The sequence below is a fragment of the Gracilimonas mengyeensis genome (assembly GCF_900182705.1).
GTDB lineage: Bacteria > Bacteroidota > Rhodothermia > Balneolales > Balneolaceae > Gracilimonas > Gracilimonas mengyeensis.
In genome coordinates this window covers 1-57,671 of record NZ_FXTP01000009.1, presented here as the reverse complement: position 1 = coordinate 57,671, position 57,671 = coordinate 1, and the positions used below count along the sequence as shown (strand labels likewise).

46 protein-coding genes (1 of these 46 running past the window's edge) are annotated in these 57,671 nt (G+C 42.3%); 20 read left to right on the top strand and 26 right to left on the bottom strand.

The annotated features are described in order from the left end of the window. Nucleotides 1-135: the 5' end (the start) of a COX15/CtaA family protein gene (locus FN815_RS11015; RefSeq protein ID WP_142454695.1), read on the bottom strand. It extends 822 nt beyond the left edge of the window; only the first 135 of its 957 coding nucleotides appear in the window; its start codon is at nt 133-135; its stop codon lies beyond the left edge, outside the window. Between the two features lie 76 nt (nt 136-211). Here FN815_RS11015 and cyoE point away from each other — a divergent pair, with 76 nt between their 5' ends. After that, nucleotides 212-1,120 (top strand): heme o synthase, encoded by a 909-nt coding sequence (gene cyoE, locus FN815_RS11010; RefSeq protein ID WP_142454694.1) that lies wholly within the window; start codon nt 212-214, stop codon nt 1,118-1,120. Between the two features lie 227 nt (nt 1,121-1,347). On the opposite strand, the gene acs is transcribed toward cyoE, so the two are convergent. Beyond that, the gene (gene acs, locus FN815_RS11005; RefSeq protein WP_142454693.1) at nt 1,348-3,246 is read right to left on the bottom strand and encodes an acetate--CoA ligase; all 1,899 of its coding nucleotides are present in this window, start codon (nt 3,244-3,246) and stop codon (nt 1,348-1,350) included. Between the two features lie 285 nt (nt 3,247-3,531). On the opposite strand from acs, the gene FN815_RS11000 reads away from it, so the two are divergent. The 3 genes from FN815_RS11000 to FN815_RS10990 all read left to right on the top strand — a co-directional run bounded on the left by FN815_RS11000 (nt 3,532) and on the right by FN815_RS10990 (nt 7,282). After that, nucleotides 3,532-6,000 (top strand): ligase-associated DNA damage response DEXH box helicase, encoded by a 2,469-nt coding sequence (locus FN815_RS11000; protein WP_142454817.1) that lies wholly within the window; start codon nt 3,532-3,534, stop codon nt 5,998-6,000. Next, nucleotides 5,997-6,665, top strand: a complete 669-nt coding sequence (gene pdeM / locus FN815_RS10995; RefSeq protein WP_142454692.1) for a ligase-associated DNA damage response endonuclease PdeM — start codon at nt 5,997-5,999, stop codon at nt 6,663-6,665. Before FN815_RS11000 ends, pdeM begins: the two co-directional genes overlap by 4 nt. A 95-nt stretch (nt 6,666-6,760) precedes the next feature. Further along, nucleotides 6,761-7,282: a DUF6992 family protein gene (locus FN815_RS10990; RefSeq protein WP_142454691.1), complete on the top strand. Its 522-nt coding sequence runs from the start codon at nt 6,761-6,763 to the stop codon at nt 7,280-7,282. Nucleotides 7,283-7,294: 12 nt separating this feature from the next. On the opposite strand, the gene FN815_RS10985 is transcribed toward FN815_RS10990, so the two are convergent. After that, nucleotides 7,295-7,855: an RNA polymerase sigma factor gene (locus FN815_RS10985; RefSeq protein WP_142454690.1), complete on the bottom strand. Its 561-nt coding sequence runs from the start codon at nt 7,853-7,855 to the stop codon at nt 7,295-7,297. A gap of 593 nt (nt 7,856-8,448) precedes the next feature. Here FN815_RS10985 and FN815_RS10980 point away from each other — a divergent pair. From FN815_RS10980 to FN815_RS10970, 3 genes are all read left to right on the top strand, one after another. Further along, the gene (locus FN815_RS10980) at nt 8,449-8,628 is read left to right on the top strand and encodes a hypothetical protein (RefSeq protein ID WP_142454689.1); all 180 of its coding nucleotides are present in this window, start codon (nt 8,449-8,451) and stop codon (nt 8,626-8,628) included. A gap of 57 nt (nt 8,629-8,685) precedes the next feature. Next, complete coding sequence (locus tag FN815_RS10975; protein WP_142454688.1) at nt 8,686-8,865, top strand: hypothetical protein; 180 nt, start codon at nt 8,686-8,688, stop codon at nt 8,863-8,865. Between the two features lie 86 nt (nt 8,866-8,951). Then, on the top strand, nt 8,952-12,068 hold the full coding sequence (locus FN815_RS10970; protein ID WP_142454687.1) for a CHAT domain-containing protein: 3,117 nt from the start codon (nt 8,952-8,954) through the stop codon (nt 12,066-12,068). A 277-nt stretch (nt 12,069-12,345) separates the two neighbouring features. Here the strand turns inward: FN815_RS10970 and FN815_RS10965 are convergent, their stop codons facing one another. Beyond that, nucleotides 12,346-13,089, bottom strand: coding sequence for a tetratricopeptide repeat protein (locus FN815_RS10965; protein ID WP_142454686.1), 744 nt, complete (start codon nt 13,087-13,089; stop codon nt 12,346-12,348). A gap of 292 nt (nt 13,090-13,381) precedes the next feature. On the opposite strand from FN815_RS10965, the gene FN815_RS10960 reads away from it, so the two are divergent. Together FN815_RS10960 and FN815_RS10955 are read left to right on the top strand one after the other, a co-directional pair. After that, the gene (locus FN815_RS10960) at nt 13,382-14,839 is read left to right on the top strand and encodes a TlpA family protein disulfide reductase (RefSeq protein WP_142454685.1); all 1,458 of its coding nucleotides are present in this window, start codon (nt 13,382-13,384) and stop codon (nt 14,837-14,839) included. Continuing rightward, entirely contained in the window at nt 14,836-16,005 is a 1,170-nt protein-coding gene (locus tag FN815_RS10955) for a glycoside hydrolase family 3 protein (protein ID WP_142454684.1), read from the top strand. The genes FN815_RS10960 and FN815_RS10955 overlap by 4 nt, the downstream gene beginning before the upstream one ends. Nucleotides 16,006-16,449: 444 nt before the next feature. Here FN815_RS10955 and FN815_RS10950 read toward each other — a convergent pair whose 3' ends face one another. Further along, nucleotides 16,450-17,352, bottom strand: a complete 903-nt coding sequence (locus FN815_RS10950) for an SMP-30/gluconolactonase/LRE family protein (RefSeq protein WP_142454683.1) — start codon at nt 17,350-17,352, stop codon at nt 16,450-16,452. 75 nt (nt 17,353-17,427) lie between these two features. Here FN815_RS10950 and FN815_RS10945 point away from each other — a divergent pair, with 75 nt between their 5' ends. After that, the gene (locus FN815_RS10945; protein WP_142454682.1) at nt 17,428-18,081 is read left to right on the top strand and encodes an HD domain-containing protein; all 654 of its coding nucleotides are present in this window, start codon (nt 17,428-17,430) and stop codon (nt 18,079-18,081) included. Nucleotides 18,082-18,405: 324 nt separating this feature from the next. Here FN815_RS10945 and FN815_RS10940 read toward each other — a convergent pair whose 3' ends face one another. After that, nucleotides 18,406-19,050, bottom strand: coding sequence for an EcsC family protein (locus FN815_RS10940; protein WP_221930306.1), 645 nt, complete (start codon nt 19,048-19,050; stop codon nt 18,406-18,408). Nucleotides 19,051-19,195: 145 nt separating this feature from the next. Here FN815_RS10940 and FN815_RS10935 point away from each other — a divergent pair, with 145 nt between their 5' ends. Together FN815_RS10935 and FN815_RS10930 are read left to right on the top strand one after the other, a co-directional pair. Beyond that, nucleotides 19,196-19,732, top strand: a complete 537-nt coding sequence (locus FN815_RS10935; protein WP_142454680.1) for a DUF421 domain-containing protein — start codon at nt 19,196-19,198, stop codon at nt 19,730-19,732. A gap of 212 nt (nt 19,733-19,944) precedes the next feature. Then, nucleotides 19,945-21,060, top strand: a complete 1,116-nt coding sequence (locus FN815_RS10930; protein ID WP_142454679.1) for an AI-2E family transporter — start codon at nt 19,945-19,947, stop codon at nt 21,058-21,060. A 16-nt stretch (nt 21,061-21,076) separates the two neighbouring features. Here FN815_RS10930 and FN815_RS10925 read toward each other — a convergent pair whose 3' ends face one another. The 10 genes from FN815_RS10925 to ndk form a co-directional block, all read right to left on the bottom strand. Further along, on the bottom strand, nt 21,077-23,821 hold the full coding sequence (locus FN815_RS10925) for a S9 family peptidase (RefSeq protein ID WP_142454678.1): 2,745 nt from the start codon (nt 23,819-23,821) through the stop codon (nt 21,077-21,079). Between the two features lie 200 nt (nt 23,822-24,021). After that, on the bottom strand, nt 24,022-25,557 hold the full coding sequence (locus FN815_RS10920) for an outer membrane protein transport protein (RefSeq protein WP_142454677.1): 1,536 nt from the start codon (nt 25,555-25,557) through the stop codon (nt 24,022-24,024). Between the two features lie 41 nt (nt 25,558-25,598). After that, nucleotides 25,599-27,020, bottom strand: a complete 1,422-nt coding sequence (locus FN815_RS10915) for a DUF3300 domain-containing protein (protein WP_142454676.1) — start codon at nt 27,018-27,020, stop codon at nt 25,599-25,601. A gap of 88 nt (nt 27,021-27,108) precedes the next feature. After that, nucleotides 27,109-27,741 carry a response regulator gene (locus FN815_RS10910; RefSeq protein WP_142454675.1) on the bottom strand — a complete coding sequence of 211 codons (633 nt, stop codon included), beginning with the start codon at nt 27,739-27,741 and terminating at the stop codon, nt 27,109-27,111. 12 nt (nt 27,742-27,753) lie between these two features. Then, nucleotides 27,754-30,633 (bottom strand): ligand-binding sensor domain-containing protein, encoded by a 2,880-nt coding sequence (locus tag FN815_RS10905; RefSeq protein WP_142454674.1) that lies wholly within the window; start codon nt 30,631-30,633, stop codon nt 27,754-27,756. Nucleotides 30,634-30,822: 189 nt separating this feature from the next. Beyond that, on the bottom strand, nt 30,823-31,677 hold the full coding sequence (locus tag FN815_RS10900; protein WP_020402403.1) for a sigma-70 family RNA polymerase sigma factor: 855 nt from the start codon (nt 31,675-31,677) through the stop codon (nt 30,823-30,825). A 288-nt stretch (nt 31,678-31,965) separates the two neighbouring features. Continuing rightward, entirely contained in the window at nt 31,966-32,172 is a 207-nt protein-coding gene (locus FN815_RS10895) for a PID-CTERM protein-sorting domain-containing protein (protein ID WP_142454673.1), read from the bottom strand. A gap of 43 nt (nt 32,173-32,215) precedes the next feature. After that, complete coding sequence (locus FN815_RS10890) at nt 32,216-34,126, bottom strand: lamin tail domain-containing protein (protein ID WP_281286796.1); 1,911 nt, start codon at nt 34,124-34,126, stop codon at nt 32,216-32,218. Nucleotides 34,127-34,230: 104 nt separating this feature from the next. Next, the gene (locus FN815_RS10885; protein WP_142454671.1) at nt 34,231-35,187 is read right to left on the bottom strand and encodes a hypothetical protein; all 957 of its coding nucleotides are present in this window, start codon (nt 35,185-35,187) and stop codon (nt 34,231-34,233) included. Nucleotides 35,188-35,463: 276 nt separating this feature from the next. Beyond that, nucleotides 35,464-35,895 (bottom strand): nucleoside-diphosphate kinase, encoded by a 432-nt coding sequence (ndk, locus tag FN815_RS10880; RefSeq protein WP_142454670.1) that lies wholly within the window; start codon nt 35,893-35,895, stop codon nt 35,464-35,466. Nucleotides 35,896-36,026: 131 nt separating this feature from the next. Between ndk and FN815_RS10875 the strand changes: the two genes are divergently transcribed. The 6 genes from FN815_RS10875 (at nt 36,027) to FN815_RS10850 (ending at nt 44,959) form a co-directional block, all read left to right on the top strand. Then, nucleotides 36,027-37,874, top strand: a complete 1,848-nt coding sequence (locus tag FN815_RS10875) for an adenylate/guanylate cyclase domain-containing protein (protein WP_142454669.1) — start codon at nt 36,027-36,029, stop codon at nt 37,872-37,874. A gap of 355 nt (nt 37,875-38,229) precedes the next feature. After that, nucleotides 38,230-38,673: a methylglyoxal synthase gene (locus FN815_RS10870; RefSeq protein WP_142454816.1), complete on the top strand. Its 444-nt coding sequence runs from the start codon at nt 38,230-38,232 to the stop codon at nt 38,671-38,673. Beyond that, a complete protein-coding gene (locus tag FN815_RS10865) occupies nt 38,663-40,696 on the top strand; it encodes a thioredoxin domain-containing protein (RefSeq protein WP_142454668.1) in 2,034 nt (677 codons plus the stop codon). Before FN815_RS10870 ends, FN815_RS10865 begins: the two co-directional genes overlap by 11 nt. A gap of 88 nt (nt 40,697-40,784) precedes the next feature. After that, nucleotides 40,785-41,402: a sigma-70 family RNA polymerase sigma factor gene (locus tag FN815_RS10860; RefSeq protein ID WP_142454667.1), complete on the top strand. Its 618-nt coding sequence runs from the start codon at nt 40,785-40,787 to the stop codon at nt 41,400-41,402. Further along, nucleotides 41,399-42,187 (top strand): anti-sigma factor, encoded by a 789-nt coding sequence (locus tag FN815_RS10855; protein WP_142454666.1) that lies wholly within the window; start codon nt 41,399-41,401, stop codon nt 42,185-42,187. The genes FN815_RS10860 and FN815_RS10855 overlap by 4 nt, the downstream gene beginning before the upstream one ends. 489 nt (nt 42,188-42,676) lie before the next feature. Next, on the top strand, nt 42,677-44,959 hold the full coding sequence (locus FN815_RS10850) for a CHRD domain-containing protein (RefSeq protein WP_246075244.1): 2,283 nt from the start codon (nt 42,677-42,679) through the stop codon (nt 44,957-44,959). 101 nt (nt 44,960-45,060) lie between these two features. Here FN815_RS10850 and FN815_RS10845 read toward each other — a convergent pair whose 3' ends face one another. Both FN815_RS10845 and FN815_RS10840 read right to left on the bottom strand, forming a co-directional pair. Further along, nucleotides 45,061-46,611 (bottom strand): acyl-CoA carboxylase subunit beta, encoded by a 1,551-nt coding sequence (locus FN815_RS10845; protein ID WP_142454665.1) that lies wholly within the window; start codon nt 46,609-46,611, stop codon nt 45,061-45,063. A gap of 23 nt (nt 46,612-46,634) precedes the next feature. Beyond that, entirely contained in the window at nt 46,635-48,287 is a 1,653-nt protein-coding gene (locus tag FN815_RS10840) for a hypothetical protein (RefSeq protein WP_142454664.1), read from the bottom strand. A 144-nt stretch (nt 48,288-48,431) separates the two neighbouring features. Between FN815_RS10840 and FN815_RS10835 the strand changes: the two genes are divergently transcribed. Further along, nucleotides 48,432-49,046: an ABC transporter ATP-binding protein gene (locus FN815_RS10835; RefSeq protein WP_246075242.1), complete on the top strand. Its 615-nt coding sequence runs from the start codon at nt 48,432-48,434 to the stop codon at nt 49,044-49,046. An 18-nt stretch (nt 49,047-49,064) separates the two neighbouring features. Here the strand turns inward: FN815_RS10835 and FN815_RS10830 are convergent, their stop codons facing one another. The 8 genes from FN815_RS10830 to FN815_RS10795 form a co-directional block, all read right to left on the bottom strand. Continuing rightward, nucleotides 49,065-50,429: a choice-of-anchor B family protein gene (locus FN815_RS10830; protein ID WP_142454663.1), complete on the bottom strand. Its 1,365-nt coding sequence runs from the start codon at nt 50,427-50,429 to the stop codon at nt 49,065-49,067. A gap of 129 nt (nt 50,430-50,558) precedes the next feature. Then, nucleotides 50,559-52,136 (bottom strand): cation:proton antiporter family protein, encoded by a 1,578-nt coding sequence (locus FN815_RS10825; RefSeq protein WP_142454662.1) that lies wholly within the window; start codon nt 52,134-52,136, stop codon nt 50,559-50,561. Nucleotides 52,137-52,197: 61 nt separating this feature from the next. Then, nucleotides 52,198-52,863 (bottom strand): alpha/beta hydrolase, encoded by a 666-nt coding sequence (locus tag FN815_RS10820; protein ID WP_142454661.1) that lies wholly within the window; start codon nt 52,861-52,863, stop codon nt 52,198-52,200. A 76-nt stretch (nt 52,864-52,939) separates the two neighbouring features. Beyond that, nucleotides 52,940-53,887 (bottom strand): VOC family protein, encoded by a 948-nt coding sequence (locus FN815_RS10815; RefSeq protein WP_142454660.1) that lies wholly within the window; start codon nt 53,885-53,887, stop codon nt 52,940-52,942. A 145-nt stretch (nt 53,888-54,032) separates the two neighbouring features. Next, entirely contained in the window at nt 54,033-54,812 is a 780-nt protein-coding gene (locus FN815_RS10810; RefSeq protein ID WP_142454659.1) for a biotin--[acetyl-CoA-carboxylase] ligase, read from the bottom strand. Nucleotides 54,813-54,897: 85 nt separating this feature from the next. Then, nucleotides 54,898-55,197: an isoamylase early set domain-containing protein gene (locus tag FN815_RS10805; RefSeq protein ID WP_142454658.1), complete on the bottom strand. Its 300-nt coding sequence runs from the start codon at nt 55,195-55,197 to the stop codon at nt 54,898-54,900. A 257-nt stretch (nt 55,198-55,454) separates the two neighbouring features. Beyond that, entirely contained in the window at nt 55,455-57,179 is a 1,725-nt protein-coding gene (gene ptsP / locus FN815_RS10800) for a phosphoenolpyruvate--protein phosphotransferase (RefSeq protein ID WP_142454657.1), read from the bottom strand. A gap of 5 nt (nt 57,180-57,184) precedes the next feature. After that, nucleotides 57,185-57,457 (bottom strand): HPr family phosphocarrier protein, encoded by a 273-nt coding sequence (locus FN815_RS10795; RefSeq protein WP_142454656.1) that lies wholly within the window; start codon nt 57,455-57,457, stop codon nt 57,185-57,187. Between the two features lie 9 nt (nt 57,458-57,466). Between FN815_RS10795 and FN815_RS19035 the strand changes: the two genes are divergently transcribed. Beyond that, nucleotides 57,467-57,671: hypothetical protein (locus tag FN815_RS19035; protein ID WP_221930304.1), on the top strand; the 205-nt coding region annotated here is incomplete at its 3' end.

Genomic DNA, 57,671 nt, shown 5'->3' with positions numbered 1-57,671 from the left:
CAGACCAAAACATTTAGGCCAATCGGGGCAGCCTAAACCGGCACCGGCCGCACGAACCAGTCCGCCAATTAAAATCAGAAATAAAGTAGCCGCCACGGTTACTATGGCGGTTTTTTGGAAAGCATTTAATTTCATGTTAAAAAGCTGTCAAATATGGGGAATAATGGTTAAATTAAATTCTGCCTAAGCAATTCTACGATATCAAATTTACATGAAATCAGCAGAAGATAACATTCTCATCAAGAGAACTTTTTCTAGCGTTGTTGCCGATTACTACCAACTAACCAAACCGGGAATTACCATGTCGGTTCTGGTGAGTATGTTGGTAGGTTTTATTTTAGGCAGTGGTGCTAACATAAATTTTATTACGCTCATTCACGCACTCCTTGGCACCTGGATGATTGCGGCCGGAACCGGAGCCCATAACCAGTTTATGGAACGCAAGCTGGACGGCATGATGAAACGCACATCCAAGCGTCCGCTCCCCGATCAACGTATCGGCTCCAGAAACGGAATGATTTTTTCGCTAACGCTGATTTTCTCCGGCTTGTTTTATCTGATCCTGATGGTTAATCCAGTAGCAGGAGCGGTTTCTTTTTTCACTACTCTGATATACCTGGCTGCATATACCCCAATGAAACGGGTATCGGCTGCTAACATAGCCATCGGTGCCATTCCTGGTGCTTTGCCTCCGGTAGGCGGCTGGGCTGCGGCTACGGGTAATGTATCTGATCCCGGCATGTGGCTGCTGTTTGGCATCATGTTTTTATGGCAAGTTCCACACGTGCTTTCTATCGCGTGGCTTTGTAAGGATGATTACTCCAGTGCCGGCTTTAAGATGCTTCCTAAACGTGATGAAAAGGGTTACAAAACCACCCTCTTTTCATTGATCTGTGTATTGGGCTTATTTCCTGTAAGCTTGGCTTTATATCAGCTTGAAATTTCCGGATTAACCTTTCTGATTGGTGGTTTCTTAGTAGCTGGTGGATTTTTAGCCTACACTATCAAGTTTGGATTGAACCGAACCAAACAAAATGCCAAGGAAATGATGTTTGCCTCCATTGCCTACCTCCCGCTGGTTTGGATTGCGGTATTCATTGACCGGTTTATCTCTTTTTGATTTTTTTAACTGCTACTAATCACGAGTAGAGTGATTTCGTCCCACTAGGGCTTAAACTCATCTCGGCTTATTTTCACAGGGCTTTATCTTATGCTGATGATAGCGCTTATCCAGAGCTTATCCCTTTATAGCACATAGCACATAGCACAAAAAATATCACCAATAAAAAACCCCGGCCATTTAGACACGGGGTTTTGTTTTCTGGAGAAATTGTGATTGCAGATTAATTAATACGCTTTCCCATTCTTGATATCCTCTACTACACTTGGATCTAACAAGGTAGAGGTATCACCAAGATTATCGAGGTCTTCAGCAGCAACTTTGCGAAGAATACGACGCATAATTTTTCCTGACCTGGTTTTGGGCAATCCACTTACAATCTGGATTTTGTCCGGCTTGGCAATCGGACTGATAATCTTCGTCACCAAATTCAGCAGTTCCTTTTTGAACTCTTCTGGATCTTTGATTTCTTCATCACAAATCATAAAAGCGTAAACACCCTGTCCTTTCACATCGTGTGGATAGCCCACTACAGCAGTCTCCACTACTTTGGGATGCTCATCAAGTGCGTTTTCAATCTCCGCCGTACCCAGTCGGTGGCCGGAAACATTAAGCACATCATCTACTCTACCCGTAATACGATAGTAGCCGTCTTCATCCCGCTTACAGCCGTCACCGGTAAAATAGTATCCTTCATAGGTACTCAGATAGGTTTGAATGTACCGGTCATGATCTCCATACACGGTTCTGGCAATACCGGGCCACGGATGCTTAATACAAAGGTTCCCCTCCACGGCATTGCCTTCAATTTCATCTCCATTCTCATCCATCAGTGTTGGAAACACGCCAGGCAACGGTAAGGTAGCATAACCGGGTTTGGTTGGGGTGATACCCGCCATTGGGGATATCATAATGCCGCCCGTTTCCGTCTGCCACCAAGTATCCACAATAGGACATTTGCCTCCGCCGATGTGATCGTGATACCAGTGCCAAGCCTCTTCGTTAATGGGCTCCCCCACCGTACCTAGCACTTTCAGCGAGCTTAAATCATACTTTTTCACATAGTCCAGATCATAAGACATGAGCGCTCTAATGGCCGTTGGTGCGGTATAGAAGTGCGTTACTTTATATTTCTCTACTACCTCCCAAAGTCTGCCGGCATCCGGATAGGTTGGCGTTCCTTCAAAGATGATACCGGTAGCGCCGTTGAATAATGGACCATAGATGATATAACTGTGCCCGGTAATCCATCCGGCATCGGCCGTACACCAGTAGACATCATCGGCTCCTACCTGGAACACCTGTCTGAATGAATAGCTCGTATACACCATGTACCCTCCACAGGTGTGCACAACGCCTTTGGGTTTGCCTGTTGAACCGGACGTATAAAGAATGAACAACGGATCTTCCGCATCCATCTCTACCGCCTCGTGATCTTTGGACGCATTCCGAATGAGCATATGCCACCATTCATCACGCCCTTCTTTCCAGTCGATATCACGGTTGGTGCGCTGGCAAACAATAACGCTTTCTACTGAAGGGCTGCTTTCCAGAGCTTCATCTGAAATATCTTTTAAGGGAACGTGCTTGTCGCCACGACGGAGTCCGTCATTGGTAATCAACATTTTGGCATCGCAATCATTGATACGTTCAGAAAGTGCCTGGGCTGAAAATCCTGCAAAAACAATAGAATGCACCGCTCCAATTCGAGCGCATGCCAGAGCTGAGATGACCAGTTCAGGCGTCATGGCCATATAAATAACCACGCGATCGCCTTTTTTGATGCCTTTACTTTCCAAGACATTAGCAAAGCGGCATACGTCTTCGTGCAATTGTTTATAGGTGATAGTCCGGCGAAATGAATCCGGGTGATTAGGTTCAAAAATAAAAGCGGTCTTGTTCCCAATGGTATTCAGATGGCGGTCCAAAGCATTTTCGGTGATATTGAGTTTGCCGCCTTCAAACCACTTTATGTTCGCATCTTCGAAACTGCCGGATTGGGTATTCTCCCATCGTTTGCGCCAATAAAATGTTCCCGCTTCATGTTCCCAAAACCGTAAGCGATCTTTTTCGCTTTCCCTGAATGTCTGCTGGTATTCCTCAAAGGATTTAATATTTAACCACATAGTTGATTTTTAAATGATTAGAAATTTTAGGTGATGTTGGGATTTTTTTAGCGGAGAATCAAGTGGAAACGCTTTTTTATGCGATTAATGCTGTAAAAGGTTTTTGCCGAGGTTCAATCTCTCACTTATTCCATACCTGAATTGCACAACTCTATTTTTCTGGCACGCTCTTTAAATACATCAGATATTTCATTTGATGAGGGAACTCTACCTAATTCTTTGAACTTTTTAGCCGGCAATTTTTTTACCATTGCTGAACAACTTATCACCCCGAATTTTTTGCACTTGTCTACCAAAGGTCATCAACGTATTTCAGAATGGTTTGCCTCTAAAGACTGGGACATCTTTCCTTTTCAACAGGAGGTTTGGGATGCTTTTTTGTCGGGGAAAAACGGGCTTTTGAATGCTCCTACCGGTAGCGGAAAAACATTTGCGCTCTGGATGCCCAACCTGATAAAATGGATAAATAAGCATCCCGACAACTACCAGGAAACGACAAAAAACGGGTTAAAAGTTCTTTGGATAACTCCGCTAAGGGCCTTGGCAAAAGATATCCAAAAGGCACTACAGCAATCGGTAGATGAGATGGATATTCCATGGGAGATCGGCCGAAGAACCGGCGATGTCTCTCAATCCATCAAACAAAAGCAGAACCGGAAGATGCCGGAAGTGCTCATCACTACGCCGGAAAGCGTCCATATTTTGTTTGCTCAAAAAAACTATGAACGGCACTTCAAAAATCTGGATGCTGTAATTGTTGATGAATGGCATGAACTGTTGGGCTCTAAACGGGGGATACAAACAGAGCTGGCTCTTTCACGGTTGAGGGGATTACGACCCGATTTAGCAGTTTGGGGAATTTCAGCCACCATTGGAAATCTGGATGAGGCTCTGGATGTTTTGACCGGGCCTGAGCCACAGAAAAACCGAAAAATCATCAAAGCTAATGTAAAAAAGAACATTAAAGCTGAATCCATTCTCCCTGATGAAATGGAAAACTTTCCCTGGCATGGTCACTTGGGGCTGAAATTACTACCCAAAATTTTACCTATAATTGAGAAAAGCCGATCTACGCTTATCTTTACCAATACCCGTGCCCAATCTGAAATCTGGTTCCAAAACCTGCTGGAAGCCAATCCTGATTTAGCGGGCACTATCGCTATTCATCATGGTTCATTGGATCGGAAAGTACGCGACTGGGTGGAAGCTTCGCTGCATGATGGAATACTAAAAGCCGTAGTATGTACCTCCAGCCTGGATTTGGGAGTAGACTTTACCCCTGTAGAAACCGTGATCCAAATTGGAAGTCCTAAAGGAGTAGCCCGTTTCATGCAGCGGGCCGGTCGTAGCGGTCATCAACCCGGCTCTACGAGCTCTATTTACTTTGTACCCACCCATGCCCTGGAATTGGTAGAGGCCGCCGCTCTGCGTTCAGCTATAGAGGTTTCTGAAGAAGAAATGGAAAGCCGGGATCCTATCCTAAAACCCTATGATGTTCTGATCCAGTATTTGGTGACACTTGCCGTCTCAGATGGTTTTCTTCCGGATGAAATTTTTGAAGAAGTAAAAAACACTTTTGCCTATCAAACACTTTCACAAAAAGAATGGAAGCAAATCCTTCAGTTCATTACTTCAGGCGGAAAATCGCTGAGCAGTTACAATGAATATTCCAAAGTGGAGATGGATGAGGACGGACTTCATAAAGTCACCAGCCGTAAAATTGCCCGTCGCCATCGAATGAGTATTGGCACCATTTCCAGTGACGCTATGCTACGGGTGAAATATATGAGTGGAAAGTCTTTAGGAAGTGTAGAAGAGTGGTTTATCGCGCAACTGAATACCGGCGATACCTTTTGGTTTGCGGGGCGCAACCTTGAACTGGTTAAGATCAAAGATATGACGGTGTATGTTCGCCGGGCAAAAGGAGCCTCTTCCATAGTACCGGCGTATATGGGCGGACGGATGTCCCTATCTTCGAATATGACGCACATCTTACGCAAGAAGATGCACCAAGCCGTAGCCGGCAATGCTGAAGACATTGAGCTGAAAACGCTTGAACCTCTGTTTAGTATCCAGCGCGATTGGTCTATCTTACCGGATGAAAATCAATTCTTGATTGAAAAATCATTTTCCCGGGAAGGATGTCACGTTTTCTTTTTTCCCTTTGAAGGTCGTTATGTGCATGAGGGGATGTCTGCGTTGATTGCACACAGAATCTCTGAAATGACGCCCATAACCTTCTCCATTGCTATGAATGATTATGGCTTTGAATTACTCTCTGATAAAGATATCCCCATTAAAGAAGCCTTGGGTAATGATTTATTTTCCTCAAAAAACCTGGTTGAGGATATTATGGCCAGCATCAACAGTGCAGAGTTAGCAAAACGCCGGTTTCGGGAAATTTGCCAAATCGCAGGCTTGGTATTCCAGGGCTTTCCCGGTCAGGCCAAAACCAACCGGCACCTGCAGATGTCAAGCGGTTTATTCTTCGAAGTGTTTATGGAATATGAACCCGACCATTTACTACTTCAACAAGCTTTTGATGAAGTATTAAGTTATCAGCTGGATGAAGTCCGTTTGAGTAAAGCTTTAAAAAAGATCTCAGAACAGGATATTATCTTTAAGGAAACCGAACGGTTCACGCCCTATGCTTTCCCAATTATGGTAGACCGTCTTCGGGAAAAGCTAAGCTCAGAAAAATTGATTGATCGCATCAAAAAGATGCAGGTTCAATTAGAGAAACACGTCAAATGACTCAAAATCAAAGCCAAAAAATACGTATTCAGGATCAAACTCTGCTGCTTCTGCCACAAAAGGCTATGTTTTGGAAAGAACAGGATATGCTGATCGTCTCTGATGTTCATTGGGGTAAATCCGCTCATTTCCGCAAAAACGGAATTGCCATACCTGATACCGTAAATCAATCCAATATTAAAAGGCTCAATGGACTAGTAGAAGAACTTCGTCCAAAAACCATTTTATTTCTTGGTGATCTTTTTCACAGCGATCCCAATGAAGAAATAGAACGATTTGGTGACTGGAGAAAATCGCATGCCTCCATTTCAATGATATTAACCATTGGCAATCATGACCTGTTAACACGGTTTGAGTACGAGAAGATGGAACTTGAATGTGTAAACCGTTATCAATGCGGCCCTTTTCTTTTTTTACACGATGAAGCCGAAAAACAAGATAAAGGTAGTTACACCATCTCGGGCCATATTCATCCAGCTGTTCAATTAAAAAGCAAAGGCCGGCAAAGTTTGCATGTCCCCTGTTTCTTTTTTGGAAACCAACAAGCCATCCTTCCTGCCTTTGGAGCCTTTACCGGAACATATCACATTTCCCCCGCACAGAATGATACCGTGTTTGCCATTGTTGAAGATAGCATAGTAAAAATATCTCCAAAATTTAGATAAGGCTAAAAGTGTGTTACACTCCTTTTCAAAACCTCTCAATTGCTTTTTTAATCTTCTTATTGGCCTTATTACCGACGCTGTTACACGCTCAAAACATGCCTTTTGAGGCCGATTTTTACGCACAAAAATCACAACAAGTTCAAAAAAAGGGTATGATTTTACTGGGTAGTTGGGCTACGTTGAATATTTTATCGGGATCAACAGGGTATTTTTTGAGCGAGAAAAGTCCCAGATATTTCCACCAAATGAATGCCGCATGGAATCTTGTTAATCTTGGAATTGCTGGTTTTGCTTACTATCAAATCGCACAAAACGATGTATTATCCTGGAATTATTCTGAGTCTTTACAACAGCTTCAAAGCTTAGATAAGATTCTGCTTTTTAATGCCGGCCTGGATATCGGTTACATGGCAACGGGAGCCTGGCTCTGGGAAAGAGGTTTGCGAAAAGATTCCAATCGACTGATAGGGTATGGAAAATCTTTGCTTTTGCAAGGTGGCTTTTTATTTGCATTCGATGTGGTCTTATATCTGTTGCACAGCCCTTTAACCAACGGCCTAATAAATATATCGGATCAGCTTGAAATTACCGCCAGCGGCCTACGTATTCACTTCTAGGAAGGAATAACCCTACTGATTTGACTTTCGCTTGTAGCAATGATGCAAACGGCTCAAAATACGATGTTTACGGGTGCGTACGTTCGCATTTGAGATGTCAAATTTCTCGACAGCCTCTTGCGTACTTGCATATGGCTTGTCAATAAAGTACTCGATAAATTCACGTGACTCATCCCTTAATTCATCCAGACACTCTTCTAATATCCGCTGACGCTCTTTATCCAGCAAATTTTCATACTGCTCTTCGGGGTCATAGATATCTGTAAAAGCACTGTCATCGTAATCAAACCGATGCTGTCGCTTTTTATATCGGTAGAACTCGTGTTTGCATGATTTGATCAAATAGCTGTAGATATATTGGCTGTTCTTGATATTATTCTTCCGTATCTGCTCAAATACATCCAGGAAAGCTTGTTGCACACATTCCTTTGCTGCATTACGATCAGCCTTGAGAGAAACCCGTAAATAATCCTCTAAACGTGGTATTACTTCCGATAACAGCTCGCTGGCTTTCTCATCATCTCCCTTTTGGAGTGCCTCTACGAGTTCTGAATAATCAACTCTATTTGCCAAACTAACCAACTATAGTTTTTGAAAATTTCAATTCCTTAATTGTATTCTCCTTATACGAATACAGACAAGGTATACTAACGAACTATTTAGTTCTGATTCATTTTACCTGTTAATAATAAGTTATTTTTTTTGAATTGTTAATGCTTTTTGGAAAGGAAGTGGCAGCTATGAATATTAAAATTTAGATTAAATGTGTAACAAATAGGAGTTTCAATACTCTTATGCTTAAGTATAACTGTGTTTTTGCCAGATTATAAAATTTTAGAAAAAATTGTAACAAAACGGCATTGAAATACTCTTGTACTTAACTATCACTACATTTTAAAATTAGTGATTTACGAAAATTATCAATAAGTAGAACTAATACGTTGGCTTTGGTTATGGGACTTTTGGGCTTTGAGCCTTTCGAATTTAATGGCATTACAGTATTGAAGGACACTATAAATGCCACAACCACTTTAAATCTTTATGACAATTATCAGGGATATCATAATTATGATGCACCCTTTATCCAACACCATATACCTGCCAAATTTCTTCTTGATACCATCATTTTAATTACAACACATATAACCATTTCAAACTTAAACACCATGAAATCACTTAAATCTATCTTCGCTATCCTCGCCATCGCAACCCTGTCTTTCGGATGTGCTTCCGTTACCGACGCTTCCCTGAACGACGCCGACCAGCCTGACACCGAAATCACTGCCGACGACGCTGTTTTTAACGGTGGAAACGAAATGGATCCCGTTATCGAAAAACCCTGGTAGTCAACAACAACTCACGCTCATTACATCACACTCTTTTAATCAAACCCTTGTATCACCATGAAAGCTCTCAAGTCTATCTTCGCTATCCTCGTCATCGCAACCCTGTCTTTCGGATGTGCTTCCGTTACCGATGCTTCCCTGAACGACGCCGACCAGCCTGACACCGAAATCACTGCCGATGACGCTGTATTTAACGGTGGAAACGAAATGGATCCCGTTATCGAAAAACCCTGGTAATAAGATCAAATACCTATCTAATCTAAATTGAATTCGATAAAATTTTAAGTAAATTTAAATCTAATTTGGATTAATTGTCTCCTCCTTTGCTATACATTATCATTGTTATATTTTCATTTTCATCTTTTTCTTCTGTAGACAAAGACTCTACTAACCTTGATAATGAAATTAAAAAACAACTTAACGGGTTTATTGAGAATGTCGAGAGAAATGATCTGTCTATTCTAAATTTTTGGGCGATCAATGAAATTGCACAGACAAACTGTCAGGCATTAAGAATTGTCAAATCTTCTATTGATGATCATACCAGCTTTGATGATTACAAGAGTAAATTGTCTTGCAATAATGATAAAAATACTTTTGACAGTCTCACTATAAAGCATTTTTGGCCTAAGTCTCATCAGCAATTGTACTATGACATAATTGACAATAAAACTGATATTACTGAAAGAGAATTGGGGTTTCTAGAAGCTCCTTACCTTCACCTCAAATTACTAATGAACAGAAATCATAGTAATTATTATACAGAGGAATATTTATTGAAAGCATTGGAAACGTGGGACAATTATATCGAAAATAATAAGACCAAAAAGGATTTAGAGTATTACTTGATCGTTTCAGAAGCTACTTGGGTTGCTTTTATGTTGGATGAATACAACTTGGTTAACAAATATTCCCAAGACATAATAAACTCAGATATATTACCTATCTCCAACTTTTTATACAGAGTATATAGTGCCATTGATTATTCATATTTTTTTCTTGACAGATATGACAAATCTTTGGACATCCAAAGAAATTATTCTCTTCCACTTGCAGAGTACATTGGAGATAAAGACGAAATAAAGCAGATTAAAAAGCGCCAAGGAGTATATCTATATTCTTTAGGAAAATATGAAGAATCTAAAAATATCTATGAAGACATTTACAGAAACAATGGGCAAAGTGATTTTTATATTTTCACCAACCTTGGAATCAATTACTATCGATTAGGATATTCGAATAAATATATTTCATTTCAACTAAAAGCATTGGAACACGATGCTGCAAATTATAAGAATTTACTAAATGTCTATAGAAACCTTTTTCTTTACTATACAAATGCCAAAGATATTGCTTCTGCTCTGACTTATATTGAAAAAGCAAAAAATTTAGCTTTAGAAAATGCTGATACAACAGAATTAGCACTTATTGATTCATATTTAGGGACTTTTTACTGGTCTACATACAAAGATCAAGAAAAAGCTATTCAGCATTTAGAATCTGCAGAAGAGATTTTAAACGTTGATAATAATTATTCCAAGTACATACAGTTGCTTGTCCAGAAAGGGTTAATTTATATAAAAACGGATTCTTTAGAAAAAGCAGAACTCGTTTTTGATAAAGTTGTAAAGTTATCGTTATCTAAGTCGGATACTCAAAAATATCTACAGGGAATCATTAACAAAGCTTTAATAAACCTTCAGCAAAACGAAATAGAACAAGCATCCGAGAAACTCAATGAAATAGAACTATACTCATTAGACATCTTAGATTTCCCTACTCTCACTACTTATTTCAGAATTAAATCTGAATATCTTCTTAAGGAGAATAACTACAGAGGTGCAATTAGCACACTAGCCCCTGTAATCCAGCAGATTATAAGTTTGTCAAAAAATAATACCGATTCTCAAGAAGGGTATTGGTCCGTTGAAGAAGAATATCTTGATGCTTTCGAATTGATGGTAGATTTATACTTAGAGAGCGGAAATCCGGAGCAGGCGCTAATTGTGTTGGATGAATTGAAAACCATTAACGATGCCTCTTTATATAACAGTCCTTTGGTAAAGGCCGCCAAATTAACTGAACAGGAACTTGCAAAAGAGAAACGATTAAACAATCAATTACAGAATCTTAGAAAGAAATATCTTAATGCTCCTGAGTCAAATCGTTTTGCTATAAAAACTGAAATCGAACGTGTTTCTGCAGAACGTGAAGAGATCTTGGCAAAGATTAATGTAGCGGCGGAAGAATCCTTACCTCCGCTTTGGAAAATACAACGGGCTATTGAAGAAGATGAATTAGCTCTTCATTTCACTGAATTGGGCGAACATTTCTATGTCACCATGATTACTTCTGATGACGTAAAGGTTCGCAAACACGATTATCCTTTCAGTCTTCAACAGAGGTTCTCTTCCATCGGAGACGAAATTGCTTCAGGTAAAACCAATTTGCAACATCTGTATGATCTGTATCAAAAATTAGACCTTGATGAAGTTCCAGCATCTATTTCAAAGATTTCAATCATCCCTGATCAATTTATTTACCGTATACCTTTAGAAATTCTGCCAACTCATAAACCTGACTCAGATTATAGTTTTGGAAGTACCAAATACTTGATCGAGGATTATCATATAAGCTACTTTAATTCATTAGCAGAGTTAGATGCTAACCGACGGATTTTTGATATCAATACAAAGCAGGATTTTACCGCTTTCGCCATTTCTGATTTTAGTGAATTTGAATCAGCTGACCTTCCCTCGTTACCTTATGCTACAGAAGAAACTAAAGATATTTACGGTGCATTAAATTCTTTAAAAAGTAAAAAAATTCACATTGGTGACGCAGCAACTAAAGAAACTTTTAAAGAGGAAATATCTTCTTCCCGAATTGTTCATGTGGCCACTCACAGTGAAATCTCAGAACAAGATCCGCTTTTCTCTACCATCTACCTCAAAGGAAGAGATAACGCTGATTCGTTAGAATCTGAACAGGCACTCTATGCTTATGAGCTTTTCGATACTCCGCTGAACAGTGAATTTATAATGCTGAACTCCTGTAGTTCGGGTTCTGGCAATTATATGCAGGGCACCGGAATTCTCGGTATTAGCCGCGCATTAAGATATGCCGGTGTCAAAGGTATGGCTCTTAATTTGTGGTCTGTTAATGATAAAGTTGCTGCGCAGATTTCAACGGATTTCTATCAGTACCTGGATGAAGGGCTACCTAAACATGAGGCCATGCGTAATGCAAAACTAAATCAACTAAAGTCGGCAAACGCAAATCCTCACTTCTGGGGAGCTTACATGATGATTGGCAATCCGGCCCCCATTACTTCCAGAAATAATCATCCCATGTTTCTTTATAGCTTGCTTGCCGCCACCATCCTGCTCTCCGGTTATATCTCATACAAGAGAGAACGCAGAGGAAAATCCTGGTTTTAAGACAGGGCAGTTTAATATCTATATACAATCCAATTAATTCTGTATAATTATTTATCGCCTGTTCTAACAACATCCTAAAAAAGATTCCCATCATTATAGCTTTCTCTCGGTGTTTCGATCTAGCCATGTGGACATTAATCATATACATCATAAACATAAAAAAGCTGAAAATCACTTTCGTGAATTCAGCCTTTAATAATAGTATCGGTAATTTGCAGGTCTCTCTTTTAAAGTTATGTTTTGGGTGATTTAATTTACTATCGAATTTCTTCAGGTATTATTCAGAAACGCTACCCAAAGCGTCTACGTAGGTTTTAGCAACTCGGCTGTATGCACCGTTCAGCTCATAAGCTCTCTGAAAAGCCTGTTCTGCATCTTCCAGCCTGTCTAACTGAAAATAAGTATTACCTAAAAGCCAATAGCCTTTTTCAAGTGTCAAGGCCTCAACATCCTGTTGCTGTACAACTAACTCAAAACTATTAACTGAGGCAAGATAATCACCTTTATTATATTGAATAGAACCTAAACTTAGCGCAATTTCTGCTTTGGTTTGAGAATCTGAGGTTTCGCCCAACTCGTTTTCCAATAAGCCAATCGCTTGCTCCACTTGTCCATCTGTGGCAAGCCGAATTGCTTTACGAACTACTTCATTTGTTACCGACTCAGATACGCCTTCTGTATTTCGTATAACCTCAAGTCCAATATCAGATAATGGGCTTACCGTTAAATTTCCAGAAGAATCCATATTCAATACCCCTAAAGTGGCAGTAATTAATATAACAGCGGCAGCTGCAGCATACTGCATTGCTCTTTTGATCGAATAGATGTCTGATTCAGGTTTTTCAGATCTTCTCTGTTCAACAATAGCTTTTACATTAGCTGCACTTTTCATGTAATCTAGATAATAGTCGTCCTGAATCAGTTCAGCCCATAAATCATCGGCAGCCTCAGCATCCAACTCACCGTTTATGTAGAGATCTATTTTCCTCTCGAGGTCTTTATTTGCTTTATTTTCAATCATTTTCGTTCATTTATATTTACCAACAGTGCCACAATAGCCATCATGTCACCGGGCTTGCTTTCAAGCAACAATTTTATAAACCCAATAGCACTATAAATTTGTTTAGCCCATGTTGCGGCTCATTTAGTAACAAGAGTAAGCAAACCGCTGATTGTTACAAATTTTTTTCATTTTTTTTTGAATCTACCCGCATAAGTCATCTTATATTAGTAAACACCATTATTTAGTACTTAAATATTAAACCTTTCTTCAGAATTATGCGTTTATATGTTGATTTAAAAAATAGGACTATATGAAAAATATCAGACTAAGTGCCCTGCTTATATTTACCTCTATCCTATCTATTGGTTGTGGGGAGGATTCAGCCAGTATTGATGGTAACATCGATTATATGGGAGATACACCATTAATAATTGAAGAAAGCCCCATTCACTATAAGTATGCCCCACTTCAGCAGGATACCATCAACGTTGATGCAAATGGTGACTTTCAATACCAGGTTATAGCTGAAAACCAAACCCTCCGATACATACTTATTGAAGATAATTCGTATCCGGTAGTAATAAATGACAATCAGGAACTAAACATTCAGATTAGGCGGGCAGATTTTCCTCAAGGCGTAACTGTAGAAGGCTATGAACAAGCATGGGATCAAAATTACCAGCAGTATCTGCAATCTATAGATGGTTTATCTTCTCGGATTTCAGAAGAAGTGGAAAAGAGTAAAAATGGAACCTCAAATAATTTGACCGATCTCAGCCAGCAAAAGGTTGACGCTGCTCATCAATACCTTTTTGATACTCCGTTAAAAGAATATTACTGGAAAGCACTCGGTGAACACTTGGTTTATAAAATTCGCACTATCGAATACAACGGACGTCATCTGGATAATTTTGACTCAGATTCCGCTCGAAAGGCTGTTTTTGCTGAGGCTAAAACCCACAACTTTTTCACCATCGAATCCCTTAAAGCTCAACGCGCCGGTATCCGGGACTTTGCGCATTATTATGCACGTACTTTTGGTATTTATGATAGCGTGAAGGCAGCCTATGGAATGGACCTTTCTGAATATGACATCAAGCAATTGGCCTATGAAGAACTAAATGAGAAGCGCCTGCAGGTGCTGGATTATATTGAGAGCCGCGATGCCCTGGCCCATGCCCGCATGTACCTGGTAGCTGAACGAATCGGCGAGCAAGGTATTGAAATTGCCAAACCCAGTTACGAAGACTATTTAGAGGAATTCCAGGATTATCCCGAATACACTGAACTTTTGACCTGGTTCTATAATGAAATCAAATCTGTTTCTCCGGGTCAGCCTGCCGTACCTTTTGCTTTGCCTGATCGTGAGGGAGACATGCACACCATGGAAGACTACCGCGGTAAGTTTGTATTGCTTGATTTTTGGGCGGGATGGTGTCAGCCCTGCCTGGATGAGTTTCCTCATATGAAAGATATCTACCAGGAATATTCACGGGATGAGCTGGAAATCATCGGGATCTCCAACGAAGCCGATAGCTTGGTATGGCTGCAGGATATCAACCGGCTGGATTTACCCTGGCCACAACTTTATGGGGGCGATGGCTTCCAGGAAGAAACTTTTAAAGCGTACAAAGGCGGAGGCATCCCTTTTTATGTTTTAGTTGATCCGGATGGAAATATTGCCCGCTATAACGATATCCGCCCCTCTTTTAACTTCCGCACGGTACTTGACAGTCTCTTATCAACCCGACAACATATGAACCAATGATTCGAATAATCGCTGTTTTACTATGGCTGGCTGCCTTTTCCTTTTTGGGATGCGCCCAGGAAAATCCCAAGGCTGATCATGAGGATGAAATCATCCCGGCAGAACGCCTGGGGCAACTTATTTTGGTTGGTTTTAGAGGCACCGAGCTGACCGAAGACAGTCCCGTTTATGAAGACCTTACCGAGCGAAACATAGCCGGAGTGGTTCTCTTTGACCGTGATGTGATCACAGGTAATCGTAGCCGGAATATTGAAGATCCCTCGCAACTGATGCAGCTTACTAACGACATCATTGCTTCTGCTCCGACCTCTCCTATTATTGCCGTGGACCAGGAAGGTGGACTGGTGAGCCGCCTAAAGGAAAGCAAAGGCTTTCCGGAGTCCGTATCGGCAGAGTATTTGGGAAATTTGGATAATGAAGATTCAACACGGCATTATGCCCGCATCATGGCGCAGGAATTTATGGTAGTGGGAACAAACACCAATTTTGCGCCGGTGTTGGATGTAAACACCAATCCCGATAACCCGGTTATTGGCAAATTGGAACGCAGTTACTCTTCCAATCCCATAAAAGTGGCCGAACATGCCGGCTACACTATCGATGAGTACTCCAAGGAAGGCATGTTAAGCGTATTGAAGCATTTTCCCGGACATGGCAGCTCTACCACCGATAGTCACCTTGGCTTTACCGATGTAACAGATACCTGGTCAAAAGAGGAGCTAATTCCCTACCGGGAACTGTTTGCCCAAGATACTATCCGGGCGGTAATGACAGCCCACATTTTCAACGCCAAGATTGATTCGGTTTGGCCGGCTACGCTGTCAGATAAAACCATTAATGGCCTACTAAGAGATTCGCTTGGTTTTGAAGGCGTAGTGTTTTCGGATGATATGCAGATGGATGCCATCCGGGAAGAATATGGGTTGGAGACCGCAATCCAGCAGGCGCTGAATGCCGGCGTGGATATCCTGATATTTGGAAACAACCTGGTGTATGAAGAGGATATTGCCGAGCGGGCCATCGGCATCATCCAAAAATTACTCCGTGAAGGCAAGGTAGAAAAAGAAACCGTTGAAAAAGCCTTAGCCCGGGTTGATGCACTCAAGGAAGAAGTCATTGCCCCGCTGTGTTCCTGCATGGATTTTCTGAATGATCCGGAGAATTAATTGGGATGAGTTGGGTATCCTTTTATAAGGCTACATTTGAATGGAATGCGGATGACACGGATTGGGCGGATAAGTGAAGAAAAATTATAGAAAAGCTTCGCCCAGTGGCATTTGTTGACATTTGTTAATCAGATGTTGGGTATTGTATTATTCGTGTAAACCTGTGATATCAATAATAATTTTTAATACGGTAATGAAAAATATCACAATGCATCAATAATCATCACAACTATCACAGTTCAAATCAGTTTCAATCCGCAAGATCAGCGTCAACCGCGTCCTCATTCCAATGTTGAATGCAGGCATAGAACGCAGATTAAGCTAATAATCACAGATTTTTTGTGCCTATATCCAACGTAGGTCGGGCAGATTTGCCCGACCATTGTAGAAAGCAACCTACCTGCTATATTTTGTAAGGACGGATAAATCTATCCGTCCTACTGTTTACCACCAACCGTTGACGTTCATCTCAAGGGTGTAGATGCCAGTCGGGCTGGTCATAAATAAGGTTTGATTTCCTTCACGTCCCCAGTCCAGATTGGTTACAGTTTCCGGGGTTTCGATATGGGTAAGCTTGTTTCCTTCTGCATCAAAGATATGAATGCCTCCGGGTCCTGTTGAATAAAGATTGCCGTTTTCATCTACTACCATGCCGTCAGCAGCACCGTTATTGGTGGCCGGACCAACTTCGGCAAATAGACTCCCTTCTGATACCGTGCCATCATCATCTATATCAAACACATAGATTTGTCCTGTTTGCGTATCGTTTACATAAAAGCGGCTTTCATCAGGGGCAAAAACTAATCCGTTAGGAGTTTCAAATTCATCAAATAAAAGTTCAGCTTCTTCCATACCATCCTTCCAGCGATATACCCCGCAGAAGTCAAGTTCCCGATCTTCAGGCTGCACTCCGTAGGGAGGATCGGTGAAATAGAGGGTTCCATCCGAAGTGACCATCAGATCATTTGGGCTATTAAACCGCTTGCCTTGATAGGAATCAAGCAATAAGGTTGTATTTCCTTCCGCATCCAATTGAGAAACTTTACCCGCGTGTTGTGCAATCACCATCCCCCCATGGAGATCGTCAGTAATGCCATTAGAATTCCCTGAAGGGTCCAAAAATATGGTTTTCTGCTCTTCTGGAGTCCACTTAAAAATTTTGTTTGCAGGAATATCGCTATACAATAAAAACCCATCTTCATGCCAAAATGGTCCTTCCGTGAATTGATGCCCTGCTGTAATTTGTTGAATTTCAGCTCCTTCTTTAACAAGATCTTGTGCTTGAACAAATCCTCCAAATGAAACCAACCCAATAATTAGTAAACTCCGATATACAACCTTTTTCATAACCCTTTATTTAGTTTATTGTTGATTGTGAATGTAATTAAAACATTTCGGTTCCAAAACCTATAATACAAAGAGATGAAAGAAACTGAAATTATTTCAAAAACTGAAGAATATGTACGCAAAACACTGGAAGGCGAAGGCACCGGGCATGACTGGTGGCACATCCACCGGGTACGAAATATGGCCCTGAAGCTTGGAGAAAAAGAATCGGCTAATCTCTTTGTGGCAGAGCTGGCTGCTCTCCTTCATGATATTGCTGATCATAAATTTCATGAAGGTGATGAAGATATTGGTCCCGCTACCGCGCGAAAGTGGCTAAAAAGTTTGGAAGTCGATGATCGGGTCATCGATCAGGTTTGTGATATCATACGAGGTGTCTCCTTTAAAGGATCTGAGGTGGAAACACCTATGAAAACCATAGAAGGTAAAGTAGTGCAAGATGCTGACCGCCTGGATGCTATCGGGGCCATAGGTATAGCCCGGGCTTTTGCTTACGGCGGCCACAAAGGGCGCGCTCTTTATAATCCCAACATCAACCCGGAAAAGCATACTTCGTTTGAGGCCTACAAAAAGAGCAACGGCCCAACCATCAATCACTTTTATGAAAAATTATTTTTGCTAAAGGATCGAATGAATACCGAATCTGCCAGAGAAATCGCGGAAGAACGTCACCGGTTTATGGAAGAGTTTTTCAACCGCTTTCTTAAAGAATGGTCACAACAGAAGTAAGCTAATACAGAACGACTGTAATAACCAAACTCTGGATCCAAATTACATCTTATTTAGCGTGAGTTCGAGATAAGAAATAAGTTGCTCCGGCCTTCAGGCCGGTGAAAGCGTATCTATTTTGTAAAGAACCCGAATTGTGACGGTATTAAAGTCCATACGTTGGTCGAGGGTTGGCGGCAAGAATTGTAAAGGGTCATACAGCCAAAGCTTTGAAGAACGTGTATGCTCGTACATCCATTGGGGCAAAGCTTTATTTTTCTTGTTTTCTTCACCTGAAGGCCGGAGCAATTACTGTAAAAGTTGAGATGTTATTTCGAACTCAGGTTATTTAGCTTCTATTACGGTTACTCCACCGTACCACCTTTTAAAGTATTCATTCTTATAGGCTTGCTTAAGGCTACTACTGGTTTTCCGAGCAAAGGAGTGGTTTAAAGAAGCACCTATTAATCCCCCAACAACGGGTATTAACCTACCTGCACTTCGGCTTGAAATATTCTTACCCAATAATTTGGCAGTTTGTACGATTAGTTTCAAAAGAAGACTTTGAGAAGCTTGCTTGGTTCCTGCCACAGCACTGGCTTTTAAAAAGTGTGGTTTTAAAGTGGCTTGAGCAACAGCATTCAGTCCGAGTGCCTCAAAATATATATCCAACATTTGCTCCTTTTCAGCCGGGTCCTCCCCTTCGAAACCATTCAGTATGGCACATTGCTGAGCAAGCCTGTATAAACGGATAGAAAAGGAGATCAAATCCATTCCGGATAGCGCAGCAGAAGTGGCAACGCCCCCAATACCTGCGGTTAAACCACTAAGGGAACTTTCAGTGATATATGATTCCTGATAATCTTCCACCACCTGCTCAATCAAATGATACTGATTATTCATGTTGCGAAAGTCTTCTACCTTATGTACCTCTAAATGGTGTTCGCTCCGGGCATGATTAATTACATCCTCAGGGTTCACAAATAACATAGAATCTCTTATTGATTTGAACATGTAGCTCCTCTTCAATGCTCTTTCACTTTTAAATGTCAGTTTTTCGGACCATTTTAACCGTTTATGAGTTAGAATAAGAGAAGTTGCACAATACTATAAACTTACTTCAATACCACGACTTATGGACTTTTCCTGGATCAATACTTCCCCAACCTCATTGCTAATGGTTCTCATTTCCTGCATAGGGATCTATGTCGCACTTATCATTTATACACGGATTGCCGGACTTCGTTCCTTTTCCAAAATGTCCAGCTTCGACTTTGCCATAACCGTAGCTATCGGTTCCATCATTGCGAGCACTATTTTGACTAAAAGTCCGCCTTTATTGCAGGCAATGATTGCGCTTGGGATACTCTACGCTTTGCAAATGTCGGTAGCCTCCCTCCGAAATCATTCCAGTTTTATAAGTGACCTCGTTGACAATAAGCCTCTTTTGTTAATGAACGGTACCCACATCATCGAGAAAAACATGCAGAAGGCTAAAGTTACTCACGATGATCTACGGGCGAAATTAAGGGAAGCCAATATCACCCAACTGAGCCAGGTAAAAGCCGTCGTTATGGAGGCTACCGGGGATGTTTCTGTACTCCATCACCACGATTCGGAACATCAGCTGGATTCTGAGTTATTAAAAGAAGTAGAAGGATATTCTAATTAACCTGCGTTCGAGAAAGAAGTTAGTAGAAATCGGACAAATCAGAGCTTTAAGGGCATCCCCGAAAAAGCCGAGAGCTAATAGTTGTTTTGAGGTCAACTTTTGATATTTAACAAAAAAAGATTCCAGGTCTGCGCCATGGAATAACCACAGAGAGAATTATCCTTAAAAAAATCACATACACAAACTTCTAAACGACACATAACAGCGTATTAATGGATCAAGAGCAAGAGAGAGCTAACCACACGTATTCTTTCCTGAAAAAGGTTTTAATTGTTGTGCTAATCGTAGTGTCAATAACGCTGCTATTGATGTTTGTAGGCCGTGCTATAGATACTCTGTTAGTCATTTTTGCAGGTATTCTACTCGGTGTTATTTTTCGTGCCGCCCGTGATTTTATCTACAAAAAAACCGGGTTACCTAAAAGCCTTTCGTTAACCGGCGTTGTCCTATTCGTGGTTTCTTTGTTTATGGGGATGGCGTACCTGTTGGGGCCCAGGGTGTATCAACAGGGACAAATGCTGTACGAAGAAGTACCCGAAAAATGGGAGGAAATAAAAGTACAAATCCGTCCATACGGATGGGGCAAAGAACTGGCCCAGGAGAATCCGCACTTCCGTGATTTCTTTGAGGATGAAACCGATCAAACCGGTGAGGATTATGACATGACCAAAAGCATCCTCAATTTCTTTGGCAACCTCACCACTATAACTGCCGCCTTTTTCCTCATTTTCATTACTGCCATCTACATTGCGGCAGAGCCTAAATTATATACCGAAGGCTTTATTCGGCTCTTCCCTCCCGGCCGCAGACAACGCGTGAATGAAATTATTGATGAAATTTCGCTAACCATCCAACGCTGGCTGGTGGGACAGGTATTTTCAATGTTAATTCTGGGTACGCTAACTACCTTGGGACTCTGGTTGTTAGGCATGCCCTACCCGCTGTTATTGGGAATATTTACAGCGCTAATGACTTTCATCCCAAACTTAGGCCCCATTATTGCCGCAATCCCTACCCTGCTGCTTGCCATAACCGAGGGGATTGAGCTAACCATTTACGTGGCTATTTTTTACACCTTTGTACAGTGCGTTGAAGGCTATTTTATCACCCCGATGATTCACCGGAGAGCCATATCAGTCCCGCCGGTGCTCATCATAACCTGCCAGTTTTTATTCTACTATCTACTTGGATTTTTGGGCGTGCTCTTAGCCATGCCCCTTGTAGCCTGCGGTATGATCATTGTAAAACGTCTGTACATCCAGGACATCCTCAAAGATCCTATTAATATGCCCGCTTCTACAAATCTCGAAGGGAAGAACATTTTCTGACTACTGTGACAGAGGCTTACTCGCCGCTATAAGCCTCTCCTTCCAAAATCCAATCTGGTTGGCCTACACCCTTCAGGTAATAATCGAAATACTCCTTCATTCGAATGGCATAGTCCAATTTATTCGGAAATTTTTGGGGATGATGCGGTTCATCATGATACTGCAGAAATACCACATCTTTATTGTAACGGCGCATAGCCAGATACAATTCAATGCTTTGGTACCACGGCACGGCCCCATCGGCATCCCCGTGCATAATCAACATGGGCGTTTTGATGCGATCGGCATAAAATACCGGAGAATTTTCGATGTATTTGAGCGGAGCGTCCACCAGCGTTTCTCCAATACGGCTTTGTGTTTTTTCATACTGAAACTGACGGGCCAGCCCAGATCCCCAGCGAATGCCACTGTAGGCACTCGTCATATTACTGACCGGGGCGCCGGATACCGCTGCATCAAAAATATCCGTTTGGGTAACCATAAAGGCCGTCTGATAGCCACTCCAGGAATGTCCGTGCAGCCCCAGTTTATCCTCATCGGCAATCCCCATTTCAATTAGTTTTTGAATGCCCGGCACCAAACTCTTGGTAGCCGCAAAACCGGGTCTACCGATTTCAAACCGAATATCCGGAAGAAATACTACATAACCGTCGCTCACGTATTGGGCAAACACCGGGCGATGGTTTGTTTTTGGCTCGTTAAAATCATGCAAGCGATTAGTGAAAAACCGGTAATAATAGGTCATGATGGGGTAGCGTTTCTCAGGATCGTAATTATCCGGCTTGATGACAATCCCCTGGATAAAAGTTCCATCCACGCTTCGCCAATCGATCAGCTCGGCACTACCCCAATTCCATTTTTCTTTGAGATCGTCATGCAGGATTGTCAGCTGCTCGGTTTGCTTAAACTCCCAGTTATTAGCCACCCAGATGTTTGGAAATTCGTCATACGCCTCCCGTTTATATAGCACTGCATTGGCATCCTTGGCTTTCTCCACAAAGGTGAATTTCTTGTCTTCTTCCAATAACCGGCTTGCTCCAGAGCGATTGGCATGGGCAGAGTAAAAGCCAAAGTTTTTGTTCAAATCATGATAAGAAGTCAACAGCAGCTCTTCGTTGTTAGCAAAGGCTTCGTCCCATTTCTTATTCATCCGCTCAATGCGAAAGATTCGTTTGTTTTCCCGACCTTCCCCACCGGTAATGTTTTTGGGTTCCCCTCCATTGGTTTCAAAGCGCCAGACGTCATACTTGTCATAAATCAGCACGGCCCGGTCGTCTTCAATCCAGCCCGCTAATCCATAATCAGGTACTCTGGATGGATAATCATGGTCTTCATCATAAAATGGCACCTCAAGATCACCAGTCAGGTTCCTGCTTTCTCCAGAGCCGATATCGAGCAAGTGCCAGTCTTTGTCAGCGTAGTACACAACGAACTTCCCTCCCGGCGACAGATACGCTCCTTCCGATAATTTTTCGGCAATCAGCTTACGCTCGCCGGTTTCCAAATCCACGTGATACCAATCATTGAAAAAGCCTTCCCAAGTCATTTCCTTTAAGTAAGGTTCTTGAGAACTGCCAAGTACGACGTCGGGATTATGAGCCACTCGAAGGTCCGGCATCTCGTGATCAGCCAATTGCACCCACTCGTTTTTATCTAAGAGATACACCGCGGTGTATAAATGATTTTTGCGCGACTCCCAGCTTTTCTTTTCATGAGGTTTGATTCGGGAATCATCGCCGTGCCAGATGTCCAAACCGCGTTCTTCCACAATATCATTAACATCATACACCGCCGGAGTTTCATTCTCTTCCTCTTTTTGGGCATTTATCGCAGCCATTTCGGCATCCATCAAACCAAAAAACAGACGGTTGCCATCGTTAGTAAATGTGAGCTCATTGTTGGATCGAAGGACAAATTCATCACTCGCATCTCCCTCAGAAAATAGTGTCGTTAGTGATTCATTTTCGGCATTCCACACATGCAGCGAGGCATCACTTTCTACATACGAAGTATCATAGCTTGCCTTGGTAAACGCCAGTTTTTGTTGATCATAATCCCAGGTCAGATTGGTGTAATAGCCGCTTGCACTGGCATCTACGGGTATGGTTTCTTCGGTATTCAAATCAAATAAGAATAGCCCGTTTTCTTCATCCGTGGTGTCTACCACTGAATACGCCAAGTAATTGGAAAGACTATCAAACGCCACTTCATGCACAAAAGGAAAGCTAAATTCCGTACCCGATTCTAACTCACGAAGCACCAGCTCCGAGCCAAGCTTCTTATTCTCAGATTTTAACTCTTCCACTTCTTTGCTTTGCAGGTGATGGATAGCCAACCACTTACCATCTTCCGAAAACTGAAATGCTTTTACGCTGTCAAACTGCACTATTCCTCCATCAGCCGTAGACAAAACAGAGAGTCCGGGCTGAGGCTTATCCTTACTATCTTTTAGCTGATCGGCCAAGGGCACTTTACGCTCGGCAGCCACCCATTTTCCTTTCGGGGTGATTTTAGGGGAAGCTCCCAGGTTAATGGTAAAAGTCTGGCGGCCATCAGTGCTCTTCACTTCTACCACCCCATCGCCGCGGTCGGGCCATACTTCATAAGCCACCCAACTACCATCAGCCGAAAGCTCAATATCCCCGATATCCTCAAATTTCATTACATCCTGGAAGGTAAGTACGCCTTGTGCCTTCAAAGAAGTTGAAAAAATAAAGCCAAGTACTATCAGCAAAAAGCTGACATTTTTAAAAAATCGCATAAAAATCCCGTTGATTGAAGTTTCTGCTCAAATAACGGGCATTCAGCTCTTAGTTGAAACCACCGATAGATATATTTTGAATTATTTTACCCAAAAAAAGAAAACTGCGAGCTATCAGAAAAGCATCTAAAAAGAAAAAAAGGCCTTAATCAAAAGACCTTTTTTCAGCTACATGGGTTGGAACTATAAAATCAGTGAGGCTAAAAAATAAATTTTATGCCTGCGTGAATATTCAACCGTGAATTTTCATGAGACATTGTTTCAGACTGTTGGAATCCATCAAAATCATAGTAATTGTAGAGCTCAGACCGGTCTTGCCAGAATTGATACTGAGTTGTTAAATTCAGTTCCACATTTTCAAAAATTCTGGCTTTAATACCTGCTGATACTACATTTTTATCAGCTTCATATCTTTTACTTTGACCTGGGAGAAAGGCGTATCCGGCCATAACTTTTACGTCATCGTTAAAGTTATAACCCGCGCCGAGTTTAATATTTACTACCTTTTTGTAATCAGCATTCATCACACTGTCTAAGGCTGCCTGTTGCTCTCTTAAAACTACTTCACCAGAAAAATCGGTATCTGAATCAGAGATAAAATCAAGACTTAAATTTGCATAATCCGTGTATTCAGCGGAGGCTGCAAATTCAAAACCATTCAAATCGGTGGCCGCAATTCCTACATTAAACTGCGCCGGTTTTCTTATGCGGTAATTAAAATCCTGTTCATTGGATATATCGTAGAAAAAAGGAGTTGAATTATCATCCAGTTCTGTTTCAATAGAAGCGTAATAGTCTTCCTCTACCCTCAGGATAGAAGGTAACAACACACCTACCCCCGCACTGAACGAAGGAGTTAATTTATAAATTGCTCCTACACGAAAATCGAAACCGGTAATATCTGCATCAATTTCATCATGGGTTAAGATTTGATAAATATCCGTTCCTTCTTCCGATACATCAGATGGGATAAAATTTCCTGCATAGTCGTTCTGAGAATCGGTCTCCAGAAAATCACGACGATACTTGTAGGAACCTGTGACCAATCCACCTGATATTCCAATGAATAAGTTTTTCTGAAATTCAGTCCCCAGGAAGAAAGAATACTCTCCTAAATCAGTTTCGTACGAAATTTTCGCTTCCTGATTAATCCCCGGATACTGGTTTGGTGTAAATCCAATCCGAAATATTGACTCAAAGTAGGTAGAATCAACATCTCCATAATCAATCGCATAGGTTTCGAAAGCGAGATCAAAATAATCACTCCCCGGGTTTTTAAATGCATCGGTAATCGTACTCTGATTGTTACGCCCGCTTACCCGAAAGTTTCCGCTTTGGTTATTCACCCGGTTGTAACCGGCTCCAATCACCAAACTACCCTGGCTAACAGGAAACTGATAGACAAAACCAATATTTCCCAGTTTCGTCTCTTGCTCACTGGTATTCAGGCTATTACCCAAATAGGAGTTTTCGTAATCGGACTGTTGATGGTATAAGCTAAAACTCATGAAATCCTGCTTCATCAGTGCAGCGCTGGCCGAGTTTTGAAGATAGCTTCCATAGCCGTTGGCATTAGCCACCGTGGGATACATGTTAGAACTCCCACTGCCATCAAGGTTATAGCTGCTGTATTGTAATGCGAGATTTGAATATGAGAATTGGTTATGCCCGTCTTGGGCTAAAGCGGTGTTGAACACAAACACCAAGGGCATTAAAAGGAAAAATATCCTCTTCATTTTGTTCTAGGCTAAGTGAAAATTAATGGGTGCAGGTATTTTTAGTTACCGCCTCTGCTTCTCTTCTTTTTTGAAGAAGATGAGGAAGAACTGGAACCCCGGCTGCGAGAATTAGAGCTAGAGGAGCTTCTTTTAATCTTAGGCGAACTGGAGCGACTGCTACTTCGGTTAATTTTTGGACGGCTCGTATTCGATCTGTTTGAACGAATATCCGTACTTCTTGAAGTGTTTCTGCTTCTGGAATCCATAAATGAAGATCGATCCAATTGTCTTCTTTTACTTTCAAAGTAATCATCTATTGAAAATGAGGACCTGCTGGGAGTCACATCCCTGCTACGCATTTTAATCTTACGGGTGGGAATGCTATATCGAACGTCGCTAACTGACGGAGTCACATCTCTGTTCACTCGTAGTGAGCGATTATTGTTTACAGAAGAACCGGAACGGCCATTATAACCACTTCTTGAATTGATGCTACGGCCTGTAGTTCTGCTTCTGCTGTCGATAGTTGATGTACCTCTGCTTCTGACATTTGTACCAGTGGTAGATCGGTCTCGGCTTCGGGTTATACCGGTTGAATTAATTGTACGACCGGTTGAACGAGTACGGGTTGAGCCATTTAATAAGCTTCGTGAACGTTCCGTCAAATCACTTCTTGAGCGTAACGTATTTCGATTTGTATTAGTGGCTGAACCCGATCGCGTTCTTATTTGGGACTCTCTATTGACCAGCCCGTTACCTCTTGGACCTTTTCTGTATAAGTCTGAAGATCTGCTATATCTTTTTGATCGGTGATAATTATTGTACACGCTTACACTGGTGTAATAAGGATGCGCCCAGTATCCCCAGGAATATCCTGGCATGCGGTAACCATAATTAAATCCCCAGTAATAACCTGCATTCCAGCGATAACCATATCCGTGATAAAAACCTACTCCTAAATAAGGTCCGTAGTCATAAAAGTTTGGATTGAAGAAATTGGAGTAGTAAATATTATGTCGGTACCAACGGTGATAGCTCCAGGGAGTGTAACCATATACGTAATAATCAAGGTAGTCGTCTACTGCATGGGTGTATCCTTTATTGTAGCCACGGTCGTATCCGTCATCGTACCCCATCCAGTAATATTTATCAGCGTAATGATCCTTGTACCACTGTGCGGTTTCAAAATCTTTGTAGTAGATACCTTCCTGTTCGAGTGCCAATTCCTGATCCACATAAACATCTTCATCATAATAGCCCGTTTCCTGCTGTGGATTGGTGTATGTATAAGGCTGAGCAGTAGTTTCCTGATTTCTGGTATCAGCTCGTGCTTGCTCCGAACCATCCCAGGCATAGTAATCAGTGTAACGATCTTCCTCTACGGGAAACCGATCTGCAGTTTGTAATTGCGTGTAGCAGCCTGTAAATAATAAGGGCAGTAAGGCTATCGTCAGGAAGTTGGGAAGTATCGAACGTTTCATAATATGCTCCATTTACTACTTTGGCTCAGGTTTCTGTATCTAAAATACAAGTACACAATCTCACATTGTATAACATGTTAATGTGAAATCAGATCTCGCCACGCAAAGATTTGGTTATAACTTCGGCCTTAGAATTAACGTGTAATTTTTTGTAGATGTTCCGGATATGCGCTCTCACCGTATCAATAGAAATATCGTAGCGATCAGCAATCATTTTATAACTGAGACCATCCACCAATCCATTTACGATGTCTTGTTCACGATTGGTAAGTGCACTGTTCTCATTTTTCTTGGGCGTCTCTTCATTGAAATGTGAGATCACTTTACGGGCGATTTGTGGTGACATCGGGGCACCACCTTTCAACAGGCTTTCAATTGATTCCTTAATTTCAGGTAAAGAAGTATGCTTCAACAGATAACCGGATGCGCCTGCTTTCAGGGAATCAAAGATTTTGTGAGAATCATGGTAAACCGTCAGCATGATGATTTCGATTTCAGGGTATTTTTCTTTGATGATTTCCATCCCTTTTATACCCGACATCCCCGGCAGCTGAATATCCATCAAAATAACATCAGGCTTTTGATGCTCTTTCAGATGCTCCAGCATTTCCTCAACGGAATCAACCGCAACCGGACAGTCCATTTTATCCTGCATATCAAGATAACGCTGTATTAGATCTCTGATTTTTTTGTTGTCTTCAACAATTCCTATAACTGCCATCTTATCCGGTTTTTAGTTTGAGTGTAATTTTCCTTTTACCTGTATGGTAAAACCGTCATTAGTATCAATAGTAATATTTGCGCCAATTCTTTTTGCCCGCATTTCCATGTTACGTAAACCGTGACCGGTTTTCTTCGTGCTTTTACCAGTATCTCCATTATCGGTGATAAAAAACTCGAAACTACCATTTTGGTTTTCCATCTTAATGTCCACTTTATCACCGTTAGAGTACTTAGCAATATTGTTTACTGCCTCTTTAAATATCAAATACAGATTCTCTTTAACCTCAACGGGTAGTTTATTATCCATATTGAGATTATCAAAATCGTAGTGAACCACCATATTCTTGGGTTCCAGTGTGTGTAAGATGTAATCCTGCATACGATCGGTTAAATCCCCAAGGGTATCGTTTCGGGCATCTATAGACCAAACAATATCATCCAAACTAGATACAATTTTGCGACACTGTTTACCAATTTGCTCCAACGATTGTTTGAACTCAGAATCTGCATCGCCAGCCTGTAGAAAATCGGACTGCAAGGCAATTTCTGTTAAACTAGCTCCTACGTCATCATGTAAGTCGCTCGCAATCCGGACCCGCATACGTTCAATATCAACCATCTTGCGGGCTCTGTAATAGTTATAAAACAAATAAATAATCCCCAGTATCATCAAAGTAACTATTAGCCAAAACCACCACTGCATCCAAAAAGGGGCTGTGATATGAAAATTGACCTCTTCAATTTCCGGACTCCAGCTTCCGTTTAAACTTCTGGCATGTACCTTGAACGTGTACTCTCCAGGCGGCAATGACGGATATTTAATACTCCGTGATGAAGTCTGCTGCCACTCCGGATCAATTCCGCTGAGTTTATACTCATACAAAATCTGGTTAGGCGAAGTGAAGTTTATTCCGGTATAAAATATTTCAATGTAATTTTCCTGGTGAGATAAGGTGAATTCTTTTCCGGGTTGATACTCTCTACCCGAGGCATTAATCCCACGAATATGAACAATGGGAGGAGCTGGATTTTGTTTGTACAAATCCGGGTTAAAACGGCTAAAGCCTTCTACGGTTCCAAACCAAAGCCGGCCTTCTGAGTCTTCATACACCGCGCCCAGATTTAATTCATCTGCAACCAGCCCGATTTCCTTATTGATAACTTGAAAGACAGGCTGGTCCTGTTCATTTACTTCATCATTGAGATAAGCCTGTCCGTCGAAACGGACTACTCCATTTGTGGTTCCAATCCAGTAGTAACCGTCCTCGCTTTGCTCAATAAAGTAGCACACCCGGTCCGGTAATCCGTCATCAGTGGTAATACTTCTAAAACGTTGGCCATCAAACCAAGCAATACCCCCAAATGTTGAAGCCCATATCCGGCCCTCTTCATCTTTTAGAAGGTTCATTACCCCGTTATTTGGCAAACCATCCTGCAACGAAAAATTTTGAAACTCACCGTTGAAATATCTACTCACTCCCCCGTAAGTAGCTATCCAGATGGCACCTTCGTTATCTTCCACAGCAGCCAAAACCGTGTTATTAGGCAGCCCATTTTCCGTAGTAATCTGCTCAAAATTGCCTTCCTTGTACCGTACTATACCATCATCATAGGTACTAATCCAGAATGAGCTATCAGATGCTTCCAGAATATGACGTACTTTTCTGAAGGGAAACTCTTCATCACTAAAAACGCTAATTTCGTCATCTTCTAATCTGGCAAGCCCCTCTCTCATACCAATCCACATACGTTGCTTTGAATCTGTAAACAACTTGTATATTTGATCATCCGGCAACTGACGATTTTTGCCATAATCCTCAAAAGATTCTGATTCAAGAGCTACAATCCCGCCACCATACATTCCAATCCACTGCCGACCTTCTCCATCTTCAGCAAAAGTGGTAACCAGGTTATTGGGGAGGCCGTTTTCTTCATCGTAACTTGCTATATAATTTCCCAAAAACAAACTTACGCCTCCTCCATAGGTTCCAAGCCATATATTCCCTTCCCGGTCGATAATTGAGGAGTATATCATATTGTTTGACAAGCCTGAAGAGGTGTTAAACCGGCTAAACTTACTGCCATCGTAATTACTCAATCCACCTTCTGTGCCAATCCAAAGTTCCCCCCTGTCTGTTATAGAAATAGAACGTATTAAATTATCTACCAATCCATCGGTGGTATTGAATACCTGAAGTGAGTCATCCTTAAATTTCACTAAACCATTACGGCTTCCAATCCACACCGTACCACTATTGTCTATTTCAATATCGCGAATACGGTTTGCAGGCAGACCATTTTCAATGGTGTATGTTCTAAAGTTGCCGTTACTTAAAACCGTTACTCCTCCCCGTGTTGCGAACCATAAATCTCCAGCTGGCGATTCTGCTATTGCCCGTACCCTGTTATTAGCCAGCCCATTGCTGGTTGAATATTGGGTTAATATGGATCCATCTCTTAATTGCCATACTCCGCTTCCATCGGTACCAAACCACATATCTCCCAATCGGTCCTGAAAAATACTTATCACTGTAGTGTTTTCCAGTGGAGCCAATACATCTATTGAATAGATACTATCAGCCTGCCAATAGTTAACACCTGCTTCCGAGCCAATCCAAATTCGACCGTCGTTTCCTTTGTGTAGAGAGCGAATCCGGCTGCTGTTCAAACCCTGTTCTTCAAAGTAATTCTGAAAGCGAACCCCATCAAACTGGTTCAGCCCATAACCAGTAGCCAGCCATATAAACCCCTCATCATCCTGTGCAATATCATACACTACCGATTCACTCAATCCTTCTTCAATGGAATAGGTGCGAAAAGGATAGCGCTGTGCCTCCGCTAATTGAGAAAGCGCAATTAATATGAATATAATGGCAAGTATTTTTCTCATAACCTAAATGTAACGCAATCAATTGGACTATAATAAGTCCTCTTTAGATTTTTTTGATGCTATTCAGCTTTATGTTTGCTCTAAGAGTCCTAAGCTATAGTGTTGATCTTTTGGAATCTAAATCAATAAAAAAAGCCCTGTGCAATCGATATTACACAGGGCTGAAAACAGTAAATATGTAAGTGGCTATTACCCGAGATATGCTCTCAGTGCTGCACTGCGGTTGTGATGACGCAGCTTACGGAGTGCTTTTTCTTTAATCTGACGAACACGTTCGCGAGTCAGATCAAAGCGTTCGCCAATTTCCTCAAGTGTAAGCGAGTGCTCTCGTCCAATTCCAAAATACAGACGAATCACTTCGGCCTCACGAGTTGTCAACTTAGATAATGCCCGCTCGATTTCCACTTTTAGGGACTCACCCATCAGATCGAAATCGGGATTAGGAATTTCTTCGTTCTCGAGCACATCCAGCAGACGGTTATCCTCGCCCTGGGCAAAAGGTGCGTCCATAGAGAGGTGACGACCTGATATCTTAAGAGTATCAGCAACTTCACCAACGCTCATCTCAAGACTTTCAGCAAGCTCGTGAGCAGAAGGAACACGTTCGTATTCCTGCTCCAGCTTAGAAAGCTCTTTACCAATTTTGTTAAGAGCACCAACACGGTTTAGCGGCAGGCGTACAATACGGCTTTGCTCTGCAAGTGCCTGCAAAATAGACTGACGAATCCACCAAACGGCGTATGAAATAAATTTGAAACCACGGGTTTCGTCAAAACGCTTGGCAGCCTTAATCAAGCCGAGGTTTCCTTCGTTAATCAAATCACCGAGGGAGAGTCCCTGGTTTTGATATTGCTTAGCAACCGAAACCACAAAGCGTAAGTTAGCTTTGGTGAGGTCTTCTAATGCTCTCTGACTACCTTTTTGAATTTCTTTGGCTAACCGGACTTCATCATCCGGGGTAATTAGTTTCTCTTTGCCTATTTCGTGCAGATAGCGATCTAATGACTCTGACTCGCGGGTAGAGATTCCAGAACTTTTTGCCACTGTTTAATCTGATTTAATGAATGTTTGCGAATGCGCTTGCGCAGATGATATGTCCTTCAAGCTTTACTAAACTGACGTACGGAAAGCTTAGATATTGCGTCTGCGGCTTAATGAATTTTACAATTGGCTAATATACGCAATTATTCCAACAATTTTAAATAAAGCAAGCATTTGATTTGGTAACCGATATAAATATCTAATTAGCTTTAGATGGACAGCTCAAAAATATTTCAGTATCTGAAAGGCTCCAACCGAACCTTTCTATTATTGGGAGGGCAAATTGACAACTTACATATCAATATTGTCATCCATTTTCTTGCGGTCACGTAGTTTTTTAAGGGCATATCCTCCCCCCGCAGCAGCAAGTAATGCCAGGCCTCCATCGATGGGGGCTTGTGAGGGAGTTTGAGGCAACCCTGGCGGCTGGGCCATTAACAATTGTATTAACAGCAGCGAAAAAACAAAACTTAGTACGATGTAAATTGTAGTTTTCATAATCTTGATATTAGGAAATCAACTATTAATTAGTAATCCTGAATTATTTAATGAGTGTCATCTGACGAGTAAGCACTTCTGCATTGGTCTGCAGACGATAATAATAAACGCCACTTGCCATGTTTGAGGCATCCCAGCTTACCTGATAAGTTCCCGGGTTCATATCTTCAGCTACTAAATCAGTAACTTTTTGTCCCATAACGTTGAATATTGATAGTTGAACGGGACCAGACTCTGCAATAGAGTATTTGATATTCGTAACCGGGTTGAATGGGTTCGGATAATTTTGATCAAGTGCAAACTTTTGGGGTTCAGCTACTTCTTCGTTTGACACGGATGTTCCAGAAATCACAGAAATGCCAAAGCGGCCGGCCTCTTCTGTTTTCGCTTTTTGGATACGGGCTACAGGCCGCTCAGAAAAACTTTGAGCAATTTGCTTGGGCATGGTCGTTGCTTCGGCCTCAAACACGTACTCGCTGTAATCACGCATATTCAGTGTTTCGCCGGTTTCATAATCATGCAACAGCACTTCGAAATCCTGAGGTACAGTTTCCAATCCTTCCCAGCTAAATGTATAGGTGCCTTTTTCAATCCCCACAATCGACTCTCTAAGACTGATCTCATAGGATTCATCAATATCCATTGGAAGTGATAATACAGATTGAGGCTTATCATCCGTTCCTACAAAAGCCATAGTCGCATAATTAGCAACCATCGGAATGAATTTAGAAGCATCATCCACGTCCCATCCCTCCAGTGCTTGTTCTCTGAAACTAAGTCGAATAGCTTTATCGAGTGATTGGTCGGAGCTTAACGTAAAGTGAATATCTGCTTTCTGCTGTTTTGCTTTTGCAAAGTAACTTTGAGTAGCAGAATCAGAAGTCTTACCCGAAGTGGGGAACGTAATGCTTTCAGCTCCGTCCTGAGATTCTACCCAGAAACCCTGCCAGTCACTTACGATAAATGGTGTGGTGCGATCCTGCTCTACATAGGTATTGTTGTTATCATCCCAGAAATGAATCACATTCTGAATGGTTCCTCCTGCAGCAGAAACCTGAGATAAATCATAATTGGAAGCATATGGATTACCCACCAGGGTATAGTCATCCGCATCGTTCAAATCAACGGTAACATCACTTGACGGTTCACTCCCAAAAGCATCCAGCGTGATAGGCAAAGGAGAACTTCCTGCTACAGAATTATTGTAGAAATAAACAGCAAACCCATACCCATCACCGATGGCTGTACTCGCGTTAGTAGGAGTTCCAAAGTCAGTACCTGATTTATATAAGATAATGTTAGCGTCATTATCAGGATTATCACCGCCGGTAATGCCTTGTATGGCTGTATTATCAGAAATGTCTTCTACCGTGCCACCCGTTACAGGGAATGAAAGTAGGCGCCAACCGGCATCGCCGGAGATGGTTACAGAGGGCTGAAAAGTAGAACCATCAATACGTGTACCGGGGGAAAAGGCAGTGCCGTCCTCGGTATCAGCAGTGGTATGCTTTTCAAAGTTCCCAGATAAATCCGGATTTCTAGTTAAAGACTGATTATCCTCGCCCTCACTACCGTACGTATAATTTATGATTTCTATTCCTGAATCATTTTTAAGGACGATGTCATCTCCCGTATTTGAAAGACTTAAAGAACCTGTTGTTTGAACTAAAGCTCCACCGAATTCTCCGGAAGGACTTCCTCCACCAAAAACTACCACAGCCTGTAAAGGTTTTAGAATGGTTGGATCACTAAAAGTGTGCGTAGTTCCTCCGGCATCTTCAATGATCCAGTTACTAATATCGAGATCTGAATTCCCGGTATTTACAAATTCTATAAACTCATCGTCATCCGAGCTTCTACTTCCGTCATTATTTGCATCACCTTCCAAATCACCTTCACTGCCTCCCGGTGGATCTGCCAAAAATTCATTTAAAACTATATCAGGAGTATCCAATGTGGTTGCCTGGGCTTCAGGTACGGTTCCATCTGTTTTATAATCTATATCACTTCCAGAATTTGTATATGGATAGATTTTAAAATAGTAGGTGGTTGTTTCTGTTATCCTGAAAAGGAAACCTCTTCAGCCCCCTGCAATACATTAAGTGCAGCTATTCCATCTGAAATATCCGTATCCTCTGCTTCCGGATTTGTATCTGCGGGATCTGTAATAGTCCCAAAACCTGTATCACTGGCTTTAATTAAATACCCATCTGGAGTGGGTGAGCTTGAGGCATCGGTCCAGCTCAAGTTTACAGACTTGATTGAACCAGTTGCTGATAAGGTCGAAGGGTAATCGGCAGGCTCCCCCTTAACAGTCTCATCGTTTTGCTGAATCAATATATCATCAATCCAAAGTTCCCCTGCTCTTGTACTTGTATAATCGAAGAAAATGGAAGAATATAAAAATGTAGAATGATCAGTGTCTGTTGCAGAACCACCTAACGTTAGGTTATCAAAATCACCATCATTATCATAAAATAGTTGCCAGTCTCCAGAACTACTTCGCTCTACTTTGATACCTACTAAATCGCCACTACCCCAATCAAATTCAGTAGTAATTAACGAGCTAGCACTCCCACCTGTAATTTTCCATAAAGTTAAAAGATCATCAGTTCCACTAAAATTAATACCAACTACGTAACCATTTAGCGTTTCACTGCTTGGATCAGACTCATCTGCCATCAAAACAAAACTAAAATCATTGCCTCCTGATGGGTCCCAGCTTCCGTTCTTCAAATTTAATTGCCATATAGTAACTTTTGTAGATAAATCGCTGGCTGTTATAGATGTATAAATAGTACTCTCAGACTCAACTCTATCCAGAGCATGTTTTAATGAATATGTTCCATTGAGCGGACTTGTAGTAGAAGCTTCCCAATCTGACGCGGCATCTGTCCAATTATTTAGATTGCCAGATTCGAAATCATCATCTAATAATATATCCTGCCCCATCACCCCCATCGAAAAACCCAGAAGCATTACAATTGAAAAAAGAAAATTCGTAAACGTTTTCATAATCATGATTAAGTGTTTAAAGTCCCTTAGTTGATAAAATCCCTAAAACCAGTTCCTTAAAATGTTAAGCTTTGTAGAATTGTGCTGTTAAATTAGTGTTGTCATTTAAAGCCTGCTCATAAAAAAAAGCCATTTAAAACAAATAATCCTTTCTCTATTCAAATATTAGGAAATACTAATTACGCCCGGTGGTTTGAGAATCTTCGACATAAAAAAACCCCACGGTTTATATCGCAGGGTTAATCAAACTTTTTAAAGAAAAAAAGCTGGAAGCTATTAGGCCTGATTAGCTACCACTTCAGACTCAGCAAAAAAGTAAGAGGCTTCAATTTTGCCGTTTTCAACAGAATCGGATCCGTGGATGATATTTTCGCCCACGCTATCGGCAAAGTCCGCACGGATGGTTCCTTCGTCCGCTTCATCAGGATTGGTAGCGCCAATAAGCTCGCGGAAATCAGCAATGGCATTTTCCTTTTCAAGGATCATAGGCACGCAAGCACCGCTGCTCATGAACTCACAGAGTTCATCATAAAAAGGACGCTCTTTGTGCACCGCGTAAAATCCACCTGCGGTATCTTTAGTAAGTCGGGTCATTTTCATCGCAAGGATGTCAAATCCAGCTTCCTGAATGCGTTTGGTTACTTCTCCAATGAGTCCTTTGCGTACACAATCGGGTTTCAGAATGGTGAGTGTTCGTTCTTTAGCCATTAATTATAATCGTTTATTAAAATTTTTGTAACATTTAGGGTGTCAGTAACTCTTTACTTGTAGAAACCTAAGATAAGGGTTCAAATATCAACATTCGAACCTTTTGTAATAGAGTTACAGGATTAGATAGAATGAAAGAAGGACAACAGCAATTTTACCAATGGCAATACTCTCTCCAGGCCACACCTGAGAAGCTATGGCCGTATCTATCTGATACTAACCGTCTGTTTAAAAAATTAGGCGCCACCCCGGTTCAACAGACTTCCCTCTCTCGCAATACCACCAAAGGTTTTTTAGAGCTGAGCCACAACAATCTCAAATCTTACGTAAGCTGGCTGCAAGAGCCTTATACCTGGGAATATCCTTACCGATACGGGATGAAAAGGTATTACAAGATGGGGATTATGAAAGACCTCGATATCTTTTGCGAACTCACCGGCACCCAGAATGGCACTAAGATTGTCTTTAAAATCAAGGTAACTCCATCCAGCCTGTATCTTTCTCTGCTGGTGAAATTTTATATCGAGTCTTTTGTAAAGAGAAAGCTTACCCAGTATATGAATACACTGGAGGAGAGTCTTTCTCAAGACTTAAGACCTTACGAACTAAGCAATAAGTCTAAACTGCAGCGGGGCGTTGACCGCAAGCTGGGTTTCCTCAAAGAAAAATTGATCGACGTTTGTAAACGCAAACGTATCGCTGACCGACTGGTTGATCTGTTACGATATGCTGAGGATGACGATTTAGAACGAATTCACCCCTACACCCTTGCTGAGTATTGGGGAGAAAAGAAATACTCGGTCCTGAACGTGTTTCTGCATGCGGCTAAACTGGATATCCTCGATTTTAGCTGGGATGTATGCTGCCCACATTGTAAATCACCCAAGCATAATTTCAGGAAGATGAAAGATGTTCGGGTGCATTTGTATTGTGATGATTGTGAAGCGGATTACGCCCTGGATTTCAACCGCAACATGCATCTCGTTTTTACTCCCCATCCGCTTATCAGAAAAGTAGCTGACAAGAAATATTGCCTGGGCGGGCCGGGTTCCAAGCCGCACCGTAAGGTTCAGCAATATCTGGAAATTGGAGATGAACGTTACCCTCAGGTTAAATTATCTGAAGGCACCTATGTATTCCGTTCCATGCAACATGATGGCCATCTGAAATTCCACGTGCGGGATGATGGCGCCGAAAACATTACGATCCACCTGACCGATGATGAGCTGAATGGCCAGGAAATCACATTATCTTGCAAACCCAACCTGATTATCAAAAACAAATCCTCCAAGAAGGTGGTTTGTTATCTTGAAAAACTGAATTGGAAGGAAGAAGCCATTTACGCCAGCGAAGTCAGTTCTTCAGTCGACTTTATTTCCCTGTTTGCCAAAGAAACCCTGAAAGACACCAGCAAGGTTAAAGCCTCTGAGGTGACCATGCTGTTTACCGACCTGATGAACTCCACCGAATTGTATGTTCAGGAAGGGGACGAATCCGCAATTGGTCGCGTGATGGGGCACTTTAAGATTATCCAGCATATTGTAGCCGAAGAACGGGGTGGTATTGTAAAAACCATCGGTGATTCGGTAATGGCTGTGTTTTCCGAACCGGTATCAGCCCTTAAAGCGGTTCAGCGTATTCAACAAATTTTCACAACCTCTACCCCGGTCGGCGAAGCTTTCAAAATTAAAGCCGGAGTCCATTTTGGCGATTGCACGGCCGTAAACCTTAATGGTCGCATCGACTATTTTGGCACTACCGTTAATATTGCATCCCGGATGGTAGACCTGGCCTCTGAGAAAGAAATTATGGTTTCTGAAGCTGTTTTCAATCATCCTGATGTGCAGCTTTATCTCGAGAAAAACTCCAAAACCTTTTTCGTTAAAGAAAGCATGAAAGAGCTCAAGGGTTTTGATGATGAGGAATTTAAAGTAAAACAGATTCGCCTTGAGCGCCCACCTATGCGTCTGGTTATTTAGGAGCTGGGATTACGGGTTACAGGTTGCGTGATTCGGGCTGAGTGCTGAGTGCTGAGTGCTGAGTGCTGAGTGCTGAGTGCTGAGTGCTGAGTGCTGAGTGCTGAGTGCTGAGTGCTGAGTGCTGAACATGAAAATCCTACTCTATAACTCAAAACTCACCGCTAAAAACTTATCACTATATCACCCCCCAATCTTCCATAAAAAACAAAAAGCGTTACCACCTCAAATTATTGCTAAATATGCTTTTATAATTGCCTCAGGCTTTGCATCTTTGCCCTGAATATCATCCTAAACCAACGAAAAGATTATGTCAGCAAAGAAATCGAATCCAATGATCAAGGATTCCATACAGGCCATGAAACCCAAAAAAAATATTGCGCTGATTGCTCACGATCACCGCAAAGCTGATCTGCTGGACTGGGCCGAATATAACCGGGAACATCTCTCTGAACACAACCTCTTTGGAACAGGTACTACCGGATCTCTGGTTTCCAAGAAATTAGACTTGCCCGTTTTTGCCTTCAAAAGTGGTCCTTTGGGCGGAGACCTCCAAATTGGTACGGCTATTGTTCAAAATGAAATTGACGTAATGATTTTTTTCTGGGATCCCCTGCAAGCCCAGCCACACGATGTAGATGTGAAAGCCCTGCAGCGAATTAGTATTGTGTACAATATTCCTATGGCCTGTAACCGCTCATCAGCTGATTTTCTTATCACCTCCCCTTTAATGAAAACTAAATACGACCGCTTCATTGTAGATTATAGTCAGCGGTTCAAAAAAGATTTCGATGCCCAATAAACTCGCTAGCGAGAAAAGTCCTTACCTGCAACAACATGCCGATAACCCCGTGGATTGGTATCCATGGGGTGATGAGGCCTTTGAAAAGGCCAAGGCGGAAAACAAGCCTGTATTCCTATCCATTGGCTATGCTACCTGCCACTGGTGCCATGTGATGGCCCATGAAAGTTTTGAAGATCCCGAAATTGCGGACCTCATGAATGAAGCTTTCGTAAATATAAAAGTAGATCGTGAAGAACGGCCTGATATCGACAGTACCTACATGACGGTGTGCCAAATGCTTACGGGGCAAGGCGGCTGGCCGTTGAATATCATCATGACACCGGACAAGGAGCCTTTTTTTGCAGGTACGTATATTCCCAAAGAAGCCCGGGCCAACCGAATCGGGCTTCGACAGTTGATTCCAGGCGTGCAGGGCATGTGGCAAAATCAACCCGAACGGGTACAGAAAGCCACTGATAAAATCAGGGAAGGCTTTGGTCGCTCCCAAGAGTTTGAAAGCGGCTCTTTTCCCGGAATCGAAGCCACCGATTTTGCGGCTGAGCAATTTGCCCAGCGTTTTGATGAACAGCATGGTGGTTTTGGCGAAGCTCCGAAATTTCCCAGCCCTCATAACCTGATGTTTCTGCTCCGGCAATGGAAGCTTACCGGTGAAACCCGTTTTCTCGAGATGGTTACCACCACGTTAGAAAAAATGCGCTTAGGCGGACTTTGGGATCATATCGGGTTTGGTTTTCACCGCTATTCCACCGATGCCCAGTGGCTATTGCCTCATTTTGAGAAAATGCTGTACGATCAGGCACTGCTGATGATGGCCTATATCGAAGCCTGGCAAGCCACACAGAATCCACTATTCAAACAAACGGTGTATGAAATTGCGGAATATGTACTTCGTGATTTAACCCATACCGAGGGCGCTTTCTATTCTGCCGAAGATGCCGACAGCGAAGGCGAAGAAGGTAAGTTTTATGTGTGGAAAGAAGGAGAGCTTGCCGACATCCTATCGCTTGAAGAGGCTGGAAACTTTGCTGCCCTTTTCAACTTTGAGGAAGATGGAAACTTTGCAGAAGAAGCTACCGGAAAGCGAACCGGAGCCAATATCCCACATCTTCAAAAACCATTGAACTCCGAACAAGAGCAATGGTTTGCAAACATCCGCTCTCAGCTATTTCAGGAACGCGAAAAACGAGAGCGTCCATTTTTGGACGATAAGATTTTGACGGACTGGAATGCGTTGATGATTGCCGCTTTAGCAAAAGCGGGTTTTGCTTTTAATGAGGAACGGTTTATTGAAGCTGCAGAGAAAGCCATTGGTTTTATCGAAGAGAATTTAGTTGATGAAGAAAATCTTCTGCACCGGTATAAAGACGGCGATGCCGCCATTCCAGCTATGGCCGATGATTATGCTTTTCTTATCCGGGCCTACCTCGAGTTATATGAAAGCACATGGAATCCTGAGTACCTGAAAAAAGCATCTGACTGGAATCAGCAGTTTATTGATCTCTTTTGGGATGAAGACAAAGGCGGTTTCTATGCAAGTATCTCCGATGAAGACCAGGTGTACGGCCGGCAGAAACAAATTTTTGACGGGGCCCTGCCCTCAGCCAATTCAACTGCTATGCTAAACCTGATTCGCCTTAGCCGTTTGACGTGTAATACCGAGCTTGAAGAATATGCTGATAAAACCGGTCGGGCTTTCTCCGCCGATTTAATTCGATCAGGCGCCAGCATCACCCAGTCTATGCAGGCTGTTCAATTCTTACATGCGGATGCGCGGGAAATCACACTCTGTGCAACACCGGAAGAAGCAGCCCCGATACTGAATGAGTTTAGGAAGAGCCTTTCCCCTTTCTCCGTCTTTCATCTTATCCATAACGAAAACCGGGATGCTCTTGCCGGTATAGCCAGCTATACTTCATCCCAAAAGAAAAATGAGGGACAGCCTACGGTATACATTTGCCAGGATTTCAGTTGTAAAGCACCAATTTCAGGAAAAACAGCAATACAGAAGGCATTGGGTTAATCCGGTTTTTTTCTTTTTCTTAGGATAATAATCATTCAGGATGTCAATCCGGTTTTGGCTTGCCTGCGTATAATAACTCACAGAACCTATGCTTTTTTTCATATTATCGGCGATTGGCAAAATCCTGACGAAGGACGAGGAAAGAGACCGCGAGCTAATGGCACGTATTAAAATGCGTGATGCTTCCGCCCTTTCCGAATTATATGACCATTATAATCGCCTGCTTTTTGGGTTGATTCGCACCATCCTAAAAAAACAAGAAGAGGCTGAAGACACCCTTCAGGAAGTATTCATCAACGTATGGCAAAAAGCAGACAGTTATGATCTGGAACGCGGAACCGTGTATACATGGATTGTTTCGTTGGCAAGAAATAAATCCATCGACCGGCTGCGCTCCAAAGTATACAAAGAACAAAAAAAGCAATCTACAAGCCTTGATGATGAAGATGTCTATCACCCGCTATACACCGAGGAAGCCAATCCCATGGAAAAAACCATTTTCCGGGACCGGGCAAAACGGGTGCGTGATGCATTGGATAAACTAACGGATAAGCAGCGAAAAATGTTAGAAATAGCATATTTTGGAGGAATGAGCCAACGTGAAATTTCTGACAAATTTGAAATACCGCTGGGAACGGTTAAATCCAGGATTCGAGATGGAATGATGAAATTAAAGGAGATTTTGTCAAAGGAGTTGGAACTATGAGCACAGAAAACGAAAGATTTGAGGAGTTATGTTCCGGTTATGTGCTCAATATCCTGTCAGAAGAAGAAAAACAGGAATTTGAGCAATTGTTGGCCAGTGCCAGTGAGGAACAACTGGCACTATTTGAAGATATGAAAGCAGCTGCCGCAGAGATGGCGCTGTTAACTAAACTGGAAACCCCACCTGAGGAGCTAAAGACTTCCTTACTAAATAAGATTGAAGAATCCGGAGCCACACGTGCCCCTGTGCACAAAATGCGCTGGTACCGTGTTGCGGTTGCGGCATCCTTTATCCTGGTAGCAGCTACACTTGGATTGTTTTACTATTCCCAATCCCTGCAGGATCAGCTACAATCCAGTGAGCAACTAATCTCACAACAGCGATCTGCCATCCAGCGCCTTGAAACCGAAGTGCAACAGAAGGAAGAATTGTTAACCATTCTGGAAGCCCGCGATGTTGACCTGGTAATGATGGACGGCACCGAAGAAATGAGTCCTAATGGGTATGGTAAAGTCGTTTGGGATAAAGAGGGCGGACGGGCACTGCTGCAGGTTGCTAATATTCCATCCGTGCCCAGTGATAAGGATTATCAGTTGTGGTTTATATTGGATGGGCAGCCTATAAGTGCCGGTGTTTTTTCTGTTGATGATCCCGAACGTGATAATTTCTTTAAAATTGAACAGCTGAGCAGTTCCGCTAACCAAGGTGCTTTTGCCATTACGATGGAACCCAAAGGCGGCATGCCCCAACCCACCGGCGACATGTACCTGCTTGGCAATATGTAAGAGCATATAGTCTCATTCTTCAAATACTAAATCACCCTGCACTAAAAATGTATGGATTTGGATTGACATTCTACTCTCCACACGGTCATGCTTGTAGATGTTAGATTTTGCAGAGCATCAGTAATGCATTCCTAAATCACTTTTCCAGTAGTCCAAGCGCTGTTGCCAATGGTAGGTTGGTAATCATTTTCTGGCTAAGGTTCTTCGGGAGTACCCTCTGAATGACTCCATGATTTTAGCATTAGATTTCTTCACAATACTAAAGTGCAGGGTTTTAAACCCTCGGTTGGAACCAATAAATAACTAAGTTTCTAGCTTTTCTTTTTGCAGGACAAATATGAGCCTGTTATGTCGGGTGCACACTACCTATCCACTGATTCCCAAAAAACTAAATTAATTCCCCATCCGCTTTGTTTTAATCTTCGTAGTCAAGAGTGAAATCACCTCCCTATGAGGACAGAATAAATATTAACCAAACCTAAAATCGATATGAATTTATCAAAAGAGATACTACTTAGTATGGTGGTAGGAATAGCTATGATGTTCGGAGTCAACTCTTCGGCATCGGCCCAAACCACTTTTGAAGCGCAACTAAGCGGAAGCAATGAAGCCACGCCCATCACCTCGATGGCCACTGGCTCAGTAACCGCTACCCTAACCGGTAACGAATTAACCGTTCAGGGAAATTTTGAGGGACTTAGCAGCGACCTTGCAACCGATATTGCAGGTGGAGCGCACATCCACACTGCAATGGCTGGTTCAAACGGCGGTGTACTATTTCCGCTTACCGTTTCAGCGGATGCCGACAACCGTGGAGGCAGCTTTCTTGCCAGCGAAAACACCTTTGAACTCACAGCCGGTCAGGTTGATACCTTAATGGCTCGTGGCTTTTATGTAAACATCCATTCGGAAAATTACACCGGTGGAGAGTTACGCGGCCAGCTGCAACCCGAAGCTGACGCTTACTATCGCGCTAATCTTTCAGGTGCATTTGAAGTACCCTCTGTACGCACGATGGCCAGCGGCTCCGTAATATTCGAATTGGTCGGAGATTCCCTGTTTGTATCCGGATCGTTCTCCAATCTGGGCAGTTCTTTTAACGCTGATGTAGCCGGAGGCTCACATCTACACATTGCTCCTGCGGGAACCAATGGCAGCGTAGCTATTTCTTTAAATGCAGATGTTGCCGAAGACGGACTATCAGGAAGCTATCATGCATCTGAGAACCGTTTTGAACTGACAAGCGAGCAACGCACAGCGTTGATGAACCGTGAGTTTTACGTAAACATCCACAGCACGGAATATGCTTCCGGAGAATTGCGCGGCCAGGTAGTGCCAGCCGGCGCAACCACCTTTTTTGCACAACTTTCAGGCAGTGCAGAGCAACCTTCTGTAGCTACAGACGCCATGGGAGCCGCTGTACTTGAAGTTCATGAAGAGACCCTTGTGGTAACCGGTTCCTTTGCAGGATTAGAATCTGATTTCAACAGTAATGTAGGTTCACATCTGCATCTTGGGCATGCCGGACAAAATGGTGGCGTTGAAGTTACCCTGTCCGTTGATCTGGATGCTGAGATGAGAGCCGGTGTTTATGCTGCCGAAAATAACATGTATACCTTATCCACCGATCAAAAAGCTGAATTATTTGCACGTAACATGTATGTAAATGTACATAGCGTGGATATTGGAAGCGGCGAAATCCGGGGACAAGTTTTAGGTGATGCAGCTGCATATTTTCACACCAATCTGGCAGGTATTCATGAAGTACAGCCCATCATGAGTTCTGCTTCTGGTGCAGCAACCGTTGAGTATATGAGCAATGGTAACATTATGCTTAGCGGTGGCTTTCAAGGCCTGAGCAGTGCCGTAGCTACCAGTATTGCCGGCGGTGGACATCTCCACATCGGCTCGGTTGCTGAAAACGGCGATGTTGCATTACCTATTGAAATCACCCTTGGAGAAAGTGATACTTCCGGCGTATTTGTAGCCTCAAATAATATGTTTGAGTTGGAGTCCAATCAGGAAGATGCGCTTTTCGAAGAGCAAATGTATGTGAATATCCATAGTGAAAACTACAACGGTGGAGAGCTTCGCGGGCAAGTTTTGCTTGCAGCCAATGCCGCACCGGGCATGACTGAAATTACTGCACCGGCTGATGGTGCTAACCTGATGCTGGAAGGTGAAAGCAGCACCATGTTTGAAGCTACCTGGGATGCTGCCAGTGACACCAACAGTAACGAGCTGGCTTACATCTGGCAACTATCTACGGATGCCGATTTCGAAAATATCGTAGTTAATGCCAATGTAGGAATGGAAACATCATTCCAGACTACCTTTGAAACTCTTGATGGCCTGCTTGGAGATCTTGGAATTACGGTCGGAGGTTCTGCAACCGTTTATCACCGCGTTGTGGTAACCGATGGAAGTGAGGAGACAGCAAGTGAACCAAAAACCGCTAATATTGAACGCGGTATGGTTACTTCTAATGAAACCATCGACTCTAATCCTGCCGAGTTTGGACTTGAGCAAAATTATCCGAACCCTTTCAACCCAACCACTGAGATCACGTTCTCACTGGCTGAAGCGGGGCAGGCAACACTGACCGTATATAACATGCTTGGACAAGAGGTTTCTGTCATTACCAATCAGCGCTTAAATGCAGGTCAGCATACCGTTAACTTTGACGCAAGCAACTTGTCATCAGGTATCTACTTATACCGGCTTACCGCTGAAAATCAGACCATCAGCAAGAAAATGACACTAATCAAGTAACATTGATTTAGAAAAATCTCGGTAACAAAGAAAAGGTGCTGTTCTTAATTGAGCAGCACCTTTTTTATTTAGATGGATGAATTTAAAAAACTACCAGCGAATTAAATCGGCAGGTTATCGTGCTTTTTCTTGGGAATACTGTCTACCTTGTTGTGCGATAATTCAAGCGCTTTAATTAGTTTTTCCCGCGTTTCATGTGGATGAATCACATCATCAATAAATCCGCGTCCTGCAGCTAAATAAGGATGAGCAAAGTTTTCGCTGTATTCATCTTCCAGCTCTTTTTGCTTCGCTTCAGGATCGTCGGCTTTCGCAATTTCCTTGCGGAAGATAATCTCAACAGCTCCCTTGGTTCCCATCACGGCAATTTCGGAGGTTGGCCACGCTACGTTATAATCCGCGCGGATGTGCTTGGAGTTCATTACATCATAAGCGCCACCGTAGGCTTTACGGGTGATTACCGTCATCTTGGGAACAGTAGCTTCACAGAAAGCATATAGCAGCTTCGCGCCGTGTTTTATGATTCCGCCCCATTCCTGGTCCGTTCCCGGCAGGAATCCGGGCACATCTTCAAAAACCACCAGCGGGATGTTGAAAGCATCACAGAAGCGAACAAAACGTGCGCCCTTCAGCGAAGCATCAATATCAAGCACACCAGCCAGTGATAACGGCTGATTGGCTACAACACCTACACTCCTGCCGTCGAGTCGGGCAAAACCTACTACAATATTATCCGCATAATCCTTGTGTACTTCATAAAAAGAATCTTTGTCCATGATACCGTCTATCACATCGTGGATATCGTAGGGCTTGTTGGGATTCAGGGGTACCAAATCATCCAGGGCTTTGGCTTTAGCCGCATCCGGTTCCCTGGATTCAATTTCCGGTACTTTTTCCTCGCAATTTTGGGGAATGTATTTCATCAGTTCCCGGATATCATTCAGACAAACGGCATCATTTGGACTGGAAAAATGGGAGACTCCTGACTTAGTATTATGTGCAGACGCCCCACCTAGTTCTTCGGAAGTCACTTCTTCGTGCGTCACCGTTTTCACCACATTGGGTCCGGTCACAAACATATAGCTGGTATTTTCAACCATAAACACAAAATCGGTCAAAGCCGGGCTGTACACGGCTCCACCGGCACAGGGTCCCATCACTGCAGAAATCTGAGGTATCACGCCCGAAGCCATACTGTTGCGCCAAAATACCTCGGCATAACCACCCAAAGACGAAACGCCCTCCTGTATACGAGCCCCTCCTGAGTCATTCAACCCAATTAGTGGTACACCATTTTTCATGGCCAGGTCCATAATTTTGCAAATTTTCTCGGCATGGGTCTCGGATAGGGAACCGCCAAAAACGGTAAAATCCTGGCTAAATACATACACAGGCCGGCCATGAATTTTACCATGTCCGGTTACAACCCCATCTCCATAAATTTTCTTTTTATCCAACCCAAAAGCCGTGCTGCGATGGGTTACAAACTTGTCAATTTCTTCAAAACTGCCTTTATCCAGCAGCAAATCGATGCGTTCACGGGCGGTTAATTTCCCTTTGTCGTGTTGTTTTTCAATGCGCGCTTCACCACCGCCCTTCAGTGCTTCTTTCCGTAGTTCTTGCAGACGTTCTGCCTTTGGATTAGATGCCATAAGAATTCTCTGATCTGGTTTGGTTAGGTTTTAAATTTTTTAAAGTAGGATTGGAGGCCATCCGTAAATTCAACGGCCTTATCCGAAAACATATCGATGTTGTGAGCGGTAAATACTTTTTTGTGAATATAAGGCGCAGCTTCCTTCCATTGGTCAAATTTCTGGATTTTTTTTAGCGCTTTGTTATACTTTTTTTCAGAGCCATTAAATAATTCGTGCACATAAAGTGTCTCATTCTCTGAAAGATACTTTTTCAAGCCTGGAGAATTGCCTGGGGTTTCACGACCGTTTGAAGAAAGCTCCGTTTCCTCTGACTCTTCTTCATCAATTAAGTCGTCTACAAAATCATCTTCCCCTACAATGATTTCCTCCTCTTCATCCTTGTCTTTTAACTCCTGAAGCTGATCCGGGCTCAAAAATTGCTGCCACATGGGTGTTTCTTCCTCATCATCAGCGGCCTCTTCCACTGAGTAAAGGCTAAGGCCCTCTTCTTCAAACCCAGGGCCATCCTCTTCCCCAAAAATATCAACCTCATCTTCCTCAAGTTCAGGCTCTTCGTCAAACTCTTCATCCTCTTGATCTTCTTCATCAAAAAGTTGACTGTAAGAATCGGCGGCTTCATCCAATAATGAAGTCATGTCATTTTCCGAAGATTCAGCCTCAGTTTCTTCCGTTTCTTCTACCTGTTCTGTATATACTTCCTCTTGATTACCCTCTTCTTCCTCGTCAAACTCCTCAAAGAAAGATCGACCGGCCTCTTCGGTTTTAAAAAGTGCGTTAAAAGAATCCTCTTCATCAGGCTCAGGCTCTTCATTTTCTTCTTCAGTGGATTCTAAAAAGTTATCTACCAGCCGTTCATCTTTTGGAGGCGTGCCTGCAGCAATGTTATTCCCATCATCAGACTTATTGGACTTTCCTTTCAGAACTTTACCCTGCTCAATTTGTGTACTGGCATCCGGTAAATCTGCATTTTTTAGTTTATCCACGAAATCATTAGGAGTAAGCTTCTTATCCAACGACTTGAATACTGCAGCTGTTTGATACAACTCTTTCCCTTCAAAAAACTCACAAAGTAAATCTGCGTGTACCGTCCCATTTCCGATCTTAAAAAGAGGATCTAAAATAGTACACCAGTCGTTTTCAGAATAGGTCTTGGCAAGATTCGCATCCAGTTTTTGAATGAGCAATTGGCAGCGTTCTTTGTCCAATGTGCCCAAACCTCTTTTATCCATATAGAGGGGAATGGCTTGTGCAAAATGCTTGTAGACCGTCAGACGTGCCGATCTCGCCCGTACTTCCTGCAGGGTCAGGCTGTCGTCATCCCGATAAATATATTCGGCCAGAAAAGAACGGGGATCAATCAATACCTGTACAATCTCTGAAATAATTCCACTTACTACCTCCTTCAGCCGCCTTTGGGGAATCCGGATATTAGCCTGTAGCGCATTTTGGAAATCTTTCCAGGAAGCTTTCACCCGGGTTGATTGAACATTGGTCCAGGGATTATCAGTGAGCTGAAATTCATTTTCCAGTTTATCGGCTATTTCTAAACGAATCCTCTCCGTGATAAAAGTAGGAAAACCTGCAGATTGTAAATCCTGAGGTAAATAGTATTCTTTATTGGCTGGAACCAAATCAAGAAATCGCTGAATATTTTTTTCTGTAGTATGATGCATATCTGAAGGAGTAATTTTATTGAAAATAACGTCTCCGGTCTGTCTATACAATTAAGGTTTTCATCAATAGGATATTGTTTTCATTTTTTAAGATTAACGGGGTTTGCGGCATAAACTTTATTTCAAACTTACTACCTTTGGTCCATGATTACTGTCAGCGCGCAAGATGTAACCAAAAAATTCAATCAACACCTGATATTCTCTGAAATGAGTTTTCAGCATAGCCGCGGAATATTGGGGATATCCGGGGCAAACGGTAGTGGAAAGTCAACACTCATGAAATGCCTCGCAGGTCTGTTGCGGCCTAATTCCGGCTCAATTGAATGGCAAGATGACGGAAAGCAGCTTAGCTCTTCTGAAGTAAAAGCTGCTATCGGCTATGCAGCGCCCTACATTAATTTATATGCCGAACTTTCCGTGATAGAGAACCTTCGGTTTTTACTCGAGGCTGGAGGACATCCTGCAAAAGAAAGCAAGTTGATACAATTGTTGGAACGCGTTCAAATTCCGGAGCTTAGGGATCAACTTTTTGGAAGCTTATCAACAGGACAACAGCAGCGAACAAAGCTGGCAGCTGCGCTTGTGCGCAGTCCCAGGGTGCTTATGCTGGACGAACCGGGATCGAATTTGGATGAAAAGGGAGTAGCCCTTGTGAAAAGCATAGTGCAAGAATCGGCAGAATCAGGAACCATGGTCATACTTGCATCCAACGATGAGCGTGAAATAGCATTATGCGATGAAGTTCTGGAATTAAGCTAATCTGGTTTAGACCGTTCTTTAGTCCAAATTAGGACGCACCACAAATAAGCCCGTCTCGATATCACTTAGCACCACCAACCCGCTTTCATAAAACGGGTAGTTACTCCAGGTACCTGTAAAATTGGGAGCATCCGTTTGTGGTTGAGTATCAAAATACGCTATTCGTTCGAGCTGGGCATCAGCTACTCCGGATAAATCCAGTATTTGCAGGCCTGCATTGTAATTGGTTTCGTAGGCATACTGCCCCTTCACATACAGATTGTGATCAATGGATGGAGTTTCATGTGAATAGTATCCTATAAATTTTGGATCCTCCAGATCCCTGACATCCCACACATAGGTCTTGGTTTCACGGCCCAGGTTTCTCTCATCAAGTTCATCATTCATCAAAAAGAAGGAATGATCTTCCGTCAGCCATCCCTGGTGAGAGTATTGCATATCAACCTGACGCTTGTACCCAAGAGTTTGGGGATTGGCTTTATCAGAAACATCCGCAATTACCACATTGCCTTCTGATGAGTTGAAGCAAATTTCTTTGCCGCTATATTCCGTATCCGGGCCGTCATAAATCACGCACTGGGCATCATGGATATATCCCTTGGCAATACGGTAATTGCCCGGAGAACCATCAATGTAGCATCCGGCGAATTCAGGGTTCTTCGGATTTTGGATATTTACCATGTGCAAACCAGTGCTATCACGGCTTCCGCAAATTTCTCCCTGAGTGATACCCACACCGTAAGCATATCCCGTGGCTTCATTGATAACAATATTATGGGCACTGCCAAAGCGGTCATAAAGTGCATCCTGTTCCAAAGTCATCACTTCGCCGCTATAATTGCGCAATTTGGTTAAATCAAATACCTGCATGCCATGCGGCTGGGCATCGCTTACTACAAAGGCATGATTATCATAGACCTTTACATCCCGCCAGGTAGAGCCCTCAGTCAGGCTTCTGGAAAATTCTGTGTTGCCAATACTTAGATTACAGGATGGATACTGATCAAAGCTTAAACGCTTGTATTTGGCCCGTAAATTCGATTCGGGCAAACGTCCTACTACCAAAGGCTGCGCGGGATCTGATATATCAACGAAAGAAACTCCGGTAGTGTAGCCTACCAGTGCATATTCTTTTTGGGTTTGGGGATCAGTCCAGCCCCAGATATCATTCAAGCGGGTATCGACACTATCACCCGTCAATTCATATAAGGATAGATGAGCAAACATATCCACGTTTTCACAAGGATACCCATCGGCCATGCCATCCTCACAAGGAAAAGGAACCGAAGCTTTGCGGTCATTATCGAATAGTGAACACGATACCGCAAAAAATCCAATTAAGAGAAAAGCCAACACTCTATGCATACGCTGTCTTATAACCATAATATCTTTTATAAATTACCTAAACTATATCTGCCCTAATGTAACCATCCTGACTTTAAAAAAAATTCCAACGGTTAATCAACTGTCCAAACGAAACAGTGAAAACTATATTTTTCGGTTGATTGAAAATCAGCTTTCATAGGAAAGATTCAGAGATAATCCCGGCCTATCTTTACCATCATGATCCGAAATACTAAGCTCTGCCAGTTTTCTTCCAGCCTCACTCACCGGCAGGCAGACCGATGTGGCACCGGCTTCACGTAATTCTATGGTCTCATCTTCCCTGATGGTAAGCACCATTACATCCCTGGTAAAACCATACTTGCGAATAAGCTTGGTGGCTTCAAGCTTGGTATCATGATTGGGGATGGCCAGGATGATAGCATTGATTTTTGTGAGGTTGATATTTTCCCACAGCTCAGGATCCTGGGCATCACCATACACTACTTTCCGTTTTTTCTGCCGATTTTCTTCCAGCTTCGCAGGGTCAGCCTCCAGTCCTATCACAGGGTATTCTCTTTCTTTGAGATATTCGTAAGCGGAGGAACCGGCTTGCCCCATGCCAACGATGAGATATTGGGCACCTCCCAATGAAACCACCTGATCGCCCGGATGCTTGATATTCCGTTCCCAATACAAAGCCGAATGTTCAAAGGAATCCCAAAAAGCGTTGATATTTGCGGTAAATGGCGCATTGATAGCATAGGAAATGGCTACCAACAGGGCGAAACTGGTAACTATGGATTCAGGTATAAACCCACCCGATACAGCAACGACCCCGGCAATCAGGGTGAATTCACTATATGAAGAAAGGGTCCCCATCACCATAAAAGCATTCCGGGCCCGCAATTTGAAACCTGTGAGCATGTAATAATAAAGGGCTGATTTCAAAGGCAGCAGAGCCAGGATCACCAAACAAAATACAATGGCTTCATAGTCCGGTAAGCCGTAAAGTCCCACTTCCAGGAAAAATCCAACAAGAAAGGCTTCTTTGAGTCCCCATAATTTTTCAGAGAGTTCATCGGCCAGTTTGTGCCCTGACAATAGCGCTCCGAAAGCAAGAGCGCCAAGTTCTGAAGAAAAGCCCATGACCTCGAATAAACTTCCGCCCCCAATAGCCAGAATCAAAGCATACAAGAGCTGTAGCTCTTCATGGCCGCTGGCTATCAGCGTGCGGATAAGTAAGGGCCTTAGGAGTGGCAATCCCAATAAAATCAATCCCCACACCGAAGGAGTACTGCCGCCTGTTAATGCCAGTACCACAATGGCTACAATATCCTGCAGAATAAGTATACCTATGGAGACCCTGGCATGAAATGCACCAAGCTCTCCCCTGCTCTCTAATGCCTTGGCTGCCAGAACGGTACTGGAAAAACCCAGTAAGACACCTATAATCAACGCCTGTAGCCAGCTGAAGCCAAAGAATGAGGCAACCAGCATGAAGATGCCGGTATTCACAACTAAGTGAAGTCCGCCGGCCCCCAGAACTTCCAGCCTCAAAATACTTTTGATACGGAGATGCAAACCCACCGTAAAAAGAAGCAATAATACTCCAAGATGCCCAATCTGATGGAGCGTATCAGTGGCTTCAAATCCGAAAAATGAAAGTAAAATTCCTGCTCCAAGAAAGCCTACCAAAGGAGGTACTTTTACTTTGGAAACCGCCATACCTAAAACATAAGCGGCAATAAGCCACAAAATTTCCATACTATAATTGGTTTTGATGCGGAGATGGAAGGAATAAGACTACCTGATACTGTCCCCGAATTTAAGAATTGATCATGCTATTAATATGATCAATCTCATCCTGGTTTACAAGATGCCCCATACCTGGATATAATTTTTTGGTAACCTGTGCTCCAAGACCACTGAGCACTTCTTCCGAAGTATTTACACGTTCTTTCGGAATATGCGGGTCAACATCGCTACAGCCCATAAAAACGGGTGTGCCTTTTAAATCGCCTTCATATTGATCAGGATTTACGGAATCACCAATCAAACCACCGCTCAAGGCAATTAAACCTGCATATTTTGCGGGATGACGTGCCACATATTCTGAAGCCAGACAAGCTCCTTGAGAAAAGCCCAATAAATAAATTTTATTCTTGGGTATTTCTGCTTCCTCTAATTCCACGATCAAATCATGAATACGCTGTAGACCTGATGAAAGACCGGGTTCATTCTTCTCGATTGGCTCCATAAAAGAGTAGGGATACCACGTATTACTGTTTGCTTGTGGAGCTCTGTATGCCAGTTTCTGTTGGATTTCAAACTCACTGGATAGCCCCACAATGCTTTGTGCCGTGGCCCCGCGTCCGTGAATCATGATCATAGCGGCATCGGCTTCATTTAAAGATACTCCACCCTCTGCGGTTGGAGTACCTTGGTGAGGACCTGAAAAGTTGGTGTCTTTTTCTACTCTAAATAAACTCATAGCTGATAAAACTTATATGCTGGAAAATCTATTATTCCCCAGCATAGGGTTAAATTTTAATGTGATTTAGGGTGTATCAGGAAGCTGCACCGGCTTTGATCTTCAGTGCGGGTAACACTTCCTCAATTCGATCACGTTTGTTTTCCAGCCAGGGCGGAAGGATCAGCTGCTCGCCAAGATGTTCAAACTCTTCATCTACGGTATAGCCCGGATCATCGCTTGCCATTTCAAAAAGCACTCCGGCTGGAATCCGGTAATACACCGAGTTAAACCAGTGCCGATCTATGATTTGGGTAGGTTGTAATCCTTTAGAACCTACTTTTTGCCGGAGCTCACCCAGTTCCTCTTTGTTTTCAGCGCGGTATGCTATGTGGTGTACAATACCGCGACCGTTTGTACCATGCTCATGCTGCTCAGCAACTTCAATAATAACGTTGCGACCAATAGTTGCATCAGTCTGGTATAACGTTTGGCTTCCTTCTTCAGCTACTTTCTCAAAGCCAAATAATTCCTGAATTAATTTTTGGGTATGATCTTTTTCAGCAAGCAACATTTTCGCTCCCCAGAATCCCTGAACGGTGTATTCAGCTGGCACTATGTAATCTACATTTTCTACTTTTTCTTTTGCGCCACCTTCAAATACCAGATCAAGCTCCAGTCCATCAGGATCTTCAAAACGAAGTGCTTTTTTCCCGAAAACTTCAACAACTTCATAATTGACATCATACTCGCTCAGACGTACTTGCCAATATTCTTCTGATGCTTCCGGTACTTGTAATCCTACATTTACTACTTCCCCTACGCCGGGCTTTCCCTTTACTGCATTCGGCCAAGGGAAAAAAGTTAAACTGGAACCAGGTTCAGCCGATTGATTGCCATAAAATAGGTGATATGTACCTGGGTCGTCTTGGTTTACTGATTTTTTGACCAGTCTCATGCCTAAAAGCTCAGTGTAAAAATCCGCATTTCTCTGGGCATCCCCAGCCAAAACCGTTATGTGGTGTATACCTTTATGATGTGCCATGATAAGTTTGGGTTTAGTATTATTTGTTGTTCACCTTAGACAACACTCAAAAATAAAAATTCGTTTAATATTAAACTATTTTCTATTCTATTAGACTGATAGATGAGAATATTTATAATATAGCCCTCAAAAACTTACCTAAAGGTTATAAAAATACACGTACTTGTTCATAGGTATATGTATTCAGTTCTAAGTCTTTATCCAAGGTGAGCAATTTTCCCGTACCGTCTATTCCCAAAAACTTGTGTTTGCCATCCAGCATTTCGCCATTTACACTGAGTCGTGTCCACTTGCCAAATCCAATCATATGCTTGTTGATACTTCTTGGCAATCGTGGATTATAATTTTCCCATTGATGAAATCGCTTTTCCAATTTAAGAAAAATGTTGGCCAGCAAAGTTTCCCGATCTAAAGGAGAGCCTTTTTCCAGAGCTATTGAAGTTGCGTAATCATCCAGGGAGGCCGGAAACTTTGACTGATTTACATTTAAACCAATCCCGATGATAATTTTCTCCAGCTGATTTCCGGTAAATTGAGTTTCCGTAAGAATACCGCATAACTTCTTCGAATCGACCAACACATCATTTGGCCATTTCAATTTAGCTTGTAATCCTTCTAAATCATTTATTGCTTCAAGTACCGCAAGGGCGCATGCGAGCGTGAGTAAGATGAATCCATCTTTTCTTTGAGGACAGAAAACCAAGCTAAAAGTGAGATTCTGTTTCTTACTTGTCTCCCATTTTCTCTTATGCTGTCCTCGGCCCCCGGTTTGATAGTCGGTAAGAAAAGCTGCTCCATGCAACCCTTCCTCCATCTTTATAGTCTTGCAGTAAGAGTTCGTTGAGGGAATTTCTTCAAAAAAATAAAAGCTACGCCCTAACCATGACGTAGCTAATTTTTGCTTATATAAATGCTGATCAAACAAAGGGGCGCATATTAAAGGATGGTTGTTAACTAACTTAACGCCCCAATATAGGTTATGGGATGAAAACCTGACAGCCTAATTGACGTTATTCGCCAATTACAAGTACTGAGTCTTCTGTACCAAATTCATTGGCTTCGTATTCATCGGCGTCATCATCATTTTCCCATCGTTCACCATCTACAAAGTACTTAAACCGGTACGTGTTCTCAGGCTTCAGGCGAAGTGTTGTTTCCCAGCTTCCATCTTTCTTCTCGAGCTCATCGGCACTGGTATCCCAATCGTTAAAATCGCCGGCAATGGCTACTTTCTCATTAGCCCATTCTTCAGGAAGGGAAAAAGTTACCTTACAAACTGTTCTTTTAGGAGTATAATTTTTGCTAATCATGATAATTGTGTTTTTAAGAGTGAAATTCCTTTAATCAAGCTATTCAGTTTTTTACTCATTATCAACAATTGGCAAAATTATTATAGTTGAATTAATTTTTTTATTAAATTATTAAATAAATAAATAATTATTTCCTTATTAATTTAGTTGTAAAATCGTTTCCATAACTTACATATCTAACAGAAACTCACTTCCATTTTAAAAAAGAAAAGGTTATCAAACCGCTTACATCGTGCCTGAACCGAGATTAAAAACAGTTAATCAATAGCAGGAACGTGCCACTCGTCGAATACTTCTTTGACCCCTCTGGCCGAACATTGATCCAGCGCAGCTTTTGCCAATTCTGCAAAGTCATCCATGGATCTTGAACTCAACAAAGATTTTACTTTAGGTATAGCTCTGGGAACCATACTTAAATCGGTGATTCCCATTCCTAACACACAAGCTGCTCCAATTTTATCGGCAGCCAGCTCTCCACATACACTTACGGTTATCCCCGCCTTTTTAGCCCCTTCGATGGTAGTTTTTATAAGTTGAAGGACCGAGGGATGGTAATGCTGGAATAAATTATAAATACGTTCATTACCACGGTCCACAGCCATGGTATATTGGGTAAGATCATTGGTTCCAATACTAAAAAAGTCAACTTCCTGGGCAAATTTAAAGGCGGAAACAGCCACACTGGGTACCTCTACCATCACACCAATTGGAATATCCTTATCTACTTTCTCCCCTTCTTCTTCCAATTGCTGCTGAATGCCTCCAATAATAGCTTTTATCTCCTGTACTTCTTCCATTACTGATACCATAGGTACCAGAATTTTAACCCTCCCCGGATACTTGCCTGCTGTTTTTAAAATAGCTGTAAGTTGATTTCTGAGCAGTTTATCCTCATCCAATAAAAGACGTATGCCCCTCCAACCTAAAAAGGGATTCGCTTCTTTATTAGAAAAACTATTGTTCTTATCTCCCCCGATATCAAATAACCGAATAATCACTTCCCCGGAAGAATCCTCTAAAATATGTCCGTAAAACACTTCTTGCTCTTCTGAGCTTTTTCTAATTCTATGACCAAAAAGCAAACTTTCCGTTCTGAGTAATCCAATACCGGCAGCACCGTTATTCTTTACTTCCGGCAATTCAGCCTCAAATTCAATGTTAGCCATCAGGTGGAAGCTCTTGCCGTCTTTTGTCTCACTTACAAGATTTTCTACTTTCGCCTCACCGGCACGTATTTTGGCGATTTTATCACGGTACTTCTTAACCAGTTTTTTGGATGGATCTACATATACTTTTTCTACCGTACCATCCAGAATAATTTCTTTTTGATTGGGTATTGAATCAGTGGCAGATTTCACACTTACCATGCATGGAATACCCAAGGATTTGGCAATAATAGCTGCATGGGAGGTAATTCCACCTTTCTCCATTATCAAACCCTGGATGCCATCCTCATAATAAGACACCAATTCTGTGGGACTTATATCCTTAGTAACAATAATCGATTTTTTTGTTACGGCGTTATTCTTGGGTTTATTTTTGATAATCGAAACAAAACGATCCCGTAAATCTTCGAGATCTACAATTCGTTGCCTGAAAAGTGCTGAACCACTTTCCTTAAGCCGTTCTATGAAAAGGTCGTAAGTTTGATAGACCGCAAAATCTACTGTTAACAGTTTACCATCTATAATACTATACACATTTCGTTCGATCTCAGGATCTGAAGCAATCTGTTTCTGAGTCTCAATGATATCTCTCGTGCTCGTGTCACTTACTTGGTTAGATAAAGTTTCCAGGTCTTCTAATAGTAATTGCTGAGCCGTTTTATACCTTTTTTTATGCTTCTCAACCTGATTTTTTGCAATTTTTTGTGGAGTGACAGGCTCTAACGAATCGGTACTAAAAATGACAGCCTTACCTATTGCAATGTTGTCATCTATCCCTATGCCTTCAAGTACTTTTTGCTCCACGTCTACATCCATTTTTTCTATTCGTCTTCCATCCCGAATTTGGCATCAATCAGTTCTACAATAGCTTCCATCGCTTCCTTTTCATCAGGCCCGTCAACTTCTAATTCAAGTTCAGCACCAGATTCAGCTGCCAAAGTCATTACACCCAAAATGCTTTTTCCATTAACCCTGTAACCGAAGCTATGTATAAAAAAATCAGATTTAAATTTACCAGCTAATTTAACCAAAGCTGCTGAAGGGCGCGCATGAAGCCCGGAAGAATTCTTGATTGTTACTTTCTTTTTGATCATAAAGATAAAGTGGATTCAAAATATGCCAATAAATCAGTGAATATAGCAAATACCAAATTTACATCCTCTTGTAATTTAAATGTAAAGGTACACCGAAAAGAAGACTTCATCATAGTTAAAAAAAAAGCCCCGGATGTTGATCCGGGGCTTGTGGGGTACAAAAAGGAAGGAGGCGACGACCTACTCTACCGCGTAAGCAGTACCATCGGCGCTG

Bases quoted from the DNA above. Each gene is read 5' to 3' on its own strand.
- FN815_RS10825 (WP_142454662.1), bottom strand. From the start codon at position 52,136: ATGGAAATTTTGTGGCTTATTGCCGCTTATGTTTTAGGTATGGCGGTT.
- FN815_RS10905 (WP_142454674.1), bottom strand. From the start codon at position 30,633: ATGAGAAAAATACTTGCCATTATATTCATATTAATTGCGCTTTCTCAA.
- FN815_RS10910 (WP_142454675.1), bottom strand. From the start codon at position 27,741: ATGGCAGTTATAGGAATTGTTGAAGACAACAAAAAAATCAGAGATCTA.
- FN815_RS10795 (WP_142454656.1), bottom strand. From the start codon at position 57,457: ATGATCAAAAAGAAAGTAACAATCAAGAATTCTTCCGGGCTTCATGCG.
- FN815_RS10865 (WP_142454668.1), top strand. From the start codon at position 38,663: ATGCCCAATAAACTCGCTAGCGAGAAAAGTCCTTACCTGCAACAACAT.
- FN815_RS10950 (WP_142454683.1), bottom strand. From the start codon at position 17,352: ATGAAAAAGGTTGTATATCGGAGTTTACTAATTATTGGGTTGGTTTCA.
- FN815_RS10975 (WP_142454688.1), top strand. From the start codon at position 8,686: ATGAAAGCTCTCAAGTCTATCTTCGCTATCCTCGTCATCGCAACCCTG.
- FN815_RS10935 (WP_142454680.1), top strand. From the start codon at position 19,196: ATGGACTTTTCCTGGATCAATACTTCCCCAACCTCATTGCTAATGGTT.
- FN815_RS10920 (WP_142454677.1), bottom strand. From the start codon at position 25,557: ATGAAGAGGATATTTTTCCTTTTAATGCCCTTGGTGTTTGTGTTCAAC.
- FN815_RS10925 (WP_142454678.1), bottom strand. From the start codon at position 23,821: ATGCGATTTTTTAAAAATGTCAGCTTTTTGCTGATAGTACTTGGCTTT.
- ptsP (WP_142454657.1), bottom strand. From the start codon at position 57,179: ATGGATGTAGACGTGGAGCAAAAAGTACTTGAAGGCATAGGGATAGAT.
- ndk (WP_142454670.1), bottom strand. From the start codon at position 35,895: ATGGCTAAAGAACGAACACTCACCATTCTGAAACCCGATTGTGTACGC.
- FN815_RS10960 (WP_142454685.1), top strand. From the start codon at position 13,382: ATGAAAAATATCAGACTAAGTGCCCTGCTTATATTTACCTCTATCCTA.
- FN815_RS10875 (WP_142454669.1), top strand. From the start codon at position 36,027: ATGAAAGAAGGACAACAGCAATTTTACCAATGGCAATACTCTCTCCAG.
- FN815_RS10990 (WP_142454691.1), top strand. From the start codon at position 6,761: ATGCCTTTTGAGGCCGATTTTTACGCACAAAAATCACAACAAGTTCAA.
- FN815_RS10915 (WP_142454676.1), bottom strand. From the start codon at position 27,020: ATGAAACGTTCGATACTTCCCAACTTCCTGACGATAGCCTTACTGCCC.
- FN815_RS10860 (WP_142454667.1), top strand. From the start codon at position 40,785: ATGCTTTTTTTCATATTATCGGCGATTGGCAAAATCCTGACGAAGGAC.
- FN815_RS10940 (WP_221930306.1), bottom strand. From the start codon at position 19,050: ATGTTATTTGTGAACCCTGAGGATGTAATTAATCATGCCCGGAGCGAA.
- FN815_RS10830 (WP_142454663.1), bottom strand. From the start codon at position 50,429: ATGGTTATAAGACAGCGTATGCATAGAGTGTTGGCTTTTCTCTTAATT.
- FN815_RS10850 (WP_246075244.1), top strand. From the start codon at position 42,677: ATGAATTTATCAAAAGAGATACTACTTAGTATGGTGGTAGGAATAGCT.
- FN815_RS10930 (WP_142454679.1), top strand. From the start codon at position 19,945: ATGGATCAAGAGCAAGAGAGAGCTAACCACACGTATTCTTTCCTGAAA.
- FN815_RS10945 (WP_142454682.1), top strand. From the start codon at position 17,428: ATGAAAGAAACTGAAATTATTTCAAAAACTGAAGAATATGTACGCAAA.
- FN815_RS10805 (WP_142454658.1), bottom strand. From the start codon at position 55,197: ATGATTAGCAAAAATTATACTCCTAAAAGAACAGTTTGTAAGGTAACT.
- pdeM (WP_142454692.1), top strand. From the start codon at position 5,997: ATGACTCAAAATCAAAGCCAAAAAATACGTATTCAGGATCAAACTCTG.
- FN815_RS10955 (WP_142454684.1), top strand. From the start codon at position 14,836: ATGATTCGAATAATCGCTGTTTTACTATGGCTGGCTGCCTTTTCCTTT.
- FN815_RS10815 (WP_142454660.1), bottom strand. From the start codon at position 53,887: ATGGCACATCATAAAGGTATACACCACATAACGGTTTTGGCTGGGGAT.
- FN815_RS10855 (WP_142454666.1), top strand. From the start codon at position 41,399: ATGAGCACAGAAAACGAAAGATTTGAGGAGTTATGTTCCGGTTATGTG.
- FN815_RS10980 (WP_142454689.1), top strand. From the start codon at position 8,449: ATGAAATCACTTAAATCTATCTTCGCTATCCTCGCCATCGCAACCCTG.
- FN815_RS10840 (WP_142454664.1), bottom strand. From the start codon at position 48,287: ATGCATCATACTACAGAAAAAAATATTCAGCGATTTCTTGATTTGGTT.
- FN815_RS10885 (WP_142454671.1), bottom strand. From the start codon at position 35,187: ATGAAAACGTTTACGAATTTTCTTTTTTCAATTGTAATGCTTCTGGGT.
- FN815_RS10845 (WP_142454665.1), bottom strand. From the start codon at position 46,611: ATGGCATCTAATCCAAAGGCAGAACGTCTGCAAGAACTACGGAAAGAA.
- cyoE (WP_142454694.1), top strand. From the start codon at position 212: ATGAAATCAGCAGAAGATAACATTCTCATCAAGAGAACTTTTTCTAGC.
- FN815_RS10835 (WP_246075242.1), top strand. From the start codon at position 48,432: ATGATTACTGTCAGCGCGCAAGATGTAACCAAAAAATTCAATCAACAC.
- FN815_RS10895 (WP_142454673.1), bottom strand. From the start codon at position 32,172: ATGAAAACTACAATTTACATCGTACTAAGTTTTGTTTTTTCGCTGCTG.
- FN815_RS10870 (WP_142454816.1), top strand. From the start codon at position 38,230: ATGAAACCCAAAAAAAATATTGCGCTGATTGCTCACGATCACCGCAAA.
- acs (WP_142454693.1), bottom strand. From the start codon at position 3,246: ATGTGGTTAAATATTAAATCCTTTGAGGAATACCAGCAGACATTCAGG.
- FN815_RS10820 (WP_142454661.1), bottom strand. From the start codon at position 52,863: ATGAGTTTATTTAGAGTAGAAAAAGACACCAACTTTTCAGGTCCTCAC.
- FN815_RS10965 (WP_142454686.1), bottom strand. From the start codon at position 13,089: ATGATTGAAAATAAAGCAAATAAAGACCTCGAGAGGAAAATAGATCTC.